This is a genomic window from Staphylococcus sp. HMSC62B09 (assembly GCF_001839115.1).
In the GTDB taxonomy this organism is placed as follows: Bacteria; Bacillota; Bacilli; order Staphylococcales; family Staphylococcaceae; genus Staphylococcus; species Staphylococcus haemolyticus.
The window spans coordinates 233499-291169 of sequence record NZ_KV840149.1; the positions used below are offsets into that span (position 1 = coordinate 233499).

Annotated in this window: 53 protein-coding genes, 1 tRNA gene and 3 pseudogenes (2 of these 57 cut by a window edge); 15 read left to right on the forward strand and 42 right to left on the reverse strand. The window is 34.7% G+C overall.

All coding sequences use genetic code 11. From position 1 onward, the window contains the following. Positions 1 to 550, reverse strand: partial view of an EamA family transporter RarD gene (rarD, locus tag HMPREF3265_RS07740; protein WP_070440450.1) — the 5' portion only. It extends 356 nt beyond the left edge of the window; only the first 550 of its 906 coding nucleotides appear in the window; its start codon is at positions 548 to 550; the stop codon falls past the left edge of the window. A 249-nt stretch (positions 551 to 799) separates the two neighbouring features. Further along, positions 800 to 1015, reverse strand: a pseudogene (locus HMPREF3265_RS07745) (zinc ribbon domain-containing protein). 324 nt (positions 1016 to 1339) lie between these two features. Between HMPREF3265_RS07745 and HMPREF3265_RS07750 the strand changes: the two are divergent. The 4 genes from HMPREF3265_RS07750 (at position 1340) to HMPREF3265_RS07765 (ending at position 6557) form a co-directional block, all read left to right on the forward strand. Beyond that, positions 1340 to 2899 carry a PTS mannitol transporter subunit IIBC gene (locus HMPREF3265_RS07750; RefSeq protein ID WP_070861257.1) on the forward strand — a complete coding sequence of 520 codons (1560 nt, stop codon included), beginning with the start codon at positions 1340 to 1342 and terminating at the stop codon, positions 2897 to 2899. A 72-nt stretch (positions 2900 to 2971) separates the two neighbouring features. After that, positions 2972 to 5008 carry a BglG family transcription antiterminator gene (locus HMPREF3265_RS07755; RefSeq protein WP_070861259.1) on the forward strand — a complete coding sequence of 679 codons (2037 nt, stop codon included), beginning with the start codon at positions 2972 to 2974 and terminating at the stop codon, positions 5006 to 5008. A gap of 11 nt (positions 5009 to 5019) precedes the next feature. Beyond that, positions 5020 to 5454 (forward strand): PTS mannitol transporter subunit IIA, encoded by a 435-nt coding sequence (locus HMPREF3265_RS07760; protein ID WP_053024388.1) that lies wholly within the window; start codon positions 5020 to 5022, stop codon positions 5452 to 5454. Beyond that, positions 5454 to 6557: a mannitol-1-phosphate 5-dehydrogenase gene (locus tag HMPREF3265_RS07765; RefSeq protein WP_070861260.1), complete on the forward strand. Its 1104-nt coding sequence runs from the start codon at positions 5454 to 5456 to the stop codon at positions 6555 to 6557. The genes HMPREF3265_RS07760 and HMPREF3265_RS07765 overlap by 1 nt, the downstream gene beginning before the upstream one ends. 533 nt (positions 6558 to 7090) lie before the next feature. On the opposite strand, the gene lpdA (HMPREF3265_RS07770) is transcribed toward HMPREF3265_RS07765, so the two are convergent. The 8 genes from lpdA (HMPREF3265_RS07770) to HMPREF3265_RS07805 all read right to left on the reverse strand — a co-directional run bounded on the left by lpdA (HMPREF3265_RS07770) (position 7091) and on the right by HMPREF3265_RS07805 (position 16003). Further along, positions 7091 to 8452 (reverse strand): dihydrolipoyl dehydrogenase, encoded by a 1362-nt coding sequence (gene lpdA / locus HMPREF3265_RS07770; protein WP_070440442.1) that lies wholly within the window; start codon positions 8450 to 8452, stop codon positions 7091 to 7093. A 280-nt stretch (positions 8453 to 8732) separates the two neighbouring features. Then, positions 8733 to 10031 carry a dihydrolipoamide acetyltransferase family protein gene (locus HMPREF3265_RS07775; protein WP_070861262.1) on the reverse strand — a complete coding sequence of 433 codons (1299 nt, stop codon included), beginning with the start codon at positions 10029 to 10031 and terminating at the stop codon, positions 8733 to 8735. 18 nt (positions 10032 to 10049) lie between these two features. Then, entirely contained in the window at positions 10050 to 11090 is a 1041-nt protein-coding gene (locus HMPREF3265_RS07780) for an alpha-ketoacid dehydrogenase subunit beta (RefSeq protein ID WP_070861264.1), read from the reverse strand. Positions 11091 to 11105: 15 nt separating this feature from the next. Continuing rightward, positions 11106 to 12053 carry a thiamine pyrophosphate-dependent dehydrogenase E1 component subunit alpha gene (locus tag HMPREF3265_RS07785; RefSeq protein ID WP_037550828.1) on the reverse strand — a complete coding sequence of 316 codons (948 nt, stop codon included), beginning with the start codon at positions 12051 to 12053 and terminating at the stop codon, positions 11106 to 11108. Positions 12054 to 12091: 38 nt separating this feature from the next. After that, on the reverse strand, positions 12092 to 13444 hold the full coding sequence (lpdA, locus tag HMPREF3265_RS07790; RefSeq protein ID WP_070440433.1) for a dihydrolipoyl dehydrogenase: 1353 nt from the start codon (positions 13442 to 13444) through the stop codon (positions 12092 to 12094). 274 nt (positions 13445 to 13718) lie between these two features. Continuing rightward, positions 13719 to 14126, reverse strand: coding sequence for a carboxymuconolactone decarboxylase family protein (locus HMPREF3265_RS07795; RefSeq protein ID WP_053036170.1), 408 nt, complete (start codon positions 14124 to 14126; stop codon positions 13719 to 13721). Between the two features lie 14 nt (positions 14127 to 14140). Continuing rightward, the gene (locus HMPREF3265_RS07800) at positions 14141 to 15337 is read right to left on the reverse strand and encodes a 3M3SH-releasing C-S lyase (RefSeq protein WP_070861266.1); all 1197 of its coding nucleotides are present in this window, start codon (positions 15335 to 15337) and stop codon (positions 14141 to 14143) included. 153 nt (positions 15338 to 15490) lie between these two features. Then, on the reverse strand, positions 15491 to 16003 hold the full coding sequence (locus HMPREF3265_RS07805; RefSeq protein ID WP_070861269.1) for an HdeD family acid-resistance protein: 513 nt from the start codon (positions 16001 to 16003) through the stop codon (positions 15491 to 15493). Positions 16004 to 16188: 185 nt separating this feature from the next. Between HMPREF3265_RS07805 and HMPREF3265_RS07810 the strand changes: the two genes are divergently transcribed. After that, a complete protein-coding gene (locus tag HMPREF3265_RS07810; RefSeq protein WP_011274547.1) occupies positions 16189 to 16875 on the forward strand; it encodes a type 1 glutamine amidotransferase domain-containing protein in 687 nt (228 codons plus the stop codon). A gap of 105 nt (positions 16876 to 16980) precedes the next feature. Here the strand turns inward: HMPREF3265_RS07810 and HMPREF3265_RS07815 are convergent. After that, positions 16981 to 17289: pseudogene (locus HMPREF3265_RS07815) on the reverse strand (NAD(P)/FAD-dependent oxidoreductase); the annotation flags it as partial. Positions 17290 to 17291: 2 nt separating this feature from the next. Here HMPREF3265_RS07815 and HMPREF3265_RS12265 point away from each other — a divergent pair. Both HMPREF3265_RS12265 and HMPREF3265_RS07820 read left to right on the forward strand, forming a co-directional pair. Next, positions 17292 to 17714: pseudogene (locus tag HMPREF3265_RS12265) on the forward strand (FAD-binding protein); the annotation flags it as partial. Between the two features lie 148 nt (positions 17715 to 17862). Next, positions 17863 to 18261 (forward strand): hypothetical protein, encoded by a 399-nt coding sequence (locus HMPREF3265_RS07820; RefSeq protein WP_037550836.1) that lies wholly within the window; start codon positions 17863 to 17865, stop codon positions 18259 to 18261. Between the two features lie 52 nt (positions 18262 to 18313). Here the strand turns inward: HMPREF3265_RS07820 and HMPREF3265_RS07825 are convergent, their stop codons facing one another. From HMPREF3265_RS07825 to HMPREF3265_RS07875, 11 genes are all read right to left on the reverse strand, one after another. After that, positions 18314 to 20017, reverse strand: coding sequence for an ABC-ATPase domain-containing protein (locus HMPREF3265_RS07825; protein ID WP_037550838.1), 1704 nt, complete (start codon positions 20015 to 20017; stop codon positions 18314 to 18316). Positions 20018 to 20246: 229 nt separating this feature from the next. After that, positions 20247 to 21029 (reverse strand): glucose 1-dehydrogenase, encoded by a 783-nt coding sequence (locus HMPREF3265_RS07830; protein ID WP_037537472.1) that lies wholly within the window; start codon positions 21027 to 21029, stop codon positions 20247 to 20249. Positions 21030 to 21043: 14 nt separating this feature from the next. Continuing rightward, the gene (locus HMPREF3265_RS07835) at positions 21044 to 22324 is read right to left on the reverse strand and encodes an MFS transporter (RefSeq protein ID WP_070861270.1); all 1281 of its coding nucleotides are present in this window, start codon (positions 22322 to 22324) and stop codon (positions 21044 to 21046) included. 32 nt (positions 22325 to 22356) lie between these two features. Further along, positions 22357 to 23967 carry a xylulokinase gene (locus HMPREF3265_RS07840; RefSeq protein WP_070861272.1) on the reverse strand — a complete coding sequence of 537 codons (1611 nt, stop codon included), beginning with the start codon at positions 23965 to 23967 and terminating at the stop codon, positions 22357 to 22359. 179 nt (positions 23968 to 24146) lie between these two features. Further along, positions 24147 to 25130 carry an NAD-dependent epimerase/dehydratase family protein gene (locus tag HMPREF3265_RS07845; protein WP_141764276.1) on the reverse strand — a complete coding sequence of 328 codons (984 nt, stop codon included), beginning with the start codon at positions 25128 to 25130 and terminating at the stop codon, positions 24147 to 24149. A gap of 185 nt (positions 25131 to 25315) precedes the next feature. Then, a complete protein-coding gene (locus HMPREF3265_RS07850; protein WP_053038229.1) occupies positions 25316 to 25843 on the reverse strand; it encodes a YfiT family bacillithiol transferase in 528 nt (175 codons plus the stop codon). Between the two features lie 151 nt (positions 25844 to 25994). Continuing rightward, positions 25995 to 26234 carry a hypothetical protein gene (locus HMPREF3265_RS07855; RefSeq protein ID WP_011274531.1) on the reverse strand — a complete coding sequence of 80 codons (240 nt, stop codon included), beginning with the start codon at positions 26232 to 26234 and terminating at the stop codon, positions 25995 to 25997. A 298-nt stretch (positions 26235 to 26532) separates the two neighbouring features. Then, the gene (locus HMPREF3265_RS07860; RefSeq protein ID WP_070861274.1) at positions 26533 to 27927 is read right to left on the reverse strand and encodes a YfcC family protein; all 1395 of its coding nucleotides are present in this window, start codon (positions 27925 to 27927) and stop codon (positions 26533 to 26535) included. A 348-nt stretch (positions 27928 to 28275) separates the two neighbouring features. After that, the gene (locus HMPREF3265_RS07865) at positions 28276 to 28845 is read right to left on the reverse strand and encodes an NAD(P)H-dependent oxidoreductase (RefSeq protein ID WP_256323923.1); all 570 of its coding nucleotides are present in this window, start codon (positions 28843 to 28845) and stop codon (positions 28276 to 28278) included. A gap of 494 nt (positions 28846 to 29339) precedes the next feature. Beyond that, the gene (gene arsB, locus HMPREF3265_RS07870) at positions 29340 to 30629 is read right to left on the reverse strand and encodes an arsenite efflux transporter membrane subunit ArsB (RefSeq protein ID WP_070861301.1); all 1290 of its coding nucleotides are present in this window, start codon (positions 30627 to 30629) and stop codon (positions 29340 to 29342) included. A 218-nt stretch (positions 30630 to 30847) separates the two neighbouring features. Beyond that, positions 30848 to 31252 (reverse strand): YjdF family protein, encoded by a 405-nt coding sequence (locus HMPREF3265_RS07875; RefSeq protein ID WP_037550847.1) that lies wholly within the window; start codon positions 31250 to 31252, stop codon positions 30848 to 30850. Between the two features lie 296 nt (positions 31253 to 31548). Here HMPREF3265_RS07875 and HMPREF3265_RS07880 point away from each other — a divergent pair, with 296 nt between their 5' ends. Both HMPREF3265_RS07880 and HMPREF3265_RS07885 read left to right on the forward strand, forming a co-directional pair. Then, positions 31549 to 33156, forward strand: a complete 1608-nt coding sequence (locus HMPREF3265_RS07880; RefSeq protein WP_070861276.1) for a MutS-related protein — start codon at positions 31549 to 31551, stop codon at positions 33154 to 33156. A gap of 165 nt (positions 33157 to 33321) precedes the next feature. Further along, complete coding sequence (locus HMPREF3265_RS07885) at positions 33322 to 34503, forward strand: DUF418 domain-containing protein (protein WP_053024372.1); 1182 nt, start codon at positions 33322 to 33324, stop codon at positions 34501 to 34503. Between the two features lie 89 nt (positions 34504 to 34592). Here HMPREF3265_RS07885 and HMPREF3265_RS07890 read toward each other — a convergent pair whose 3' ends face one another. From HMPREF3265_RS07890 to HMPREF3265_RS07900, 3 genes are all read right to left on the reverse strand, one after another. After that, positions 34593 to 35144 carry a DUF805 domain-containing protein gene (locus HMPREF3265_RS07890; RefSeq protein ID WP_070861278.1) on the reverse strand — a complete coding sequence of 184 codons (552 nt, stop codon included), beginning with the start codon at positions 35142 to 35144 and terminating at the stop codon, positions 34593 to 34595. A 137-nt stretch (positions 35145 to 35281) separates the two neighbouring features. Next, positions 35282 to 36148: a hypothetical protein gene (locus tag HMPREF3265_RS07895; protein WP_049394779.1), complete on the reverse strand. Its 867-nt coding sequence runs from the start codon at positions 36146 to 36148 to the stop codon at positions 35282 to 35284. A 53-nt stretch (positions 36149 to 36201) separates the two neighbouring features. Further along, a complete protein-coding gene (locus HMPREF3265_RS07900) occupies positions 36202 to 36549 on the reverse strand; it encodes a MurR/RpiR family transcriptional regulator (RefSeq protein WP_070861280.1) in 348 nt (115 codons plus the stop codon). A 188-nt stretch (positions 36550 to 36737) separates the two neighbouring features. On the opposite strand from HMPREF3265_RS07900, the gene HMPREF3265_RS07905 reads away from it, so the two are divergent. Next, entirely contained in the window at positions 36738 to 37415 is a 678-nt protein-coding gene (locus HMPREF3265_RS07905) for a M15 family metallopeptidase (protein ID WP_037550859.1), read from the forward strand. 21 nt (positions 37416 to 37436) lie between these two features. Here the strand turns inward: HMPREF3265_RS07905 and HMPREF3265_RS12935 are convergent, their stop codons facing one another. From HMPREF3265_RS12935 to panB, 5 genes are all read right to left on the reverse strand, one after another. Further along, positions 37437 to 37589: a hypothetical protein gene (locus HMPREF3265_RS12935; protein ID WP_240556536.1), complete on the reverse strand. Its 153-nt coding sequence runs from the start codon at positions 37587 to 37589 to the stop codon at positions 37437 to 37439. A gap of 72 nt (positions 37590 to 37661) precedes the next feature. Continuing rightward, entirely contained in the window at positions 37662 to 38339 is a 678-nt protein-coding gene (locus HMPREF3265_RS07910; protein WP_256323924.1) for a hypothetical protein, read from the reverse strand. 172 nt (positions 38340 to 38511) lie between these two features. Continuing rightward, entirely contained in the window at positions 38512 to 38895 is a 384-nt protein-coding gene (gene panD, locus HMPREF3265_RS07915) for an aspartate 1-decarboxylase (RefSeq protein WP_011274512.1), read from the reverse strand. Positions 38896 to 38901: 6 nt separating this feature from the next. Beyond that, a complete protein-coding gene (panC, locus tag HMPREF3265_RS07920; RefSeq protein ID WP_037550861.1) occupies positions 38902 to 39753 on the reverse strand; it encodes a pantoate--beta-alanine ligase in 852 nt (283 codons plus the stop codon). Beyond that, the gene (panB, locus tag HMPREF3265_RS07925) at positions 39746 to 40564 is read right to left on the reverse strand and encodes a 3-methyl-2-oxobutanoate hydroxymethyltransferase (RefSeq protein WP_070440403.1); all 819 of its coding nucleotides are present in this window, start codon (positions 40562 to 40564) and stop codon (positions 39746 to 39748) included. The genes panC and panB overlap by 8 nt, the downstream gene beginning before the upstream one ends. Before the next feature lie 269 nt (positions 40565 to 40833). On the opposite strand from panB, the gene HMPREF3265_RS07930 reads away from it, so the two are divergent. Further along, entirely contained in the window at positions 40834 to 41682 is an 849-nt protein-coding gene (locus HMPREF3265_RS07930) for an oxidoreductase (RefSeq protein WP_070861282.1), read from the forward strand. 53 nt (positions 41683 to 41735) lie between these two features. Here the strand turns inward: HMPREF3265_RS07930 and HMPREF3265_RS07935 are convergent, their stop codons facing one another. From HMPREF3265_RS07935 to HMPREF3265_RS07960, 6 genes are read right to left on the reverse strand one after another with little or no spacing between them, the layout of a single operon-like run. Then, entirely contained in the window at positions 41736 to 42653 is a 918-nt protein-coding gene (locus tag HMPREF3265_RS07935) for a D-ribose ABC transporter substrate-binding protein (protein WP_037550866.1), read from the reverse strand. Positions 42654 to 42672: 19 nt separating this feature from the next. After that, complete coding sequence (gene rbsC / locus HMPREF3265_RS07940) at positions 42673 to 43611, reverse strand: ABC transporter permease subunit (protein ID WP_037550868.1); 939 nt, start codon at positions 43609 to 43611, stop codon at positions 42673 to 42675. Next, complete coding sequence (locus tag HMPREF3265_RS07945) at positions 43592 to 45088, reverse strand: sugar ABC transporter ATP-binding protein (RefSeq protein ID WP_070861284.1); 1497 nt, start codon at positions 45086 to 45088, stop codon at positions 43592 to 43594. The genes rbsC and HMPREF3265_RS07945 overlap by 20 nt, the downstream gene beginning before the upstream one ends. A gap of 12 nt (positions 45089 to 45100) precedes the next feature. Further along, complete coding sequence (gene rbsD, locus HMPREF3265_RS07950; protein WP_037550872.1) at positions 45101 to 45490, reverse strand: D-ribose pyranase; 390 nt, start codon at positions 45488 to 45490, stop codon at positions 45101 to 45103. Beyond that, on the reverse strand, positions 45483 to 46364 hold the full coding sequence (gene rbsK / locus HMPREF3265_RS07955; protein WP_033079878.1) for a ribokinase: 882 nt from the start codon (positions 46362 to 46364) through the stop codon (positions 45483 to 45485). Before rbsK ends, rbsD begins: the two co-directional genes overlap by 8 nt. Further along, positions 46361 to 47332, reverse strand: a complete 972-nt coding sequence (locus HMPREF3265_RS07960) for a LacI family DNA-binding transcriptional regulator (protein WP_037550874.1) — start codon at positions 47330 to 47332, stop codon at positions 46361 to 46363. Before HMPREF3265_RS07960 ends, rbsK begins: the two co-directional genes overlap by 4 nt. Positions 47333 to 47573: 241 nt before the next feature. Here HMPREF3265_RS07960 and HMPREF3265_RS07965 point away from each other — a divergent pair, with 241 nt between their 5' ends. Next, on the forward strand, positions 47574 to 48437 hold the full coding sequence (locus HMPREF3265_RS07965; protein ID WP_070861286.1) for an HTH domain-containing protein: 864 nt from the start codon (positions 47574 to 47576) through the stop codon (positions 48435 to 48437). A gap of 326 nt (positions 48438 to 48763) precedes the next feature. Here the strand turns inward: HMPREF3265_RS07965 and HMPREF3265_RS13145 are convergent, their stop codons facing one another. Beyond that, positions 48764 to 49654, reverse strand: coding sequence for a hypothetical protein (locus HMPREF3265_RS13145; protein WP_370591665.1), 891 nt, complete (start codon positions 49652 to 49654; stop codon positions 48764 to 48766). A gap of 529 nt (positions 49655 to 50183) precedes the next feature. Then, a complete protein-coding gene (locus tag HMPREF3265_RS07975) occupies positions 50184 to 51047 on the reverse strand; it encodes a trypsin-like serine peptidase (RefSeq protein ID WP_046464629.1) in 864 nt (287 codons plus the stop codon). A 223-nt stretch (positions 51048 to 51270) separates the two neighbouring features. Between HMPREF3265_RS07975 and HMPREF3265_RS07980 the strand changes: the two genes are divergently transcribed. Further along, a tRNA-Ile gene (locus tag HMPREF3265_RS07980) sits at positions 51271 to 51360 on the forward strand. A 370-nt stretch (positions 51361 to 51730) separates the two neighbouring features. Further along, entirely contained in the window at positions 51731 to 53977 is a 2247-nt protein-coding gene (lip, locus tag HMPREF3265_RS07985; protein WP_070485146.1) for a YSIRK-targeted triacylglycerol lipase, read from the forward strand. Between the two features lie 233 nt (positions 53978 to 54210). Here the strand turns inward: lip and HMPREF3265_RS07990 are convergent, their stop codons facing one another. The 4 genes from HMPREF3265_RS07990 to HMPREF3265_RS08005 form a co-directional block, all read right to left on the reverse strand. Then, positions 54211 to 54498, reverse strand: a complete 288-nt coding sequence (locus HMPREF3265_RS07990; protein WP_070632293.1) for a hypothetical protein — start codon at positions 54496 to 54498, stop codon at positions 54211 to 54213. 251 nt (positions 54499 to 54749) lie between these two features. Beyond that, positions 54750 to 55286, reverse strand: a complete 537-nt coding sequence (locus HMPREF3265_RS07995) for a VOC family protein (RefSeq protein WP_070485142.1) — start codon at positions 55284 to 55286, stop codon at positions 54750 to 54752. Beyond that, complete coding sequence (locus HMPREF3265_RS12615; protein ID WP_176743858.1) at positions 55240 to 55989, reverse strand: MBL fold metallo-hydrolase; 750 nt, start codon at positions 55987 to 55989, stop codon at positions 55240 to 55242. Before HMPREF3265_RS12615 ends, HMPREF3265_RS07995 begins: the two co-directional genes overlap by 47 nt. 225 nt (positions 55990 to 56214) lie before the next feature. Further along, entirely contained in the window at positions 56215 to 56838 is a 624-nt protein-coding gene (locus HMPREF3265_RS08005) for a nitroreductase family protein (RefSeq protein WP_037550884.1), read from the reverse strand. A 362-nt stretch (positions 56839 to 57200) separates the two neighbouring features. Here HMPREF3265_RS08005 and HMPREF3265_RS08010 point away from each other — a divergent pair, with 362 nt between their 5' ends. Then, positions 57201 to 57671, forward strand: the beginning of a protein-coding gene (locus HMPREF3265_RS08010; protein WP_037550886.1) for an amino acid permease. The gene runs 939 nt beyond the window's last position; the window shows 471 of its 1410 coding nt (coding positions 1–471); the start codon lies at positions 57201 to 57203; its stop codon lies off the right edge, out of view.

Genomic DNA, 57671 nt, shown 5'->3' on the forward strand with positions numbered 1-57671 from the left:
TACTGCTAATGGCTTCAATTTTAACAATCTTCTTCAACAAGCCATAAATACCGAATGAGAATGCTAACATTAATGAGATGACTGGGAATTCTCCAACGCGAATCGTCATATACAGAACTCCGATTGTCGCAAAGATGATTGCTAGCGTTTCAAATTTATTGAATCTCTCTTTTAGGAAAATGAACGCCAATAATATACTTACTAATGGGTTAATATAATAACCTAAACTAGATTGTAGTACGTGTCCATTTGACACAGCCCAGATGAACGTTCCCCAGTTGATTGTGATCACATAACCAGCAATAATAATGACGATTAGCTCAATTGGATGTGAGAATAAATGTTTTAAATCACGTTTGAACGTTTGTGATTTCTTTAAAACTACGATCATTAGTATCATAAAGATCATAGATAATACAATGCGGTAAGCTAAGATTTCAAATGCACTAACGCCACCAATTAATTTCCAATAAATTGGCAAGATACCCCATAATACATAAGCACCTAACGCATATAGAATCCCTTTTTTAAATTCAGTATCGGAATTCATCCTAACCCTCCTTACGGTATAACCCTGGAAATATGTTTTAATTAATAAAACTATGGTACCAATAGTTAAGAAAGTTAGGTATATAAACTGCTCAAATTATTCAAATTCTTAGTAATTTAGGTTGAATTTATTTGATTTTAGACATCCGAACCTCTAACATCACACAACCCGAAGTCTACCTTTTCGCCAAACAAAAAAAGAATCAGCCCCTAGAAAGTCGCTGATTCTGACATAAATATTGATATTCAATTATCCACCAAAGAATAAATCGACAATATCACTCGTTCTATTATTATTTGTTTTATAAAAGTCAGTACAACCACAATTTTTACAAGTTATTGTTTTAAAGTTGTTATGCTACACATCAAACATCTTAGATAGTCCAGATCCTGTTGCTGATAATGTTCCTTCTTCCACTTCCGTATGTCGACATTTCACACATCCGTTTCCTGTGTTTCCAGTCATAAACAACATTCCTTATATTGTTTCTTACTTGTCATATAACCTGTTTCCTATCATTTAATCTTTAAATAAGTAATAACTTATTGCGCATTTAAAATATAATTAATGACATTTTTTCATTGCCATATTCAAACATTTTCAATGGAATTTCTCACATAATTATCATAAGTAGAAGTTTCTTACATTGGGCTTAAATATAGTTGTGAAACTCTCACCATGACCTTGTCACAATTACTGTGACAAAGTCGCATTTTCTTTGTGTTGTATACGCTTTCCTGTGCCATTACAATTGAATTATCAAATCAGAATAAAAAAAGAGGTGTAGTTATGGCTCAAACAGAGACACAAGAGAAAAAAGGTCTCGGCCGTAAAGTTCAAGCGTTTGGTTCATTCCTTAGTAGTATGATTATGCCAAACATCGGTGCGTTTATCGCATGGGGCTTTATTGCTGCGATTTTCATTGATAATGGTTGGTTCCCTAACAAAGAATTATCTCAATTAGCAGGGCCAATGATCACATACTTAATTCCATTACTTATCGCATTTAGTGGTGGTCGTTTAATTCACGACTTACGTGGCGGTATCGTTGCAGCAACAGCAACTATGGGTGTTATTGTTGCATTACCAGAAACACCAATGTTACTTGGTGCAATGATTATGGGACCACTTGTTGGTTGGTTAATGAAGAAAATTGACCAATTCTTACAACCTAGAACACCACAAGGCTTTGAAATGTTATTCAATAACTTCTCAGCAGGTATTCTAGCATTCATTATGACAATCCTTGGCTTCAAATTATTGGCGCCAATTATGCAATTCATCATGCACATCTTATCTGTAGCAGTTGAATTCTTAGTACACTTACACTTATTACCAATCGTAAGTATCATCGTAGAACCAGCTAAAATTTTATTCCTTAACAACGCGATTAACCACGGGGTATTCACACCTCTTGGTACTGACCAAGCTGCAAGTGCAGGTCAATCAATTTTATTCGCAATCGAATCAAACCCTGGACCAGGTATCGGTATCTTATTAGCGTACATGATCTTCGGTAAAGGCACAGCGAAAGCAACTTCATATGGTGCAGGTATCATCCACTTCTTCGGTGGTATTCATGAAATTTACTTCCCATATGTATTAATGCGTCCATTATTATTCATCGCTGTTATTTTAGGTGGTATGACTGGCGTAGCAACTTACCAAGCAACTGGTTTCGGATTCAAGAGTCCAGCTTCACCAGGTTCATTCATCGTGTATTGTTTAAATGCACCTAAAGGTGAATTCTTACACATGGTATTAGGCGTATTCTTAGCAGCACTTGTTTCATTCGTAGTTGCAGCATTAATTATGAAATTTACTAAAGAACCTAAACAAGATTTAGAAGCAGCAACAGCTAAAATGGAATCTACTAAAGGTAAAAAATCTAGCGTGTCTTCTAAATTAACTGGTGCGACAACTGGTACTGGCGCAGCTGGCGTAGCTGCTAACAAAGCTGATGATGAAGATAAAAAAGAAGCTTCATCAGAGGATGAAGAAGAAGACTTACTTGATAACTACAACACTGAAGACGTAGACGCTCACGACTATAGCAACGTAGACCATGTTATTTTCGCATGTGATGCGGGTATGGGTTCTAGTGCAATGGGTGCAAGTATGTTACGTAATAAATTCAAAAAAGCAGGCATTTCAGACGTTAATGTTACAAATACTGCTATTAACCAATTACCAAATAATGCACAACTTGTTATTACACAAAAAACATTAACAGACCGTGCAATCAAACAAGTTCCAAACGCAATTCATATCTCAGTGGATAACTTCTTAAATTCTCCACGTTATGAAGAGTTATTAAACAACTTGAAGAAAGATCAAGACAAAGCATAATTAAATAGTTTGGGAGTCGAACATATTATTTCTATCACTTATGTTAAGACTCCTTTCAAGGGGGGACACACCATGTTAATGAGTACACGTGAAAAGGAAATCATTGAACTGCTAATTAAGTATTACGGTCAATACGTTACGATTTATGAAATTGCTCAACAACTTGGCGTGTCCTCTCGTACTATTCATCGTGAATTAAAAGGGATTGAAACCTACCTCCAAGGCTTCAATATGACACTTGAACGGGCAAATAAAAAAGGGATTAAGTTATCTTGTGATTATGACCAGATCCGACTGTTAAAACAAGAAATGGCGCAACACGATACCATTGACTTGTCTGTTGAAGAACAAAAGGCAATTATTCTATATGCGCTCATTCAATCAAAACATGCTGTTAAGCAATACAGCTTGGCTCAAGAAATTGGCGTATCTGTTCAGTCATTAACCAAATTGCTTGATGACCTAGAGAATGATCTCGCTAACTATCAACTTATCCTTTATCGCAAGCGTGGTGAAGGGGTATATCTTGATGGCCCCGAATCAAAGAAACGTGAGTTCTTAAGTCAATTGATGGTCAACAACTTGAATAGTACAAGTGTTTACTCTGTTATCGAGAACCACTTCGTCTATCAATCGATTAATCAATCACAACAAGCTTTAGTCGACCTTGATAGCATATTTAAGATTGAACGTATTTTAATGGATTACCTAGGTCAATTACCTTATACCTTAACAGAATCGAGTTATCTGACCTTAACCGTCCATATCGTGTTAAGTATTGCACGTATTCAAAATGGTGAATATGTATCGATTAATGAAGATATTCATAATTCTGTAAAAGACACATTTGAACATCAAATTGCCACAGAAATTGCGAAACGTATAGAGACACTATACGACATCGACTTTAACCAAGCGGAAGTCACTTTTATAACAATTCATTTACGTGGTGCAAACCGTCGAACAACCTCCAAGATGTTTGAGAATAATGAATTTGACGACCGTAAAATACAAGCATTTGTAAATCGTGTAGAGCGCTTATCAGGCCAATCATTCGAAGACTATGCAACGCTTGTTCATGGATTATCATTGCACATTAATCCAGCGATTAATCGTTTGGAAGCAAACATTGAAACGTACAATCCACTCACCGAGATGATTAAGTACAAGTATCCTCGTCTCTTCGATATTGTACACAAGGCCATCGATCAGACATGGCCAGAGTTAGTCTTCCCGGATAGTGAGATTGCCTTCATCGTTTTGCATTTTGGTGGCTCCTTGAAAAGTCAGTCCACCCAACTACTACATGTTTTAGTTGTCTGCAGTAGTGGTATTGGAACAAGTCGATTGTTGGCAACACGATTACAACAATCTTTTAATGAAATAGAGAAGATTACACAAGCGTCCGTCAGTGATTTGAAAATGTTAAATCTAGAGGATTACGATGGCATTATTTCAACGGTTAAATTGGATATCACAACGCCATTTATTACCGTCAATCCATTGCTACCAGAATCCGATGTAGCGTATGTAGCATCATTCTTAAAGACAACCGAGCATATAGCGAAACAACATGAAGAGAACGAAATGAAGCATTCGATTCAAGACCCTGATCAAGTGGTCATGAACATCGAACACGGCTTATCACTGTTGAACTCTATGCAATTTGAATACAAAGATGTAACTATTTGGAATCATTATTTAGCTGACTATCTTGAGGAACATGGCGTCATTGCGCCGAATAGTCAGACGTCATTCGCTGAGCTGTTGCAAGATAAATTAAATCAGAATCCTGGTTGGATATTGCAACCCTATCCCGTTGCGATTCCACATATGAAGAATGATTTAATATTACGCCCCCTCATTTTAATCACGATATTAAATGAAAGTTTGGGCATGCAAAGTACTCAAAATGACCTTTTCAAAATTAAATATATGGTTAGCCTATTCATCCCAAATAATGATGAAATGGCACAACTTGTTGGGGAATTATCTGCTGAATTAGGACATCATCTCGAGCAAATTGATGACTTCATGCAAGACCCTGACGCTATGAAACACATATTGAGAGATAGCTTTTTAAAACGAATTCACAACCAATTAACTTAGGAGTGTATAAAATGACTGAATTATTTAGTAATGACAATATCTTTTTAAACGTATCTGTAGGAAGCCAAGACGAAGCAATTGAAAAAGCTGGTCGTGCTTTAGTAGATAACGGTTCTGTAAACGAAGCGTATATCCAAGCAATGAAAGAACGTGAACAACTTGTTTCAACATTCATGGGTAATGGTTTAGCAATTCCTCACGGTACTGACGAAGCTAAAGATGATGTATTAGCATCAGGTTTAACATTACTACAAATTCCTGAAGGCGTAGATTGGAACGGCGAAACAGTTAAAGTTGTTGTTGGCATCGCTGGTAAAGATGGCGAACATTTAGACTTGTTATCTAAAATCGCAATTACATTCAGTGAAGAAGAAAATGTTGATCGTATCGTCAACGCTAAATCTGCTGAAGAAATTAAACAAGTCTTCGAGGAGGCTGACGCATAATGAAAGCTGTACACTTCGGAGCTGGAAATATTGGCCGTGGATTCATCGGCTATATTCTTTCAGATAACAACATTGATGTAACATTTGCAGACGTTAATGAGGAAATTATTAATGCATTAGATAATGAAGGCGCGTATAACGTTATTCTTGCTAATGAAGAAAAAACAACAACACGCGTTACTGGCGTTAGTGCGATTAACAGTGGTCAACCTTCAGATGAATTGAAACAAGCAATTCTTGAAGCTGACATTATTACAACTGCAGTTGGTGTGAACATCCTTCCTATCATTGCGAAATCATTTGCACCAGTCTTAAAAGAGAAGGAAAATCACGTTAATATCGTAGCGTGTGAAAATGCGATTATGGCGACTGATACGCTTAAAGAAGCAATCTTAGACATCACTGGTCCATTAGGTGATAACATTCACTTCGCGAACTCTGCAGTTGACCGTATTGTCCCACTTCAAAAGAATGACAATATCTTAGACGTTATGGTTGAACCTTTCTTTGAATGGGTTGTTGAAAAAGACGCTTGGTACGGTGAAGAGTTAGAACATATTAAATATGTTGATGATTTAACACCTTACATCGAACGTAAATTATTAACAGTTAACACTGGTCATGCTTTATTAGCATATGCTGGTCGCTTCTATGGTAGAGATACTGTATTAGATGCTGTTAAAGATGAAGCTATCGTTGCAGATTTACGTCAAGTATTAGGTGAAACAAGCGAGTACATCGTTGATAACTTCAGTTTCACTAAAGAAGAACAAGCGGCTTATGTTGAGAAGATTATTGGTCGTTTCGAGAATCCATACCTTTCTGACGAAGTAACACGTGTAGGTCGTGGAACAATTCGTAAAATCGGTCCTAAAGATCGTATTATCAAACCTTTATCTTATTTATATGAAAATAATTTACGTCGCAAAGGCTTATTAAAAGCAGCAGCGTTATTATTAAAATATGATGATATGAACGATAAAGAAACAGTTGAAATGCGTGAATACATTGATGCACACGGTGTAAAAGCATTCTTACAAGAATATGCGAAAATCAATGACCGTTTAGCAAATGAAATTGTAGCTGTTTATGAAGAATTGTAATTCATTACTTTAACAATTTAATTACCTTAACAGGTAAATTAAGTTACTTAAATGTTTGATAGTAATTTAATGTGTGCAGTTTACACAATACTGCGTATTGTTGCTACTCGCTTGCTCTAGGTATAGCCTGAGACAAGTTGTTTATAATTGAAAAGAGTTAAATCACTTTATAAGCCTTTTTCAAAGTCTTGTAGGTTGTGATTTAACTCTTTTTTTATTTAGATTTTGTCTCAGTGCTAATGCTATTCCTAGTAGCGTCTCGCAGCCAATACTTAGTATTTTTAGCAAATGAGGTTTATACCTTTATTAATATATTTATTTTAATGGTTTAATCGCTACGCTAATTAATAAGTTACATAAATAACACATTAAAACCCCCAGCAACTTTGACGAGCCTGGGGGATTTTTCATGCTAATAATGCTAGTTACGTATATATAATTCGTTTTGTATAATTTATAATCAAATCGCTAATGTGTTAAAAAGTATAGATTACCAATGTATTTTACTAAGAAAAGATAATAATCGATCTTCCTTAATGATATATCGCTTTTGCAAAAGATACATCTGCACTTTCACCAATCACTTCCGATAGTGAAGGATGTGGTTGTATAATTCGAGAAATATCATTTAATGTACCGCCCGAAACCTTAATTCCCAAGATTTCACTAATTAAATCTGTCGCATGAGGTCCAACGATAAATCCACCTAAAATTTTACCATCCTGCTTATTCGCTACTATTTTAACCATTCCTTGTGTTTCACCTTTTAAGATTGCTTTAGGATTCTTCTGAAAAGGCGCAGTCGTCACTTCAACCTCATAACCCGCTTCTTGTGCTTGTGATTCTGATAAACCTACTGACGCAGATTCCAATCTTGTATAAATACATCTTGGTATATCCTCTTGATTTATCGGTTCTGGTTGTTTGCCTGCAATATATTCTGCCACATATTTACCATGTGCACTTGCAGTATGTGCTAACTGATAGCCCGGCACTAAATCACCAATCGCATAGACGTGCTCGTAACTAGTTTCATAATGTTCATTAACTTGTAAACATTTGCCATTTTGTTCTAAATTAAGCGCCTTAGCAACTTGAACATTAGGTTGTCTCCCTGTCGCAAAGAGTAATGTTTCATATGGTATTTCTTTAGGGCCATCTTTTCCATCAATTTCCAAAGTCTTGGCATTTACTTTCTTAGTTTCTGAATTGGTGATGATGTTAACACCTTGTTGTTTCAAATAGGTTGATAGATGGTCGCGTATTTCTTTAATTTCACTAGATAGGATGCTATCGCCCTTTTCCAAAATCGTAACATCTACGTCTAAATCAGCCATTGATGAGGCTATTTCCGAGGCAATAACGCCGCCGCCAATAATCACAAGTTGTTTCGGCAGCTGTTCCATATCGAAAAATGTATCAGCTGTTTCAAAGTGCACTTGGTCTAGCCCTTCGATTGGTGGTACGAATGGCTTTGTTCCTGTCGCTAAGATAATATCTTTCGCGGTATAAATAGTTTGATCGACTTGAACTTTTAATCCTTCTAATACTTCTGCTTCCCCTTCAATAAAATCAACGTTGTGTTGTCTTAATGCGTCTCGAACATCATCAGTCACTGTCTTAACCACTTGATCTTTACGTTGTACGAGACTAGTTACATCAATGTCTATGTGATTCGTTTTAATTCCCCAATTGTTTGCAGAATGAATATCTCTCACTTTAGCACCATATTCTAAAAATATCTTCGACGGTATACAACCTACATTGAGACATACACCACCAACGTGCTGTTTCTCAACAATCGCTACATCTTTGCCTAGTTGCGCTGCTCGAATTGCTGCAACATAACCTCCAGGTCCTGCTCCAATAACGATTAAATCATACGATTTAGACATCATTTGTACCCCTTTCACCTTTGAAGTTGTTTTCGTCCCTTAATACCCTTAGTTATGAACATAACCACTCGTCTAATATGTAAGCGCTTTTATATCCTTTCAATTTTATATTAGAGTTATATTTTTATAATTTCAAATAAACGTAAGTGACAGAATTTTTACTTTTTCAATAAAGGGCTTTGTGTTGCGCGAAAGGATTGGAAGTGTGGTTCGAGACATGAAAAGACCCCCAGCATTGTTTGTGTACTGAGGATCTTAATCAAATTAAATATATTTGTTATTAAAGAATTAAGAGATATGGATTTTCAATATATTTAGCTAATACTTTTAAGAAATCGGCAGCGCTCGCACCATCAAGAATTTGATGATCAAACGTTAAACTTAATGGAATACGTGATACTTGTTTAACACTATCTCCTTCAAGTACAACTTCTTTAGAAAGTGCACCTACACCTAGGATTCCTGTTTCACCCAGGTTAAGAATTGGTGTGAAATATTCGATGCCACTAGTACCCATGTTAGTAATTGTAAAAGTAGCACCTGCCAGTTTAACATCATTTGTATTACCATCACGTACCGCTTCTGCTGAAGATTTAATCTCTTTAGCTAAAGCACCAATACTTTTAGTGTCTGCATTATTTATAACTGGTACCATTAACCCTTCGTCGAGTGACGTTGCTACACCTAAATGAACATTATCATATTCTGTAAGTTGACCATTTTCATATCTAGCATTCATTGCACCATAATCTTTAAGTGCTAAGACAATGGCTTTAGCTAGCAATGCTGTGACAGTCAATTTAGTATCTTGATTTGCATTTTCAAGTTCAGCTGATAGTTTGTTTTTGAAATCTAACAAACGGTCAGCATCCACTTTACGATGTAACGTAAGTTGTGCTGTTTCGGCCAAGCTTTGACGCATATTCTGTGCTATACGCTTACGCATTGGATTTAGTCCTTCACCGACATTAGCACTGTTAAATTTAGTGTTCTTATCCTCTTTAGATTGCATATCCTCATTTTTTGCTTCAATATCATATCCTTGCTCTGCTACACGTTGAATATCTAATTTTGTTATACGATTATTACCGCCTGTACCTTGAATTCTAGTGATATCAAAGTTTTTATCCTCTGCCATCTTGCGTGCAAGTGGTGATATAAAGATACGTTTACCATTTTGGGGTTCAACATTATTAGACTTATTTGTATCTTCATCATGATTACTATCATCTTCATTATCAGAAGTTGTATCGTTGGTTTGTTGCTCTTCATCGTCTGATTGTGAGTTATTGGATTCTTCATTATCAGATTCAGTCGTACTAATTGATTCAGTACTTTCTCCTTCATCACCTATAATACCAAGTACAGATTTAACTTCAGTTTCTTCTCCGGGTTGAACTTTAATTTCGAGTAATATACCACTAGCTGGCGCTTCAACGTCTTGAGTCAATTTCTCAGAACTAATCGTACATACACTTTCACCTTGTTCAACCACATCTCCCTCTGCTTTAAACCACTCTTCGACTGTTCCTTCTTTCATTGTCATACCGAGTTTTGGCATAATAATATTTTCGCTCATCGTTCAACACCTCCTTGCCTATGAATTAACTTTTTTCAAGTCTTCAATTAGTTCAGATGCGACATCTAATACTTTATCTACATGTGGTATATAGGCTTGTTCAAGGTTTGCTGCGAATGGAACTGGTGTATCCGGTGCAGTGACTTTCTTGATTGGTCCATCTAAATAATCAAAACCAATATCACCAATAACAGATGCAACATCTCCCGCTACATTACATTGTGGATTTGATTCATCAATCACAATTAAACGACCTGTCTTCTTCACTGATTCTAGAACTGTTTCTTTATCCCATGGTGACACAGAACGTAAATCAATAACTTCAACTGAAACGTTATCTTCTTCTAATTTGTCTGCTGTTTGTTCAGCTACTGCCACCATTTTACCGATTGCAACAATTGTTAAATCATCACCTTCACGCGTCACTTTCGCTTTTCCAATTTCTATTGTGTAAGGTTCTTCAGGCACATCACCTTTTTGTCCTAATAATGTTTTATCTTCTGAAAAGACTACTAAGTTATCATCTTGTACTGCTGCCATTAATAAACCTTTAGCATCATAAGGATTAGAAGGAACGACTACTTTTACACCAGGTATTGTTGCAAACATGTTATACAATGATTGAGAATGTTGTGCCGCTGCGCCTGCACCAGCGCCATGAACTGTACGTACAACTAATGGAATTTTAGCTTTACCACCAAACATGTAACGCATTTTTGCACCTTGGTTCAAAATAGGATCTAAACCGAATCCAATAAAGTCATTGAACATTAATTCTGCAATAGGACGCATACCGGTAGCTGCTGCACCTACAGCAGAGCTGAGTGTAATATGCTCTGCGATTGGTGTGTCAATAACACGATCTCGACTATATTTTTTCGCAAGCCCTTTAGTTACACCAAAAACGCCACCAAATGTATCGTCATCTTTAATATGTTCTACACCTGCACCACCTGAAACGTCCGTACCAATGAGAATAACATTATCATCTTGTTCCATTGATTGATCGATTGCTTCGTTAATTGCACCCATAAATGTTAACTTGCGTTCTTCACTCATAGTTATGACCTCCTTTTAGGCAAATACATCTTCGTGTAATGAATCTACATCTGGTAATTCACTTTCCTCTGCATATTTCACTGCATCTTCTACTGCTTGTTCAGCTGCTCGTTCAATTTCATTTAATTCTTCTTCTGTTAACCAACCTTCTTCAAGTGCTTGACGTTTAAAGTCTTCTGTTGCGTTTTTGTCCGCATTACGATCATTTGGTGATTTAACTTTTTGTTCGTCCCCTTCAAAATGACCATATTTACGATACGTGTCACACTCAATTAGCGTAGGGCCTTCACCATTTTTTGCTCGTTCTACAGCTTCTTGCGCTGCTTTATAAACTTCAACGACATCCATGCCATCCACTCTGACACCTGGCATGTTATAAGCTGAAGCACGCTCTGCAATTGTTTCTGAAGCACTGGCATAATCATGTGTTGTACCTTCACCGAATTGGTTGTTTTCACAAACAAAAATAACTGGAAGGTTTAAGATTGAGGCAAAGTTAAGGCCCTCATGGAAATTACCTTCATTGGCTGCACCATCACCAAAGAAACATACAGCAACATTCTTTTTACCTTGATTTCGAATAGAAATACCTGCACCAGTAGCAAGTCCGAAGCCACCACTTACGATACCATTGGCACCGAGCATTCCTTTATCTATTTCTGCAACATGCATGGAACCACCTTTACCATGACCAAGTCCATCACGTTTACCCATTATCTCCGCCATCATGCCATTAAGGTCACATCCTTTGGCAATTGCATGTCCGTGTCCTCGGTGTGTACTTGTAATATAGTCGTCGTCTTCAAGTTGTGACATTACACCAGTTGCTACAGCTTCTTCGCCTACGTATAAGTGAACAAAACCAGGAATCTTACCATCACTAAAGATTTTATGCACCTTTTCTTCAAAATATCGAATTTCATTCATCGTTTTATAAATCCAACGTGCTTGTTCTTTTTCCATCGTTAGTTCCTCCTATCATTCATTGATTTGTTCTGTTATCACATATGAATGGCTTTTCCAAAGTATGCATCCGCGCTCTCGCCAATTGCTTCGGATAGAGAAGGATGTGGTTGAATGATGTTAGATAACTCATTCATTGTACCTTCTGAAACTTTGACACCTAATACTTCACTGATTAAATCTGTAGCATGTGGACCAACAATAAAAGCACCTAAGACCTCTCCATATGCTTTATCAGTTACAATTTTGATAAAGCCTTGTACTTCTCCTTTTACGAGCGCCTTTGCATTTCCTTGAAAAGAAGATTGTGTAACAGATACGTCATAACCCGCTTCTTTAGCTTGAGACTCAGATAAACCAACTGATGCTGCTTCAAGACGAGTATAAATACAACGTGTAATATTGTTTGGAGATACTGGCGGTGGTTTTAATCCAGCCAAAGTTTCAACAACATGTAATCCATGTGAACTCGCTGAATGTGCAAGTTGATAACCCTTAACAAGGTCTCCAATAGCATATACATGATTAATTGTTGTTTGATAGTGTTCATCGACTTGTACAAATTTACCATCCATATCGATATCTAGATCTTCAGCTACCTTGATGTTCGGTTGTCGACCAGTTGCCACTAATAAAGTATCAAATGACACATCTTCATGATTATCCAAAATCACTTTAGAGGTTGTTACTTTAGATATCTTTGCGCCTGTTAAAATTCTTATACTTTGATTCTTCAAATGGTCCTTTAACAGTTCACGTACTTCTTCAATCTCGGTGAGAAGAATATCTTCATTAACTTCAATCATCGTAACCTCGACTCCTAAATCAGCCATTGAAGATGCTAACTCAGTAGCTATAACACCGCCACCAATAATTGCGAGTTGTTTAGGCAACGTTTCTATATCAAAAAATGTGTCTGTCGTTTCATACTTTATGTCATTTAATCCTTCAATAGGTGGAATAAAAGGTTTACTACCAGTTGCTAGAATAATATCTTTCGCTTGATATGATTGATTACCAACTTTAACTTCTAAATCTTTCGTTACAGTAGCTTCACCTTTAATGAAATTAACTTTGTTTTTCTTTAATAATTGCTTCACACCACCTGTGAGCGTGCTAACAATGTGTTGTTTCCGTTGTACTAATTTAGAGAAGTTTACTTTCATCCCTTGTGTCTCAATTCCCCAATCATTGGCCTTACGTATATCATGTGCTTTCGTTCCATGTTCGAGTAGTGTTTTAGAAGGTATGCAACCTACGTTTAAACAAGTCCCCCCTGCGTTTGTTTTCTCTACAATTGCAACCTTTTGACCTAATTGTGCAGCGCGAATAGCAGCAACATATCCACCAGGTCCTGCACCAATCACAATCAAATCATATGAGTCCGTCATCACTATCACCCACTTCCGTAAGATCGTATCGTTGTGCATCCCAAAATATTCTGTAAAAACATAGAAATGAGATATAGCATATTCTTAATGTAAACGTTTTCTCATTTCTTTAATTACATTCTATACTCATGATTCTAAATTTTCAAATAATTGTAAAATTAAATTTTTATATACTTATTTCTATTATTTCATATAAGTTTTATAAGATTTGGAAGATTATCTTGCTACTCACTCAAATAAAAAACCCTCTAACCACGTTGGCTAGAGGGTTGTATTACGGTTGCAATTTCATTATTGCACCAAAGTTTTGTTGTGCGTTTGTGAATGTAATAAATGCAATGAGTTCAACAATTTCTTCTGTTGTTAAACTGTCTTTAAGTACTTTTATAATATTGTCCGGAATTTGGTCACCCATCTTAATAAAAACTTCTGTGAATCCTATGCAAACGGACGATTTTTCATCTTTAAGACTGCCGGTAGGTTGACCTTTAGCTTTACAGTACTGACAACCGTTCTTTTGCGCTAACATTCTTCTTAACTCTTCTTTTAATTCTTTGCTAAGTGCGCTGTCACTTTCTAACACATCACTTAGTTGTGTCCATAATTGCATTAATTCTTCTTGATGACCTAATAATTTTTGAAAGGGTGTATTACCATTGTTCGAAGACTCTATAATCGACATTTGTTATCTCCTTTTTAAACTAATGCGTCTTTAATCTTTTGCAGTCCTTTTATCATGATTTCACGTGGAACAGCGATGTTTATTCTGATATGTCCTTCTGCGTTATGAACGAATTGTTCTTGTCCTTCAATGATAACGCCGGCGTGTTTGATGAAATATTTAGCGATTGGTTCATCTATGTGTTTTGCTTTAATGTAATAGCTTAGATCAACCCATGCGAGGTAGGTTGCTTCTGGAATTTTAAATTCTGCATGTGGCAGTTCTTGTTCTAAAAATTGTGCTAGGTATTTAAAGTTATCGTCTAGATAATCATTCATAGCAGCTAACCAGTCTTCGCCCTTTTCATAAGCTGCCTGTGTCGCAACGATACTTAATGGATTCTCAGAACTAAAGTGATGTAACTTCCATGTCTTTAATAATCTTCTATTCGGAATAATGATGTTTGAGAACATTAAGCCTGCTATATTAAATGCCTTACTTTGCGACATTGCGGTAACAATCTTATCGTAATCTGGCACTGCTTTAGCAAAAGGTACATGTGTTTGACCGTCACGTTTAATGTCGCAGTGAATTTCATCTGAGATGATCCATACGTCATTATCGACCATAATTTGTCCCAATTGCTTTAATTCCACTTCTGACCATACACGACCTGTTGGATTATGCGGATTAGCAAAAATACATAATTTAATATTTTCTGTTTCTACTTTTTGACGAACATCTTCAAAGTCGATTTCATAGTATCCATTATGATTTATCATCGGAGAATATACCGTCTTAATATTATTTTTATCACAAGCCATTTTAAAAGGACCGTAGCTCGGTGTTAAAATCAACGCTTTATCGTCATTGTCACAAATATAGCTTACAAGTTCAATTAACCCTGCAACAATCCCATGAGAAAATACAAGGTGATCTTGTGGAAATGTATAACCAAATCGTCGTTCTGTCCATGACACAAAAGCCTCATAATAATCTGTGCCAAATATGTTGGTATAGCCTAGAATCTTTTTATCGAGTCTATCCCTTATCGCATCTAACACAACTTCAGGTGTTGCGAAATCCATATCAGCTACCCACATGCGAATCAGTTCATTATGTTCTTCTAAATCTGAAGTATCTGCGTCTCCAAATAAATAGCCTTTATAACCTTCTACATTCATCGCATTTGTAGAACGACGGTCTATGATCTCATCAAAATTGTACGTCACATGAATGCCTCCTAGAATCATTGTTTAATAAGTCTTATTGTAATACTTCCCATTTATGAATTCACTTTTTAAGATTTCCACTTCTAAATATAAAAAGTGGGAGAAAGACAAAGAATTCATATAAAATTCTGTCTCTCTCCCTATTCTAAAAATTTACGCAAGTCCATCAATAACGTAAGTCACACCTAAAATTGCAAATGTGATGGCTATCATCGTTGATACTAGAATCATCCCCATCATAGGGTTAAAAAGTAAAATAATTCCTAATAGTAAGCCTAAAACGTTAACAATGATAGATAGTCCCTTCAAACGGTTTTGTTTTGAAATGGTCATTAGTCCAATAACTGAACTTACAATAAACCATGCGGCAAACATAAATATGAAGAAGGTTGAACTTGCCCCAACGTTAAATATCACAAGTAGTCCAAATATAAAATCAATAATTCCTATGACAACAATTAATCCTGAACCGCTACCGGCAATCGCTCTCGCAGCACGACGGAATAATAGTTGAATCACACCATTAATAAGAATTAATAAGCCAATAAGCCAAGTAAGTGTGTAGAAATTTTTAACAGGATAACTGAAAATAATAACTGCAACAATTAATAGTAACGTTCCCATAATTAAGCTTGACCATTTTAATTTTCCATTGTCTTGTACCATTCAAAATCCTCCTCTCATTAAAAAATAGCCATTATATCAAGTATATTGAAGTTGCGTTGGACTAACAACGAATACATCTTACATCGTTTTACATGAAACATATTATATTTAATTCACGACTCTTCAGTTTCTTACTTTTCCAAAAAGGGTAGACTAAACGTAGTATAAAATTAGGAGGCGTATCAATGAATACAAAAAGAGCATTAGTTGTAGTAACAAGTGTAACGAAATATCCTGATATGAATCGTCCAACTGGATTATGGTTTGGTGAGGTTGTTCATTTCGCGGATGTCTTATATAAAAATGGTTATAAAGTACATTATATTAGTCCAGAAGGTGGCTATACTGCCATTGACCCTCAAAGTTTACAAGAAGATATGATGACAGATTTAGACTGGGAATATTATCAGAATAAAGACTTTATGACACGTCTTGGTCATACAGTTACACCTGACGCAGTTAAAGCTGAAAATTATGACGTCATTTATTTCGCTGGTGGTCATGGTACAATTTGGGACTTCAAAGATAATGAAGATTTACAAAAGCTAACTCAAGAAATTTATGAAAATAACGATGTTGTTGCTTCAGTTTGCCATGGTGCAATTGGCTTATTAAATGTAAAAGATGCTGAAGGTAAACATATTATCGATGGCAAAACGGTTACTGGCTTCTCAAATAGTGAAGAACAAGCAGTGGGCTTAGCCGACGTTGTTCCTTACCTTACTGAAGATGAACTTAAAAATCGTGGTGCAAACTATGAACAAGGTGATAACTGGACTGAGTTTGCAGTCGCTGATGGTCGCATTATTACTGGTCAAAATCCACAATCTGGTAAAGCCGTAGCAGAAAAATTCTTAGAATCACAAAAGTAAATTCTTAGACTGCCCGCATAGTAAAATTTACAAAGATGCCTACATGATTTGGAACAATAACGCTTTGATTCCAATATGTAGGCATCTTTATTTATCTATATTAAATTACAACATATTCACTTTTAACAAATCAATGACACCGCTAGAGGCACTAGGGAAAGCAAAGATTAATTTATTTAAATCTTGTGCTGTTATGCGTTGATTAATAATAAATACGAGTAAATTTACTAAATCAGCTGCATCGACGCCATATATATCTGCGCCAACAAGTCGTTTCTCTTCATCTAAAACGACATACATTTCTGCATCCGTTTCATTTTTATATTCAATTACCATTTGTTTACCAAAAGGAATATGTTTAACTGTGTAACGTTCATTTTGCTCAGCTTCTTGAACACTAACACCAATTTGAGAAAAATGACTTACTTGACTATGAAACAATCAAACATGAAATTAAAGCTCGCGACTTACAAATTGATAATCCATTCACTAAAGATCCACAAGTCGCATTTATCAATAATGCATATCAATTCTTAGGTGATAAACTCGTTCGTACTGCTAAACCTCATAAAATATTAAGTGGAAAAAACGGACGTTTAATTGCCATAAAATTAAATATCATTAGTCGTAAAACGCTCAGCGGTATTCAAACAAATCTCGATGACCAAGCACTTAATCCAAGCATGCAACCGATTCAAGTACTATACGCTGCTGGGGAAGCATCTAGTTTTGGTGGTGGCGGTGTTCACGGATATCGTTCATTAGAAGGTACTTTCCTAGGGATTTGTATCTTTAGTGGTATTCGTGCAACTGAAGGCATCCACCATCATATACAGTAAATTTCATAAATATACACTTCTAAAAAAAGTATTTTCAAAATGTATATCCCACCACTTTTTATGCATTTTGTTGTAAAATTATATCACATATTATTTTTTTAATTAATAGTTATCAATTTCACAATTTTTTGCAAAAGAAGGTGATGGTATGCCTCGCGATAGCTTGAAATCTTTGAAAAATAAAACTGTAACCGTAATAGGTCGAATTGAACATATTACTATAACACCTAAAGTAAAAATTCCAAACAAGCCTATTTTCTCAAAAATTTTATTATTAGATGTTAATATTGGCGGTCAGTATTTCGATCACGTTTGGGTTTATGCATCAAAGAGATACTTTCATAACCAAGAACCCTTTTTACAACAAGTTGTAAAGTTTAAGTCTAAAGTAACGCCTTATGTTAAACATGGCCAACGTGGCTACGTCGAAGATTATGGTATTGATTATGTCAAAAGCCTAAACATACTGCCTAATACATCAATGGAAGAATATGACGAAAGATATTATGTTGATGATCTTACTGTAGACTTTTTCTTAACGAATTAAAAGCACATTGCAAAGCTTGATTAACTATCAAGTGCAATGTGCTTTTGTTATTTTATTTTACTTTTAAACCACGATAACGGTTCAATGTTCCGATAAATTCTTGCTTACGAGGAAGCGCTAAATTACCAGGATGTCCATCAAAGTTAGATATCGCTTCGATGCCTTCTTCGTCAATTAAGTCGTACATTTGATTCGTTGCATCAATAAGACTCTTATGATTATCTATAAGGTGATGTCTAAAGTAATTCATCATAACGGTCAACGCATTGGTTTGACTGTCATCCACTAATTGTTCTAAACCAGATATATCTATTGCATCTTTGCCGTACATCACTGTGTGTAGCCCTTTGGCTTTCATTCGATCATCTTTCCCTTTTTTAGAGAATGAAGCATCTAAAGGGACACGAGATGGAATCGCACCAAATTGCGTATTTGCCTGTAGGTCACGTTGGTATCCATCTGATTGAGCAATCTCTTTCGCCTCAGTAGTTACATCTTTCAAATGATACTCATCCATCATCAAGACTTGATCGGCCACGTCAAAATAATCACCAGACCCACCAACAATTAGAATAGTTGAAACTTGATGCGCTTCAAAAAGTGGTCTCACTTTATTAGAAAATGGTGTTATTGGTTCTTTATCAGGCGCAATTAACTTCTGCATACGTCCATCACGAACCATAAAGTTCGTCGCCGATGTATCTTCATCAATAAGTAGCGTTGACGATTGTGTTTCTAATGCTTCCATGACATTAGCTGCTTGTGACGTGCTCCCACTCGCATTGTCAGTCGAAAAGTGCGTTGTATCTTTCTTGCCAGGTAAGTTATCTATAAATGGACTGATGTTAACATTTTGAATTCCACGTCCATCTTCAGCTCGTATCTTCATAGCGTCATGACGCGTAATAACAAACTCACGGCCATCATTTGGAATATGGTCATAGACACTACGTTCAAGCGCTTCTAATAGGGTCGATTTACCGTGATAACCACCGCCAACAATCAACGTTATGCCTTCAGGAATAGACATCCCTGTGACTGCCCGACCACTTGGTAAGTTGAATGTTGTTTCGAAAGCTTGCGGGCTCGTAAATTGAATAGCACCTTTCATTGGCTCATCGGATACACCGCTTTTTCGTGGTAAAATGGCGTTATTTTCGACAAAAGCGACTAAGTGTTGTTGTTCAAGTTGATTCCTAATATACGTTTGGTCTAATTTTAATGTTACTTGATGTTGAAGTGCTTGTTGATCAATATTTTGATACATGATAGCTTGATTTACTATCTTTGGTAAGCCATTTATAAGTGTATGGGCCGCAACTTTTCCAAGAATCTTACGTCCTGTTGCTGGCATACCAACTTCAATGCGCACTTCAATTTCTTTATCATTAATTACGACTGATGTACGTTCTAACATTTCTTGACCACAATGATCGATGAAAATTTTACCGTTTTTACCTGAACCTTTAACAGTACGATTAAATGCCGAAGTTTGATGGCCAAATGCTCTAGTTAAGAAATCTGATACTGCAATACGTTTGTCTTTCTCATCTAATAATTCACTTGGAATTTTGGCGACATCACGTTGAATGATAAGACGCATTTTTGAAGGTGGCGCATAAGGATCCACCTGTACATGATCGATTGCTAAGTGAAATTGATCAAAGGCATATATGCCTTTCATTCGTTTATACGCTCCATATTTTTGTCCATCTAACGATTTTAATGTCTTTTCGAGATCTATTGAGCGCTTCATCATTATTCCTCCGTTCAGTAAGTGTCTATTCACAGTTTACCCAACCTAACCGGCACGCATAACTTCATTCAAGAAATTCTTGATTTGAATATAAAAAATGCATCTCAAGCATTGGATTTTCATCCTTCAGCTGAGATGCATATCATCGAATTATTAAAACCTCTCAAAAAATTCTTTTCACTAATAATGAAAAAGTACAAAGACTCATCTTGCACTTTTCCAAATATAATTATAATGCAGTATAACCACCATCAATTGTAAATACGCTACCTTGTGCGAATGATGAAGCGTCAGATGCAAGGTATACAACAATGCCACCTAATTCTTCTGGTTCACCTGGACGACCCATTGGTGTCGCCCCCATCCAATAATCGATCATTTCGCCTCCAGTATTAAACATTGGTTCAGTTAATGCCGTTTTCATGTATCCTGGCGCAATTGTGTTTACTTTGATGCCATATTTTGACCATTCCATTGCTAAACTTTTCGTTAACATGATAACGCCTGCTTTAGATGCATTGTAAGATGCTTGTTCTTGTGGTTTATTGGCAATTAATCCTGACATTGATGATGTATTAATGATTGAACCATAGCCTTGTTTTATCATTTGACGTCCTACTGCTTGTGCTACTAAGAAGACACCATTTAAGTTTAAGTTAATTACTTTTAACCAGTTTTCGTAAGATACGTCTTCTGCTTTTTCATTAATTGTCATACCAGCATTATTTACTAAGATATCAACTTTACCGTACTCATTCACGACGTCGTCTACCATTTTGCTAACATCTTCTGGATTTGTAACATCTACTTTTAATGCTGTCGTTTTAACGCCTTCATTATCTGCAATTGCTTTTGCTGTTTCTTGAGCTAAATCTAATTTAATGTCTGCAATAACAATATCTGCACCTGCTTGTGCTAATGCTTCTGCCATAGCTTTACCTAGTCCCATGGCACCGCCTGTTACGATTGCTACTTTACCGTTTACTTTAAATTGATCAATAATGTTTGTCATTTTTATCATCCTTTTTAATTCGATTGTGTATTAACTGTTGTTTTTACTTGTCTTCCAGGCTGTTGTACTTTCATAAAGAATGTAAGAACAAAGCCTAATACATATATCACTGCATATGCCCAAATCGTTACTTCAGCTGAAGCGAATATAAGCATGACACTTGCAAGTCCATAACCTAGGAAATTACTTAAACCAGCTGCTAAGTTATGTACGGACACTGCCGCCCCTTTATGTTCAGGTACCAACGTTGGGAAGATGGCTGACATTGGAACGAATGCAGCAACAGCGAAGCCGAACATCAGTGCAATTAAAGTTGTCACGAATATATTAGGTCCACTCCATGCAGGGAAATAATAGAACGCTAACGTAGAAACGGCCATACCAATACAGCCAAACCAGCGTACTTGGCGTACCCAACCAATTTTATCTCCCATAATACCCCAGAATAAATTAGTGAAGATTGTAATAATGTACATTAATCCCCAAACACGTAACCATTCTGACGTAGTGAAGCCGAAATCTGCCGTATAAACGTGTGGTAAGAATACAACCAATCCGAATAATGACAGTTGGTTAATGATTCTTACGACAAAGGCAACTGCAACGTTCTTATTCTTAAGAATTGTGATACCTCGGCCAAATTCTCTTAACATTTCTTTCTTAGTCATGCGTTGTGCTTCGACATCTTCGCCTTTTTTATCTTTAACTAAGAACATCGCGATTAATCCACCAATTAAGATGAAGATTAATGATGACCATAAAGTACCCATTTCACCAATGATTGGAATTGAAAAGCTTGGTAAATATGAACCTAGTACTCCAATACCGATTGAATACATTGCCCAGAACCAACCCATTGCTGAAGCTAGTTTGTAACTTGGTGAAGAATATGTAATCCATACGACAAAGCTATAAATAAACATTGGATATGCTAAACCACGAATACCATACATAATCATCATCATGGCATAGTTTTGTTGTTCTAGACCAAAGACTAAAAATCCAACATGGAAGATCATCCAAATAATAAACGCGAATGTCATCACACGTCGTGGACTGAAAATCTCAGCCATCACACCTGATAACCATGAAGCGATAGCTACGACTAAACCGTAAACGGTTAAGACATTGCCGGCTTCAGAATTATCAAAGCCAAGACTCATAATATATTTAGATAAAAATGCTTGCTCCATACCGTCTCCGGTCATAAAGATCGCTACGGCAATGTATCCCCATATTAATACCATAGGCAATCCTAGAAATTGACGTTCTCGTTTGTCTATCTCGTTCGCCATTTTAATCCCACTTTCTACCTTTGTTTTATTCATTATTTTTGTTCTGAATTAAATTGTTCATGTGCAAGACGTTCAAGTGGAATGCCTTGTTTAAAGCGTTCTGTATATTGCTCAAAGCTTGCAACTTCATCTTTAGTTGGTTCGATTGTCATTGATTCTGTTCCTTTAAACGCAAAGTCATTCAAATATGTTGCTAAATTTGATGTCTCTGTTTCAATCATGTATCTCGCCAATACTGCGATACCCCAAGCGCCACCTTCACTTGCAGTTTGCATAACACGAATAGGACTGTCTAAGGCAGCTGCTAAGAATGATTGCGCAACTTTTTCAGTTTTAAAGATGCCACCATGACCAAACATTGAATCAATATGAATATTTTCTCTTTCTTTTAATAAATCAATACCAATCTTCAACGTACTGAAAGCACTGTAAATATGTGTTTTCATTAAGTTAGCTAAGTTAAAGTTACTGTCTACTGATCGTACAAGCATTGGATAACCATGTTGTACATCTGTGATAAATTCACCAGAAATATAACCATATGACAATAACTTACCTAAATCTTCGTCACCTTTTAAGGCACGTTCAAATAATTTGGTGAACAATTCACCTTTATCGTATTTAACTCCCATTGTTTCAAATACTTCTCCAAACAAATCGACCCAAGCGTTTATATCTGATGTACAGTTATTCGCATGAATCATTGCTACTTCATAACCGTCTGGTGTTGTAACAATATCTACCTCTGGATAGACATCTTTGATTGGCTTTTCAAGGACAATCATCGAGAAGATACTTGTACCTGCTGAAATATTACCAGTTCTTGGTGCAACACTATTTGTAGCTACCATACCTGTAGCTGCATCCGCTTCAGGTGCACATAATGGACATCCGGCTTGTAGCTCACCGTTTGGATCAACTAATTTCGCACCAGTTTCAGTAAGACGTCCGGCATACTCCCCTGCTACAACTACTTTAGGTAAGATATCTCTAATATCTTGTGTGTAACCCTTTTCAGAAAACTTCTTATTAAAGCGTTCAATAATATCGTCACGATAGTCTTGTGTCTCACTATCAATTGGGAACATACCAGACGCATCTCCAATACCTAATACTTTCTCATCGGTTAGATACCAATGTATGTATCCCGCAAGTGTCGTCATATAGCTTACTTTCTCAACGTGCGCTTCTTGATCTAATGCAGATTGATAAAGTTGTGCAATACTCCAACGTTCAGGAATATTCACTTGACAGTCCTCTCGTAAGATTTCAGCTGCTTTATTAGCATTGTTATTACGCCACGTTCTAAATGGAATGAGTAAATCGTCATTGTCATCAAACGGTAAATAGCCATGCATCATACCACTAATACCTAAAGAAGCAAGTTGTTTCACAGTTGCATCGTATTTCTCTTTTAACTCTTGAGTCATTGCGCCATATGCTTTTTGAATGCCTACCCATGCATCGTTCATCGAATACGTCCAATAACCATTACAGTAACTGTTCTCCCATTCGAATGAACCTGTTGCGAGGGTTTGACATTGGTCATCAATCGCAATTGCTTTAATACGCGTTGAACCGAACTCAATACCCACTGTTAAATGACCATCTTCAATAAATTGTTTGATTTGTGTATTATCCATCGTTTCACCTTACTTTTTATTATGAAAACGTTATCATAGACTAATCCTAGCATATGTATTTTTCATGAAACAAGAAAAAAGAAAGCGTTTTCTAAATTTGTAAGTAAAAAGACACCTTTATCTTCTATTTACAACAATGAAGGTAAAGGTGTTTGCTTAAATGTATTATTCAATTATGTTTATTTTAAAATGTGATAGTCTCTCATACAGTCAACAGATGCTAGAATGGCTTCTTCTTGAGTGTAACTTGGCGTCCAACCTAAAACATTTCGTGCTTGCTGATTACTAACATTTCTATTCATTTCAAGTAATAACTTACCTTCTTGTGCTTCACTATTAAATCTAGCGCCTAGCTTAATTGCGAAATCTGGAATGGTCTTAGTTGAAACTTTACTTGCTAATTCAGGGCGTTCTTTTTTAATTAATTGTGCGATTTCAGGCATAGAGATTTGTCCATCTACAGTGGCGATAAAACGTTTACCATTTGCTTCTGGCGTCTTCATTGCCAAAACATGTAATTGTGCAACGTCTCTGACATCTACGATATTCATTGGAATATTAGGGATACGTTTCATTTTGCCACTAGCAATATTTTCTACAAATTGAAAACTTAATGACATATGTTGATTTAATGATGGTCCAAGTATAGCAACAGGATTGATTGTCGCAAACTCAATGTGATTTTCAGTAGCATTCACAAAGTCCCACGCTGCTCGCTCAGCAATTAATTTAGACTTCTCATAAACAGAAAGTCCTTTTTCATTTGGATTAGTCCAATGTTCTTCTGCTGTCACACTAGATTTATCTTTATTACTAAATCCTACTGCGCCAAAGTTTGCAGTCATTATTACACGCTTCACATTCGTTTTCTCGGCAGCTCTCAAGATACGCTGAATACCTTCAACGGCTTGTTTATTGATCGATTGTTCATCAGTTACGCTGACACTACCCATCACTACAGGTGATGCTACACTCATCACATAGGTGCAATCTTCCATAGCATCTTCCCAGTTATCATCTTTAGATAAATCCGCTTCAACAAATGCTAAATTTTGCGTATCAATATTTTGTGCCTTTAATGTTTCTAAAATAGTATCTTTCTTAGATAACGAACGAATTGTTGCACGTACACCATAATCTTGCTTTAATAATTCCGCGACAATACGTAAACCTTAAAAACCTGTCCCTCCAGTTACTAAAACTTGTTCCTTCATGAAACTTCCTCCCCTATCTTTCTCTTGGTAGGTACAGATTATAGCAGTTTTATCATATTAGTTTGATGAATTACACTTGCTTTCGACAAAGTTCATTCTTAAGTTGTAGACGCTCAACTTTATAACTGTATTTACTACTCTTTTGATACGCCTTGGTCGGATAATGCAATCTTAATGTGCTCTAAATGATGACGCTCATGCCATGATAATTTCGCAAGTAATTCTGAAACCGGTACATTGCTACCATCTGATAACTTGATAGAACGATTTAATTCACCTTCAGTAACATGATTTCCCATCTCTACAATGCGTTGGTTGAGTCCCTCTAAAATAGTAATTGAAACTTGCATAGGTAATTTAGAGTCTGGCAACTCTGCCCAACATTCTTGATTAAACATGAACGCCGTTACGTCATCTTCAGTCAGTGCCATTTTCAATCTTTCATACAAATTAATCTGAGAATCTGCAATATGATGTACTAATTGTCTAACCGTCCAACTTCCTTCTCGATAACGACGTTCTAACTGCTCATCACTCAATTGATGAACCGTTTCCTTCAACTGATCACTATATGCTTCAATTTCACTCATCCATTGTTTCACATCAATTAATGTTGAATTTGTTGGCGCTTCAAATTCTCCTATCGGAAATCTTACATCCATTATAAATCCCCCTTAGCTATCTTTATCAATACCTTCTATATACCCTTATTAAGGATAAATAAAAAAGAAGCGAGCACAGAAATTAATCATTACATTAATTTCTATCCCACTTCCTCTGGAAATTTAAGATATATATAATTTTCTCAAAATATTAAGCTAATAATAAAGGGCTTGAGAAAATAACTAAAAATACAATATTTAAAATTAACATTGTAATATTTATGGCTTTATTGCCTTTCAAGATGCCTAAGACATTTGCAATAATAGCTAATAACATCACAAACAATCCTGGAAGAAACCAGAACATGCTCGTAAACATGATAGAAACTACTAATAAAAATGATAATAAGCATAAAATACCTGAAACTAAATTAATACTATTTAAGTTCATAAGTTGCTCCTTTCAAATGGTGTTACACAGTATTATATACTAAAACTATTTTGAATTGAGCAAAATCTTTATAACAAAATCGACACATCTTTGTTATGTGTTGTTTTATAGATTTTTATAATCTTTTAAATAATTGATAAATTCAAGCATTTAAAGGGCGGGTTCCTATTTATTTAGAAACCCGCCTTTACATTGTTATGACAGCGTTTTTTAGACGTACTTCCTACTAACTTCAGACAAGCGTCAGTCTTACCCGTCAAGCCTTTAAACAAATTTCCAAGTGCTTCTTGAGAAATTTTTAATAACCAATTATAAGCGCAATCGACATCGCCACAGCACAAATAATTACCCATAATAGTATCAACTTCCACACAAATTTAATCCATTGAGTATAAGTAATTCGTCCAACAGCTAATGCTCCCATTAAGATTGCTGAAGTTGGGAATAAAATGTTACTGATTGAATCACCATATTGGAAAGCGAGTACCGTTAACTGACGATTAATATGCAGTAAATCTGATATTGGTACCATTAATGGCATTGTTGTTAATGCTTGACCCGATCCAGATGGTATAAAGAAATTAAGTAAGAACTGTAATATAAACATAGCAATAATAACAAATGAAGCTGGTATATCTGATAGCAATGTTGTCATGCCATGGACAATCGTATCGATGATTTTACCATTTTCCAAAATAACAACGATTCCTTTAGCGAATCCAACAATCATTGCGCCAAATAAAATGTTCTGCATTCCTTCAATTAATGCGTCAAATGTACCATTCAATCCAAGTCCGCTTACTAAACCTGCAACAATACCAGCAAGTAAGAAATTGGCGCTCATCTCATTAAACGTCCAATCGAATACAAATATGCCAAATACGTTAAATAGAATTGTAGCAACTATAATAAGTAAGCTAGCTGCTTGTCTCTTACTAAAGTGTTGATAAGTGATTTCTTGAATAATATGACCTTCTTCTTTTTCTAGCTCATACACAATACTTTTTGACTTATCTTTCTTCACTTTACGTGCATATAACATAACTGTAGAAATGGCTGCAGTTAAGATAAATAAATAGATAATTGTACGTAAACCCCAGCCTGAGAACATTGGTAGTTCAGCAACGGTTTGTGCCACACCAACTGTAAAGGGATTTAACATACCTCCACTGAAACCACTGGCAGCACCTAAAATAACCATTGCAGCACCTGTTAAGGCGTCGTAACCTAATGTTCGAGCGATTATAATGCCAATTGGAACAAAGATAATTGTTTCTTCTGCTAATCCAATTGTAAATCCTAATATAGAGAATATCGTCATCGTCAATGGAATCATTAGGAAATTGGCCTTCCCTAACATTCTCATTGCTTTGTTTACACCATTTTCGAAAGCACCCGTCTTATGAATAATGCCAAAGGCACCACCTACTAGGAATATATAGAATACGATTTCTCCGCCACTGATTAGTCCTTCAGGAATTGACCTGAATATTTCGAGGAAATTGATATTTGCCGATTCCACAGTATGGTATGTTCCTGAAACGACAAGTGTTTGATCACCTTTCTTTTCACGCGCATATTCACCAGCTGGAATAATGTAAGTTAATAACCAAGCTAGAAAAATAACAAACATTAATAAAGCATATGTATGAGGCGTCTTAAACTTAAATTTCTTATGCTTCTTTTCTTCCATAACTCATCAACACCTTAAATAGAATAGAATGTATATCATCAGATGATTATATACATCATACCCTATTTATCAGATGATATACATTTACATTTTAAATTACATTTGTTATTTTCATCATTTCAGCGATGTGCTAGACCTATAAATACTTACAATTAAAAAAGCATCACCAAAATGAATGAATGATTCATTTTGGTGATGCTTGTATTTCAAAAATGTCTATTTTAATTGTCCGTTATCATCGAAATCTTCTAATTTGTGATAATGAATTCTAGGAATGTCATCGATATGTTTTAATTTTTCAGCTAATTGTTCAAGATAGTCACGTCTTACTTCTTCACTATGGCTAACTTAATAAGCAATAAATGGTTCTAATGTTGTCATACCAGAGAAATAAATCATACCATGGTTAATATGGAATAATACTTGATCATAAATATCTCCTGAGAAATCATTTGCAGCATAGCTTCCTTCGGGTGAGCCAGTCGTAGTTGAAATCATGGCTATTTTATCTGTTAATCGGGCTTTGTCATAACGGTCATATTCTCCACCATAAATGCCACCAAACATAAAGATTTTATCAAACCAACCTTTAAGTATGGCTGGAACACTAAACCACCATAGTGGAAATTGGAAAATAACTAAGTCTGCCCATAACAGTTTTTCAAATTCTTCCTTAATCACTGATGTTAATTTATCGTTATCATATGCATTTTTTTGTTCTACTGCGTATTTGAAGAATTCAGGATCTGTTAAGTTTTTGAAATCTTCTTTTCTAGCAACTGGATCAAAATCCATTGCGTATAAATCCGAAACTTTAACTTCATAACCTTGTGCTTCTAATGTTTCTACAGCTTTATCTTTTAATGCACTATTGAATGACTTTGGTTCAGGATGGGCATATACAATTAATGCTTTCACATTCTCAACTCAATAGAATTAGAATATTTATACGTTCAAGATACTATGAATCTCTATTTTTACAAACATATATGCTCATTTAAATGTAATTAGCATATTGTCCTTACAAATCAACTCTAAAACGTAAAAAAGTGAGATAGACGGATCATAGACGAAACATCCGTTACCTCACTTAAGTTATTCTCACTAAACTAATCAATTATCTTTAAAAAGTATACTTCCAATTAATAGTGACAAAATATGTATATTCAACTATGTATATATCTAAGCCTTATATTACAAGGAGGTTAGACTGCACGGTGTATAAAAGTTAGCAATTAACTGTTTGAATGGTCGATTTATACATTAACATTTTGGGATGGTGAGCAATCTAACTTCTCTTGAATATACTTTAAAATAGTATCAAAAAATTTAATCCCTATGTTTGTCTATTCTCAAAAGATACGTATGAATGCCTAACTGTTATTCCCATTGCGAATTATGATTTTCACCTTTTAAAAAATGAGTAATGTAAGAAATAGTCCTAGCAACGTGAAAAAGAGTACTGGAATCGTAATGACTATTCCTGTTTTAAAGTAAACGCCCCATGATATTTTGACATCTTTTTGAGCTAAAACGTGAAGCCATAATAAAGTGGCTAATGAACCTATAGGTGTAATCTTCGGACCTAAGTCAGACCCTATTACATTCGCATAAATCATACCTTCTCTAAGGATACCTGTCACTTGTGATTGATGTATTGCTATCGCATCAATTAAAACGGTCGGTAAGTTATTCATGATCGATGATAAAATTGCAGAGATAAAACCTACGCCCATAATGCTAGTAAATAAACCATGCGCAGATATAGATGCAAATATATGACCTAAGATGGTTGTAATGCCAACATTTTTAAGTCCAAATACGACTAAATACATACCTAATGAAAAAATCACGATATTCCATGGCGCACCTTTGATTACTTTTCCAGTAGAAACAACATCTGATTGGCGTGCCAAGAGTAGGAAGATAATAGCGACAATTCCGGCAATCAGAGACACTGGTAAGTGTATAAACTCACTGACAATATAACCTATTAATAGTATTGCTAAAACAAGCCAAGATATGCGAAATAGTTTCTGATCTTTAATCGCGGCACCAGGACTTTGAACCTTTCGAATATCAATGGTCTTTGGAATCGTTGTTCGAAAATAAATCCATAATACAATGATACTTGCTAGAAGTGAGAATATATTTGGTATTAGCATATGACTCAAATATTCTACAAATCCAATGTTGAAGTAATCCGCAGAAACAATATTCACTAAGTTACTCACCGTAAAAGGTAACGACGTTGCATCAGCGATAAAGCCACTTGCGATAATGAAAGGAAAGATCACTTTCTTACTAAATCCAAGATGACGTACCATCGCTAAAACGATTGGCGTTAAGATAAGTGCAGCACCATCATTCGCAAAAAATGCTGCCACTATCGCACCAAGGAGTATAATGTAAACAAACATTCTGAAACCGTCCCCTTTAGATGCTCGAACCATATGTAATGCAGCCCATTCAAAGAAACCAATTTCATCCAGAATAAGTGAAATCAAGATGACAGCGACAAATGTTAAAGTTGCGTTCCAAACAATATCTGTTACTTCCACGATGTCAGACCAACCAACAACTCCGGTAATAAGCGCTAAAGCTGCGCCTACAACAGCAGTAATTCCTATATCTAGTCCTTTAGGTTGCCAAATAACAAAAATCAAAGTAATAACAAAAATGAGAATGGCTAAAAAAGTCATCATAAACGTTCACCTACAAAATGTCGTTGATGACGATGTGAATAATGAGTTATAGATGATATATATTTATCTTTCATATCAGTCAAATCCTCCTATGTCATCAATAAGCATATCATGAGCAATGACATGAAATCTATGTGGCAAAGTTATAAGGCGAATGATTAAATAAAAATAGAACTCATACATATAAAATGTTTGAGATCCTATTTTCGCGAGACTCAATGTCCCTTTTTCTTTTGCTTATTTTTTTGAACTTTAAGCTGTCGTTTGCGTGCTTTTGTCTGTTCTTTCTTTAATTTCTTACTCTTTTTACTTTGCACTTTTTTCATTTCTTGCTCTTTTTTGATTGCTTTTTGAGCATAAGTAGAAGTTTTAGGTTGTTTCTGTTCTTTAGCAACTTGCCTTTGTAAACGTTTAGGATTTACTTTTTTTGGTTTCTTTTTTTCAATGGAAACTTTCGTTTGATTTATCAATTCATCTAAATGACCATAAATAAAATTAAAAATTTCAGCACTATTTGGCTCAGTTCCAAAGGTAAATTTCACCAACTTAACCCTATCTTCTTCCCTATATTCAACCAATCCTATGAAAAACTGACCATCATGAAATATTGATAATTCCAATGATTGTCCCTCCTCTATATATAACTTGAAATGAGGGACGACCTGAGGAGGAAGGTTACTGACAAATGATTACATTTGCATTGGGACTACCAACCCAATTGTGTTTTTACATTTCTCTATAAGCATAACTGATGTACACTAAGAAACCAATATGAAGCAATTAAAAATTTAATCATTTCGATGTGTATAAACCTCTAATGTATGAATTGAAATTTTTTATCTTATCTACTTTTGTTAATTGCATAAAATTATGAAATAATTGTGTAGATGATTTAATTTTTATAAGGAGTTTAGTTATGAATATTTATCAGACCTATGCATTATTGGTAATCGGTATTATCATATTAGGCTTGATTGTAAATGTTGTTGTGACAATAATAGACAAGAGGAAATTGATCAACCACATACATACACTTTGGCGTAATAAGAAGCCTATTGAGAACTTCATACGCCCAAATTCCCGCTTCGATTATCAATTCAAACTCAAACGTGACCAACATAACAACCTCATAGATGATAAAACATGGTCAGATTTAAATATGGAAGAAATCTTCCATCGTAGTAACTTTAACTTCACATCTATTGGAGAAATGCGTTGGTTTGCCACATTACGCAATATGTTTAAGGTTAATAACAAACAACTATTAGACCAATTTAATAATGATGAAACATTTAGGGTCAATGTATCTTATCATCTCGCTTCTATTGGTAAAGTGGTGTACCCTATCTTCCCTGATCAACTTAAAGCAATAAAGCGAAATAATTTATTTATGATTTGTCCATTTCTACCATTTATTGGACTCATTATTTGTTTCATTTCTCCATCAACTGGAGTACTTATAACTTTATTTTCGATTCTACTAAATATTGTATTATCCGGTACCCTGAAACGTACTTATGATCAAGATTTAAAGTCATTATTCTATACAGCGAAAGTCCTTAAGGAAGGTTATCATCTCGACCAAATTAAAGGCACACCAGAAGTTAATACGAACTTTAGTCACTTTAAAGGGGCACGTTTATTTAGTGGTCTACTAGGTAAAGTGGGCGATCAAGATATCGGCGGCGCATTTATCATGTTACTCAAGATGGCATTCATGGTAGATTATTTCCTTTTTCATATCATCCAGCATACGTATTATCGATATCAAGACGAGGTAATGGCCTGCTATGACTATGTAAGCACCTTAGATAATCACTATTCATTAGCCATGTATCGACGCACATTAGACACTTATTGTGAGCCGACTGCCTTTTCAAATGAGCAAACATTAACATTCACTAATTTGATTCATCCTTTACTGGAAAATGCAGTCCCAAACGACCTCGACATTAACCACAATATTCTACTAACGGGGTCGAATGCATCAGGAAAATCAACATTTATGAAAGCTGTAGCAATTAACCTTATTCTTGCACAAACGATAGAAACTGCGACGGCGGATGCGTTTAGCTATCGTCCCTGCTTAGTTTATACGTCAATGGCTAATGCCGATGATGTTCTGTCGGGCGATAGTTACTTCATGGCTGAGTTGAAATCTATTCGTCGTCTTTTCGATATAGAGACGCATATGCCAGTGTACTGTTTCATCGATGAAATCTTTAAAGGCACGAATACAACTGAACGTATTGCAGCATCAGAATCTGTATTATCATATTTGAATCATCAACCAGAGTACAGAATTGTAGCAGCGACACATGATATCGAACTTTCAGAATTATTAAAGGACAATTATCAAAACTATCACTTTAATGAAACGATTGAAAACGATGAAATCCACTTTGATTACAAGATTAAAAAAGGTAAAGCGAATACGAGAAACGCAATTGAATTGTTGCGAATTACTAACTTCCCTAACAAAATCTACAAAAGAGCTAAGGATCAGGTTAAAAATTTGGATTAACATTGTTTAATGTAAAACATTATCTATATAAGTGGGATGATGAGATCAAATTGTGATTTTGTCACCACGCTTCTTTATAGTTTAATTGATGATTTAAGGTAGATTTAAGACGAAATTATGCTAGATTTTATCATTATTGTTTACTGTGAGTATTGAGGTGACATTATGAAACGAATTACAATTGCTGATAGTTTAAGAGGGTTCAGCTTATTAGGTATATTTCTTGCTAATCTACTTATATTTCAATTTAGTTTATCTGGCAAAGACTACATCGAACATTTCCATTTAAACCCTGTAAACCAAGGAATATTCAACCTTATCATCATACTTGTTGAAGAAAGTTTTTTACCTATTTTTGCAATACTGTTTGGCTTTTCGATGGATAAACTTTATCAGTCTATGAAATTAAAAGGATTGCCACGGCCTAGATTAAAATTATTACGTCGTGCCATTTTCTTACTTATATTAGGCTTTATCCATGCAAGTTACATATGGGAAGGCGATATATTATTGGCTTATAGTTTAGCTATGTTATGTGTAATACCTTTTATTTCACTAAGTACCAAAGCTTTCAAATGGTTTAATATTGTAATTATTTCTCTCATGCTCGTGATGGGTATTTGGTCTATGTTTGATGATTCAAAAGCGTCTACATCATCTGACAAATATGATTCAGCTTCATATATTCATAAAGTGCAAAAGATTTATACAGAAGGTAGTTATAATGATATCCATCACGTAGATGATATAGCGACATCTCCTAAATTTGCGGAGTTAGAAGATCAATTAGGTGATAATAAAGGTGCTATCTTCTTGATAGCTATACTTTTTGAAATACCATTATTCACTTTAGGAATCTTTCTTTCTAGATGTGGTTGGTTCGAGAAAGATGCAAGGCACTTTTGGTCGTCGAAACTATTTATATACCTTATTCCAGTATCTATTATTGCCAAATCAACTCTACTTTGGTTAGGCAACGACAAAATTTCAGGAACGCTTGTAGCTATATTTGGACCTGTTTTATCTTTAGGTTACATGAGTTTATTTAAATATTTATATCAACACTATGAGAAACATCCAATTTTTAAAGGTTTGGAAAATGCCGGCAAAATATCTCTTACCGTTTACATTACACAAAGTATCATTGGTACACTCATCTTCTATAGTTACGGTCTAGGATTATTTGGCAAAGATATACTCATTTACACAAGCATTTTATTCGTATTTATCTATATTGTTTTAGTGCTATTAGCAACATTGCATCAAAGACACTTCCGATATGGTCCATTAGAATATCTCCTACGCATGTTCACATATTGGAAATGGCATGTAGGTAAACGTAAATAGATATACTAAAAAGGTTCAACATGGTTAATCATTAACTGCACGTTGAACCTTAATTTATGTTGATAAGCATATTGAATTAGAACATTGAATTATTCATAATGTCCTTTGAATTTAGGGCTTTCTCCATATTTATTTTTATTAAATTTACTATTTAAGCATGTGATTACTAACTGATAAATTGAAATAGCAAATTGTACTAGAGCAAATAGGAGAATAAATAGCAATGCCCAACCATTTTCACCATTAGGGTCACTAATATTCCAAATCAATTGGACAATAAAAGATATCACACCTAATACAACTGATAAAATAGGAATAAACATCGTACGATTCGTATCATGGAAACGTCTGACTGTCATTGCTAAATTAGGAATGAATGTAATAATTGCGTATAAAACTATATAAATGATTGTGATAACTAACATAACTACGCTTACAATGGATAAAGCTTTAGATTGAAACCCTGCTGAGAGCATAATCATGATTAATGACATAATATAAAGAATCAGAGCGGGTCCATAAAATATTAAATGCCATAATTGCATAAACCAGTATTCACTTCGTCTTGAGCGACCTTTGAAATTAAAATAATTTTTCCAAAACAACTTAAATGCTTCGCCAAAACCTACTTTTGGATTCATAAGCATAAACTCCTTTGTATGATTTTAATTGCCGTCTTCCCCTTATATTTATCGTATCATACTGGCATAATTATAAAACCCTATATAAAAAGTTCTCAAGCTAATTCAATTAACCTAAGAACTTTAGTGTAAGCTTATTAATTTTCTTGCTTTATAACTTTACCGTTAGCATCTAACTTAATAATTTTATTATTTTTAGTTTTATATGTACCTAAAATTTCGCCATCTTTATTTCGATAATTCACAATCCAATCCCCACTATGACCAACCATTTTAACATCGTCCCATAAATAGTTTGTCTTACCTACTGCAATACCTTCGAAATCTGAAATCATTTGATACACTTGGTTACGAAAATGTGTATTAACTGTTCCTGATTTCTCTAAGTATTCTGCAGATAATGGATTGTTATTTTCTTTATCTTTTTTAGATAAATTATCTACAATATTTATCTTATCAGTTAATTCTGGTAAAGCTTTGTTGTCTTTATTCGCTTTATAGACATCAATTAATTTTACTTCTTTACCTTTTCCTAATAAATCTTTGTAATCTAATGAACCAGATTGCATACGTCCGATAAAGATTTTATCATTACTAACTCCGATTAATGCTTCAAAGTTCCCTTTATTAGGTGATACATTATAGAAATTCATACCTTTTGGAGCATTTTTGATGCTATCATCGTACTTCACAAGTTTGAAATCAACTAGTTTAAAGTTTTTATTTCCAGTCGCAAGTTTGTATTCATAAATTCCAGTTAGAATTTCATTCTTAGTCAATGTATATCGGTCAACATCCTCCACACAGAAGGCAAGTGCTAATTTTTGTTTTTCAGAAAGCTTTGCTACTTCCTTTTCCAGCTTTTGGTCTTTTTTAGACTTCTTAGATTTTGTTTGTTCCGCGTTAGATTTCGTTTTAGCGCTATCTTCTTTGGAACCATCATTAGAACCACAAGCTGCAAGTAAAAGTAAAAACACCCCACACATAAATAATAGTTTCTTCATCTATGTCTCCTCATATCATTTGCATTTTTAAAATCAATTAATTATACTATATTTTATTTATAAAAGTGTACTTTGTAAATACTTATTTGAAAGTATTTCTTGCAAAAAAAGCGCTCCATAATTGAATAATCTTTATCTATTTCTGCATAACCACGTTGATAATTCCCCAGTTCGTTTAAGTCATAAGCGATTTTTAGCTTTAAGTCTTGAAAGCCCTTACATTTTAATTTTTTTGATAACCTAACAACCGTTGCCACACTGACGTTTGTTAGGTCTGCTAGTTTTTGTACGGAATAATTAATAATTTCATCTGGATGCTCAAGAATATACTCTGCAACTCTACGTTCCGAGGGATTTAAATCGCTTAAAGATGATTCAATAATAATCAAACTACCATGCAATAAACATCACCTCTAAAAAGAATAATATTTCACTTTAATTACAATTTACAAAATATTATTACATTTGTCAAAATCTAATTTATATGTAATATTGTTATATTTCATCTTAATTCATTTGCTTTTTTATGCTAATCTTACATTGTAATGAATAATATGATATTAAAATATTTTTGGAAAGGAATTATATTGTGAAGAAGTTTCTTTCAATTTTAATTTTGAGTACCTTAATTTTATGTGCATGTAGCTTTGAACGAGACGTAGAAAATAAGAATGATCGTAATGCATCGACTAAAACTACTGGCAATGAACAAAAGAAGAAGGAAGTCATAAACGGTAGAACATACTATGACGGCATTTTAATCGTTAATAAAACAACTAAACTACCATCTGATTACAATCCTGGTGAGGAGCCTAAAGCACAACGTGCATTACAACAAATGTTTACTGATGCTGAAAGAGATGGTGTGAGTCTTTATAAGATTAGTGGATTTAGAAGTTACGAAACACAAGTGAATTTATATAATCAATATGTTGCGCGCGATGGTGAAGAAAATGCAGACCGTTATAGTGCACGTCCTGGCACTTCTGAACACCAAAGTGGGTTAAGTTATGATGTGGGTGCTATTGGATCAGATGCTAATTTACGTGAACAATTTGGAGAAACAAAGGAAGGACAATGGATTGCGCGACATGCGCATCGTTATGGTTTTATCGTGCGTTATCCAAAAGGTAAAGAACAGATCACAGGCTACCAATATGAACCGTGGCATTTGCGTTACCTAGGAAAAAACAATGCGACTAAAGTACAACAATCTGGTCAATCCTTAGAGGAATATGTTAAATATAAAGATCGCTCAGAAAACTAATATATTGCATTCTGAGCGTTTTTATATACTATTCAACTTTTTTTCTTTAACTACATTTCCATTAGCATCGAGCTTTTGAATTTTGTCATTCATATTTCTATAAGAACCAACGATTTCTCCATCTTGATTACGATATCGTACCGACCAATCTTCATTTGAATTAAGTAGCTTCACATCTTCCTATAAATAACCTGAATCTTTTAAACTAATACCTTCAAAGTCTGCAATAATTTGATAGATTTGATTTCAAAGATGTAAACCTACTAAACCCGATCGTTCTATCTCTTTATTAGACATTCCATTCTCGTCATAACTTATTTCAGGATACTTATTATCAATATGCATTTTACTTACTAATTCTGGCAAGGCTTTATTATTTTTTAAATAGACATCTTTTAAATTTACTTCTCTTCCATGTTGCATTAATTCATTATAATCACTGATTGCAGCTTGCGTTCCTCCTAAGAATATCTTCTCATTATTCACACCGATGATGGCAGCGAAACTTCGTTTGTCAGGATATACGGTGTAAAAATGCATATCTTTTGGCGCATTTGTAATAGGTTTATCATATTTAACTAATGTAAAATCAACTAATTTATAGTGTTCCTCTCCAGCTGGATCTATAGGTAAATAAAATCCAGTTAAAATTTCATTTTTCGTTAATGTATATTGGTCAACATGGTCGACACAAAAAGCTAAAGCCAATTTTTCCCTTTCAGAAAAGTTAGGTATAATATCTTTGTTTTTTTCTTCATCCTTCTTTTTAATATCAACCTTATTTTGCTTTTTATTGTCTTTTGTTGTCTTAGTATCCGTTTGTTTCGTGTGAGATTCCGCTTTATTTTCTTTAGATGGTTCAAGTGTACTGCAGGCTGTTAACACTAACTTAAATGTGATGCTAAGTGATAGAAATTTTTTCATTAGCAATCCCTCTAATCTTATAACATTTTTATATAATATTATTATACTATACAAATGTTATAATTTTAGGTGATGTTTATAACACTCTGATACACAGCCCACACAAAAATCCGATAGCTTTTAAGCTACCGGATCAAATCAATTTTGTTATTTAGATTGCTGTCACACTTATTTATTTGATTATTGTTCCTTCTTTTTCATGAATCATTTGAATAATTTCATTCTTTTCATTCATAACAGCCACTTTAGGCGCATGGTCAACTAATTCACGTTCATCTAATTGAACATAGGTCATAATAATCACCACATCGTCAACTTCAACTAATCGAGATGCTGCACCATTAAGACAAATCTTGCCACTACCTCGTTCACCAGCAATAACATATGTTTCAAAGCGGGCACCATTATTGTTATTTACGATGGCTACCTTTTCATTAGGTAAAATGTCGACTGCGTCTAAGATATCGGCATCAATTGTAATACTTCCGACATAATTTAAATTTGATTCAGTCACACGTGCTCTATGAATCTTACCGTTCATCATCGTTCTAATCATAACTTACTATTCACTTCCTAAAATTATATTATCTATCAATCGTGCTTTCGAAAACTTAACAGCTAAAGATATAAAAATTTGTCCTTGTATTTCTGTCGCAACTTCTAAATCAGGGTAACTATAAATTGCAACTTCATCAATGTGACCACTTGTATATTCCGATAAATATGTCTTAATCTCACCAACAATAATATGGCTGCGTCGTTCTCCTTGTTTATACAATGTTTGAGCTATTTCTAAACTTTTACTCAAGTGAACAGCTTCTTGTCTCTCGTCGTCAGTTAAGTATACATTTCGCGAACTACGTGCAAGTCCATCCGCTTCACGTACAATATCAATACCTACAATTTCAATTGGATGATTAAAATCTTCTACCATTTTTTCAACAATTGCGAGCTGTTGTGCATCTTTCTTACCAAAGTATGCTTTATTAGGACTCATAATATTAAATAACTTGTTTACGACCGTAACTACACCATCGAAATGACCTGGACGTTGTGCACCTTCTAAGACTTCCGCTAGACGTCCTACCTTTAACGTGACACTTAGCTTGTTTGGATACATTTCTTCTACTGCTGGATGGAATACATAATCAACATTAATTGCTTCAACTAAGGCTACATCTTGATCAATTTGACGTGGATAGGCATCGAAATCCTCGTTTGGACCAAATTGTAGAGGGTTTACAAATACACTAATTACAGTAATATCATTCTCTTCAACTGAGCGACGCATCATACTCAAATGACCTTCATGTAAGGCTCCCATCGTTGGAACAAAGCCAATCGTTTTACCTGTACGCTTCAATTCCTGTGTAATTTGTTGCATCTCAGATACAGTTTGAATCACTTTAGTCATTGTTGTTTACCTCATTCAATATCTTTTTCTTATATGTGTGGGCTTCAGCTGGAAAAGTGCCTGCCTTAACTTCTTCATCATAATGTATGATGGCATCAATTCCTACTGAAAAATCGCCAAATTGTTTTACAAATTTAGCATAGCGATCAACGCCATAATTTAACATATCGTGATAAACCAATACTTGACCGTCTGTGTCTTTTCCTGCTCCAATACCAATAACGGGTATATCTAATTGCTCACTAATTAAACCAGCTAAGTCACTTGGAATTGCTTCTAATACTAAAGCAACTGCGCCTGCTTCTTGAACTGCATGTGCCTCTTGAATTAACTGTTTAGCCGCATCTTTCGTGCTACCTTGTAATCGATATCCCATAACACCAACGCTTTGTGGCATTAATCCTAGATGCGCTACGATTGGTATTCCAATTTGTGTTGATTTCTTAATGAAATTAACTAAATGTGCACCTTCTGCTTTTAACGCATTGGCATTTGTTTCTTGATAAAGTGTTATCGCATTTTTTAAATCATGTTCATCACTTACACCAACTGCGCCAATTGGTAAGTCCACTACTACAAAAGTATCATCAGCACCTCTACGTACAGCTTTGCCGTGATGGATCATGTCTTCTAATGTCACTTGTGTTGTTGTTTCATAACCTAGTACCGTCATTCCAAGTGAATCACCAACTAAAATCATATCTATATTTGCATCCTGTGCTTGTTTGGCACTTGGAAAGTCATATGCTGTAATCATCGAAATTTTTGTTTTGTCTTGTTTCATTTCAACTAATTTTGCTAAATTTTTCATTTTAAATTAACTCCTATTATTTATGTCCACATTTTTTAACAAAACTTTATAAGTTGCTATCCCATTATTTCAATTCAATATTATATATCAACTTCTATATAAAATCATATCATTTTCTGTTCTAATATTTATCTTTGCTTATCCATCTTTTTAATTAAAAGATTAATTTACATAGAAAAGTAAAATGATTATACTATATGATTATATTTATAGTGCACAAATACTTCTATACATATATGTTTAATTCTAATCAGAAAGGAAGGTTTAAAATGAAAATTGCTGTTATTGGACCTGGTGCGGTTGGTACGACGATTGCTTATGAACTGCAGCAATCACTGCCAAACGTTACATTAATCGGTCGTGCTAATAAGATAATGACCCTCCAACCTGTAAATGAAACTATCAAAGTCCATAGTATTGATGACATAAATACGCAATTTGATGTTATTATCATTGCGGTTAAAACGCACCAACTTAATTCACTAATTCCAAAATTACATCATTTCGCACATAATGAAACGTGCTTTATTTTAGCTCAAAATGGTTATGGCTTATTGCCGCAACTTCCTTTCAAACACAAATATCAGGCAGTCGTATATATAAGTGGCCAAAAATCCGGAAACGAAGTCGTTCATTTTCGAGATTATCGTTTACATTTGCAAAAAGATGATACCACAACGCATTTAAAAGCATTATTCAATACAACCAAAATTGAAATGGTTTTAGAAGACAATATTGAAGAAAAAATTTGGTATAAATTATTAGTGAATTTAGGTATTAATTCTATAACTGCACTTGGTCACAATACTGCTCAAATCTTAAAAATTAACGAAGTCAAACATCTATGTCGTCAACTATTAAAAGAAGGACACCAAGTAGCCGAAGCATCAGGTATACAGTTTCCAAATACAATCGTCGATGACATTATACAAATTTATGCTGGCTATCCTGATCATATGGGAACAAGTATGTATTACGATATAATCAATCATCAGCCATTAGAAGTCGAAGCAATACAAGGTTTTATCTTTAAACAGGCAAAATCTCATAACGTGAACACACCACATCTAGATACAGTTTATGCATTGTTACGTTCTCATCAATCACTTATTAATTAAAAAAGATTCTGAGATGACTTACCGTCTCAGAATCTTTTTTATTTCAAACATATTTAGTTCTTACTTTGTTTCAATTTTAATGGCACTTTGATTTGTTTATCTACAGAGTCGCCTTTCATTAGTCCATTGACCACTTTAATTGCTTCTTTACCCATAAGTTCAGGTTGTTGAGCTATTGTCGCATCTAGTTTGCCATTTTTTATTGATTTCATTGCATCTTCGTTGCCATCAAATCCAATGACTTGAATATCCTTATCCCCAATTGCTTCGATTGCACCAAGTGCCATTTCATCATTTTGAGCAAAGATAGCTTTAATGTCAGGATGTGCTTCTAACATGTTTTGCGTTACGTTTAATCCTTCTGCTCTATCAAACTTAGCACTTTGTTTAGCAATTACTTTTAACTGTTTATCTGCAATTTCATGGAACCCTTTACCTCTTTCTCTCGTTGCACTTGCACCTGGAACTCCTTCAAGTTCTCCAACTTTTGCATTTTTACCTACTTTATCAACTAAGTAGTTGCCAGCCATTTTACCGCCTTCAACGTTATCTGATGCAATAAATGACGCAACTTCGCCTTTATCAACAGATCTATCTAACGTGATTACTGGAATACCCTCATTGTTCGCTGACTCCACAGCACTTGAAATCGCACTTGAATCTGTTGGGTTAACAATTAAGTAATCAACTTGTTGTTGAATTAAATCTTCAATGTCATTCGTTTGTTTAGCTGAATCATCCCGAGCATCTACAACTTTAACTTTCATACCTTGTGCTTTAGCATCTTTTTCAATTCCATTTTTAATTTTAACGAAGAATGGATTATTTAAAGTTGAAATACTTACGCCTATTGTAATTTCTGATTTTTTCTTATTTGTTTTACCATTTTTATCATTCTTCAATGGTGATTCTAAGGAACATGCTGCTAAAAATAGGACAAGTGCTAATGTCATGGCTAATAATTTTTTCATATTGTTATCCTGCTTTCTCTTATTTTTTACGATCAATTAATACCGCAATTAAAATAACTACACCTTTAACGACTTGTTGATAGAATGAAGAAACACCAAGTAAATTTAATCCATTATTTAAAACACCTATAATAAGTACACCTATTAATGTTCCAACAATTCGTCCTTTACCACCTGTTAATGACGTACCACCAAGTACTACGGCAGCAATGGCATCTAACTCATAAGAAGTACCTGCTGTTGGTTGTGCAGAATTTAAACGTGATGTTAATATGCCTCCGGCTAACGCTGACATTAGCCCTGAAATTCCATAAATTAAAATTTTAATTTTATTAACTTTGATACCTGAAATTTTAGCAGCTACTTCATTTCCACCAATCGCATATGTATGGCGTCCAAATGTTGTTTTTTGAAGAAGAATAAGCAAAATCACAAACACGATAATCATTGTTACTGCTGGTACTGGAATACCGATAAAGTAGCCTTTACCAAATAATTGGAATAAATAACTATCCCCTAAATTTGTTATTGGATTTCCGTCAGTAATAACTAATGTTAATCCACGGAAAATCGTCATCGTCGCAAGTGTTGCAATAAATGGCGCCATATTTCCTTTAGTAACTAATAAACCATTTACTGCACCTAAAACAAAACCAATCAGTACGCCAATAATTAATGCAATTATTGGGTCAACACCACTCGTAATCATTAATGCAATAAACGCCGATGACAATGCAAGAATTGAACCAACTGATAAGTCTATACCGCCAGTTAAGATAATGAATGTCATACCAAAGGCAATCAGACCATTGATAGAAATTTGTCTTAATAAATTGAGTAAATTAGATAAATCTAAAAATGATGGGTTTAAAATACTCACTACAATAATTAATAAAATCAAACCAATAAATGGAATAATCTTTTCCATGAACGATGTTTTAGCTGTTAACTGTTTCATTTAAAGTTCCCCCTGTAGCTAAAGTCATAATATTTTTTTCTGTAATTTCATTTCCTGTAAGATCCCCTTTGATATTACCTTCATGAACGACCATCACTCTATCGCTCATACCAATGACTTCAGGCAATTCAGATGAGACCATAATAATAGACACACCACGATCCGTGAGTTCATTCATAAGTTGATAAATTTCTCTTTTTGCTCCGACATCAATACCTCGTGTAGGCTCATCTAAAATAATGATTTGCGCGCCGGTACCAATCCACTTTGCTAATACGACCTTTTGTTGATTACCACCTGATAATGAGCCGGCCGGCAGTCTACCTGGAGATTTAATATTGAGTCTTTTACGCATCGTATCAACAAATTGCTCAGAACTTTTATCGTCTACGATGCCATGTTTTGAAAAGCTAAATAATGAAGGTAACACCATATTGTCTTTAATGGAGAAGTCTAAGATTAACCCTTCTTCTTTACGATTCTCAGTTATAAAAGCAAGTCCATGTTTCATCGCTTCGATTGGAGACGTTATAGATACTGTTTGTCCTTTAATTTCAATTTCATTATCTGCTTTATCGACACCGAATAAACTTCTCATCATCTCAGTCCGACCTGCCCCCATTAGACCACTCACGCCCAATATTTCACCTTCTTTAAGATAAAATGATTGATTCTCAATATGATGTAGCGGATTATTGAGACGTTTTACGTTTAAAACAACATCTTGTGGTTCATACGTTCTATGTGGAAACTGTTCATCTAGTTCACGTCCAACCATTGCTTTAACAATTTGGTTGTATGTTAGATTTGCCGTTTCATCATACATAACAGAGACACCATCACGCATCACCGTTATTTCATCTGAAATCTCAAAAATTTCAGCCATTCTATGTGAAATGTATACAAAGGCCACACCTTTAGCTTTTAAATTATGAATCATGTCGAACAATCGACGTATTTCTTTATCTGTTAATGTTGCTGTTGGTTCATCCATAATAATGATTTGTGCTTTAGTCATCATCGCTTTAGCTATTTCTATCATTTGTTGCTCACCAATTGAGCAATCTTTGACCACTTTGTTTAATGGAATGTAGAAATCTAATTCTTTAAACACTTGCTCAGCTTGTTGCTTCATTTCTTTTTTATTTAGTATTCCTATTTTGTTTCTGATTTCTTTTCCAACGAATAAATTATCAAGCACTGTTAATTCTGGATATAAATTCAATTCTTGGTGAATAAATGTTAATCCTTTTTCTTCCGCTTCTTTAGGATTGTTATAGTCGATCTCAATATCAGAATTAGTGATAACACCTTGATCTTTTTTATGAATCCCAACTAGAATTTTCATGAGTGTTGATTTACCAGCCCCGTTTTCTCCCATTAGTGCATGCACTGTACCTAGCTTTAGAGTAAAATCAACACCCTTTAGAACCTCGTTGTCCCCGAAGGCTTTATGGATATTAGTCATTTGAATCATTAATTTCACCCCTTAAAATATGACACCACTTTGAAGTATGATGTTTGCATATGGCGTTGCTTCCCCTGTACGAATAATTGTTTTAGCGTTTTTAGTTAATGCTTTAAATGTTTCGTGATTAACTTGTTCTATTTCTGAAAAGTCCTTTGTCACTTGTTCAAAGATAGGTGCATTGTCTACTTCCATTTCTTCAGCTATCGTTACGTGTTCAATTTCCATATGTTGCTTAAGTACTTCATAAACTTCTAGAAAACTTGGCTGTCCCAATGTTAAAGCAAGGTCAATCTTCTTAACGTCTTTAGGAACGGGTAACCCACAATCAGCTATTACAATTTGATCTGTATGTCCTAAATCACTGAGTACTTTTGAAATGTCGCTGTTTAATATGCCTGTTTTATACATCTAATTCACCTGCAATTTCTGAAAAGGTTGGCATGCCACCTTGAGCGCCCATACCTGTTACTGAATGACTTGCTGCTAAATTCGCAAGTTTAAGTGCTTGTGCAATTGAATATCCTCTTTGTAATCCTACTGCGAAAGCCCCATTGAATGTATCCCCAGCACCTGTTGTATCTTTAACTTCTCGCTTAAATCCATCAATTTGAACCTTTTCAGTGCCGTTATGATACATAGCACCTTTATCTCCTAATGTAATTATTAACTTGTTAGGGTAACGCTCTAATGCTTTATCAATATCAGTCTGGAACATCGCATTGCTTTCTGTTTCATTAGGTGTAATGTACGTCGCTTTATCAATAACATCTGCCTCTACTTCTCGGAATGGCGCTGGGTTAAGAATTGATATCATATCGTGTTCATCGCAATATAATACGACATCTCTTACTGTTTCAGCGGGAATTTCTTGTTGAATTAAAACAATGTCACCTGCTTGAGCTTGACTTAAAGCTTCCAACGCGTAATCTGACGTAACATAGTTATTAGCTGAAGGTACAACGATGATACTATTATCATTGTCAGATAAAGTGATATGTGCCGTACCAGATGCAGAATGTGTAACGGGTTTCAGAAATGCCGTTAAAACATGATTGTCTTCTAAGTTTGTAAAAATTTGATTCCCGAAATCATCATCACCGATGCGTCCTACCATATAAACATCATCACCGAGTCTTGCAGCTGCTACTGCTTGGTTTGCCCCTTTTCCACCAGGTGTCGTAAAGAATGACTCACCTAGAACGGTTTCACCTTTACTCGGTACTTTATTTGTAGAAACTACTAAATCAATAGATAAGCTTCCAACTACATATATACTTGTCATTTTTTCTTCCTCCTTGTAGATTCTCTATGAATGACATCAACATCTAATACGACTTTCGTCGTTATGTCATTGTGTTCTAATTGATTAATCAAACCTAATGCTGCTTGTTTCCCTATTTCATACGCAGGTTGTTCTATCGTTGTTAGACTTGGATAAAATAACTTGGCTAATGGAATATCATCATATCCAATGACTTGTACATCATCTGGAATATGGAAGTGTAAATCATGTAACCATTTCATGATTTTAAGCGCAGTTACGTCGTTACTACATATCACACTATCGATATGGTTATGGTTAACATATGCTTTCAGTTTATCAATTGTGATGTCATGCTCATTCTCAATCCATAATTGAATGTCATGATTCTTTAGAGTAGTCCTTGCACCATTAAATCGTTCTTCAAAAGAGCGATAATTCAAGTCTTGATGCAACAATAGTACACGCTGTGCATTTCCTTTAATAATTGTCTCAGCTTGTAGTTTCCCACCTTTATAATGGTCCGCTTCTATACATTGCTGATTATCTGTTACACGGTCAATTAGTACATAGGGTAATTGATATGAATTAAACTGATCAAAGGCAAATTGAGTTGATAACTGTGAAACAATGACGCCACTACAATTATTCACTTTAAAAGTGGTTAGATAGTTTAGTTCTTTATGTTCTTGCATTTCACCATTGCCAATCATGACGTGATACCCTTTTTGAATTGCTGTGTCCTCTACACCTTTAGCAACAATTGTAAAGAACGGGTTACTCATATCTGGTAAAAGCAGTCCAATTGTTTTTGATTTTTTGGTAAATAAAGTTCTTGCAGTCTCATTAGGATAATAATCTAATTCTTTGATGACTTGTTCAATTCTTTTACGTGTTGCTTCCTTCACATAACCACTTTTATTAATCACTCTTGAGACTGTGGCTACTGACACATTTGCTTGTTGAGCCACTTCTTTAATCGTTCTCACTTTGCCACCCCTTTTGTGTAACCGCTTACATAAAAATTTATCACTTTTTTCTTTTAAATGCAATATTAAATAAAACATTTATAAATTAACTCTTTTGTGAATGGATGTCGTCTTAATATTTATGTTTATTGATATATCGCTACTTTTTAATTTTGGAATTATACACATCGTAAAAAGAATATGATACTATATAATTAATTTTCAAAGTAAATATAGAATTGATGCAAAGGGGACCCAATTCTTGGATAAATCAACTCGTATACTCAATATTTTAACTTTGCTTCTTAAAGGTCACGTTGTTACGCAACACGACTTAAATCAATTTACTGATGTGAGTAAGAAATCGATACAGCGTGATATTAAAACTATTAACACATTCTTTTATGAAAATAAGTTTTGGAGTCATAGTAATACTAGAGTCGTTTATAATCATCAATTGGCAGGATATGAACTTAAGCAGAAAACACAAAGTAAACATAGTTTAGGCATCCTTAGTTTACTCATTAAACTTCAAAGTTTAACACCCATATTGCATCACGATATTCACAAATTTTTACTTAGCTCAATTAGTTCAATGAAGGTTTCAGATAAACACGTTTTAATGAGTACGTTAAATCAATTTAAAATTAGACAGGAATTATTGCCCGGGAAAAATCTTATGATTTTACAAAAAGCGATTGTGAATAAAGGTATTGTTCGCATCGAGCTTAAAGATAAAAAGATAGTCATTAAACCATTATCTATTTTGTATATGCATTATGATTATTGGTTTACGTATGAAGAAGATCATGAAATTGAGACGATTCTACTTCGTGATATCTTGTCTGTGAAAGTTTTAAATTTGAAATTCAAGAAGGATGGCACTTGTAATCCTGTTTTATTCCAAATGCACACACACTTTTGGAACCAATTCCAACAGCAATTTTCTATTAAAGAAGTTGTTGAACGAAGTGAGGATTATATTACAGTATGGGTGAATTGTACGCGTTTCGATGCGTACTACATTGCTTATCAATTAGCGCCACATGCTAAGATTCTGAAACCACAATCGTATATTGATAGTTTTGTAGAAAGATTAGATGAGATTAAAGGTATTTATAAATAATGAAAGTGTTCGATAAAGTAGTTTATAGATAGATTTCGCTTGCTTGAGTTATTTCTCTTTTCAGCGGGAAAGGCTCTAAAGCAGTTCTTTGATTTTAATCATTAGAACTACTTACTTAAGCGTATAAACACTTAAGATCCTTTTCCCCAGCTTGCTTTGCTTGTAGATTTTCTTGTTGAAAATCTCTTTGCTGGGGCCCCACGCGCAACAATATACATAATTCATCTATGTATCTCCAAAATACAATAAAATTAGGCACTTCGTTAATTTGGTTAACATCACTATGCTAAATTAACGAGGTGCCTTATATTGTTTATTTTAAAGGTTTATTCTTCTTCGCCGTTTTCATCATATTTCGTAACGCTACCGTCTGAGGTTACAATATATGATCCAGCTAATTCACCATTTTTATCAGTAAATGAGAAACCCCAATCTCCGTCAGAATTTTTTTCTGGTTCTTTATATGTGTATGTGTCCGTATCTAAAGTATGCCCTTCGTATTCTTCGACTTTATCAATGACATTATCACGTGTCACCGTTTCGTCACTTGAACTACTATCAGAGTCTTCTGAGCTACTGTCATCTGAATTTGAACTATCATAATGTTCAGGTTGTCTAGGCGTATCAGATGTAATGTAACTTGCTACTTTTTCAATATCTGAATCTGAAGCATTCTTAATCTTCTTTGTTTGACCATTTTTCAAAATTCGAGCTGTTTCTTGTTTAGAGTAGCCATCTTCGGTCCAACGATGGTCTTGGAAATGACTTGGTACATCGTAAAATGTGACTGTCCCATCATTATTATCTTTAAAAGTAATGTGACCTAGAGCTGTAACGGATGGACTTAATACAACGGTTCCTTCAGGATACACTTCTGAAGCATCTTCATTATATGGATTAATCGGTTCACCGGACATATCTACAGGTTCATACGTATGGTCCTCTCCGTTAAATATGTCATCTGCGTCATTTCGTGCTGTCAGCCATATTTTAGCAAAGTATTCTTTCGTATTTTTATTATTACTATTAGCAGAATGTGCACTATTAGAACCACCACTAATAGAAATTTGTTTTGCGACTTTTTTATAATCTGAATCTTTGCCATATTTATGATATAAATCTTTAACATCAAGTTCATGTCCTAAGTCAGATTGAATAAATTGTCGGTATTTGCCTGTACTTTGTGTACCTATTACTGCTACTTTATCATCACTCACACCGATTAACGTCGCAAAGGATCCTTTGCTAGGTGAGGCACTATAAAATGTCATCCCTTCTGGTGCGTCTTCAACTGCTTCTCCAGTTGCTTGTAATTCGTATTTATCTATACTTTGTTGCTTTTTCCCAGTATTACTATTTTCAATATATGAATGACGCTTTAAATCATTGGCAGTTATAGCTACATTAGATACACTGTCATCACTTAGCGCTAATGCGACTTTCTCAGCTTGATTTAAATCTTTAACACTGTTTACTGAATTCACATCATTATTTTTCTTGTTATCATTAGTGCTATTATCAGATTTCGAATTACTATCTTTATTCGATTTATCCGTTTGTGATGATTTGTTGTTATCTTCGGATGCTTCATTTCCAAGTCCAAAATCACTTAAACTACAACCAGCTAATAACATTGTTCCAGTAAGCGTACCAATCATTAAATAATTTCTCTTCATTTCTCTCCACCCTTTATTCCCTTTGTATAATAAATTGCGAAACGCTTGTAATTCAATTTATTCAATCAAATTACTTAATATGTTGACGAACAAATTTGCCAGCATATCCTTTGAAAGACTCTCCTCCAGAAGCTTCTTGCTTAGCATACATATCGGTCGCAGTACCACCTAAATTGTGTCCATACGTTCTCATACCGTACATTGTAGTATATTTGCTATTTAACATAGGCGAACCTGACGCACCTGATCTAAAAATGTCTTTCGTTTGAATTTCTGAACCATTAGGAGAAAATTGTGTTACGCGAAATTTACTAAGATATGGTTTCGTATTGTCGCCATTAATTTTTGAGTAACCTAATGAATATAGAGGTGTATTAAATTTCAATTTCTTAATTTCAGAATCTGTCGCAATACGCATTGGTTTAGCATACTTCGACATATTTTCTTTAGTGTGGACTATCGCAATATCATATTGCGGTACCTTAATGACTTCATTTGCATGAAAAGTATAAGGTATTGATTTACCATTACGATTCAATTGAAATTTAATATATTTTGGTGCTGCAGCTTTACCATATTTATCATCAATAACATGTCCATTTGTAACAAAGGTATGCGCACCAATAACCGTACCAGTACCCATTGAGTCTTGACCTTTATATTCTGGAATCCCCACTTTCCAACCATTTAAATTCGAAACACGACCAATAGATTTCAAATTACTTTGGGATGCCTTTGGATAATATTTGTTTGAAATTGAACTGTTACTGATCTTTTTAGCTTTTAAATATCCTGAGTACTCACCTGCATGTAAGCCATCATAATAATAGTTACCAACAGCTTGCGCGTCATCATGATGACCGGCATAACCAAACATCGTTGTTCCAATCACTACACTTGCAATAAATGTTTTACCAAATTTTGATTTCCACATATTATTCTCCTCAATACCTTTCTTTTATATAGCTATGTCATGACATACATCGCTCAATATAATAATTATTCAATATTATTATATGATATTAGTCGGACAATATGCGTCTTTAGATGTATTAATTAATAAAACTTTAGACTTATTTTTTTAATTTAATAACAAAAGCAAAGTATTTTTTGTTTACAAAATAAAGTGATAGAGGTAAAATGTAAAATATATTTATGGAGGGGTACTCAAGCCTGGCTAAAGAGGCCAATCATTTATGATTGGTAGGAGCTTTTTGCTCGCGTTGGTTCAAATCCTTCCCTCTCCGCTATTTTACGACTGAAACGATTATCGTTTCAGTCTTTTTTATGATTTAAAGATCGTTCCAACTCGTTGCCATATAAAAACGATTCCTACTAAGTCATTGACAATTGTTAGTGAGCAAGGTTACTATTTGTTTAAATTACTTTGAAAGAGATACGTTTTTTCACTTAAGGTATCCTCGCAATACATATTTTTTTACCTCGTTTTGTAAACGCTTTCTCTTTTAAAATGAAAGGGAGGTCATTATGGAAGCTATTAAAGCGATCTTTAGCAAATTGTTTGAATTCTTGCCACGAGCAATCATTAATTTATTTATCTAATATGGATTCATAGATTTTCATTTTCAAAAATTAAATACAATAGAGGTGCTGTTTATGAAAACAAGAGAGAACAGATTTAGTATTCGTAAATTGAGCGTAGGCGCGTCATCAGTTGTAGTAGCAACGTTGCTATTCATGGGAGGTGGCTCAGCACAGGCAGCCGAGAAACAACAGGAAGTGGGAACTCCTGAAACGGCGTCAGCACAATCTATTGGGGATAAAGACACATACGCGACTCAAAAGGGACAAGTTCAATCAACTGAACAAGATAAGTCGCAAGCGTCTCAAACTGAAAATAATACAAATAATTCACAAACTAGCTTACATAATGAACATAATCAAACTGACGATGCATCTACAACGAATGAAACTACTACAACTTCAAATGAGACGCATCAAAGTACCACTGTAAAATCTGAGAAGCCAGCTTCAAATAGCGATAACCAACAAACTGAAGCTAAACAAACTTCTAAACAATCACTTTCAACTGATACACAAACTTCTAAACCAACTACTAACGACGGCATAACAAAGCAACAATCTGAATCATCTAAACAGGAAGAACCGTCAACGCAATCAACTGATACAGCTTCTAAAGAAGACGACACAATTAAGAAAACAATTGCACATACGCAATCACAAACTGATAAAACGTCTGATAATAAAAAAGAAGCATTAAATCAACTACATTCAAATGTTGTTAAATCTGAAGATGCAAATACTTCTTCAAATGAAACTAATCCAAACACAATTAAATCAACTGAACAACAACAGTCAATAGAATCAAATACATCAGATAAACCAAAAGTCAACAATCAACAAGCACAATCACAACCAAAGGATAATGACGACAATCAAGGTGACGCACTTAAAACCGCAACACAATCTCAGCAACAAACGTTAACTAAGAAGGAAGCGACAACCTCTGAAGTAACGAATCGTCTTAATACACAAAATAGCGATAATAATATTTCAATTGATGGGCAAACTAACCCTACTTTAGATGGTGATAAGTCTTCTAAACAAAATAAAGATGCACAATCTGGGTTAAATACACTTAAAAATAACGCAGTCGCAACGACAAACACTCAATCTAAATCACAAGCTGCAACTGGAACGAAAGATCAAACCAATAAAGTTGCGAAACAAGCTCAGTATAAAAATCAAGACCCTATTATTTTAGTTCACGGATTTAATGGTTTTACTGATGACATAAACCCATCCGTACTAGCGCACTATTGGGGGGGCGGTAAATTAAACATACGCCAGGATTTAGAAGAAAACGGCTATGAATCTTATGAAGCGAGCATTAGTGCGTTTGGTAGTAACTACGATCGTGCTGTCGAACTTTATTACTATATTAAAGGTGGAACTGTGGATTATGGTGCTGCACACGCTGCCAAATATGGTCATGAACGTTACGGTAAAACATATGAAGGCGTATATAAAGATTGGCAACCAGGCCAAAAAGTACATCTTGTAGGACATAGTATGGGCGGTCAAACGATTCGTCAATTAGAATCATTATTAAGAAATGGTAATCCAGAAGAACAAGAATATCAACGTGTACATGGTGGCGATATTTCACCTTTATATCAAGGTCAAAACGATAATATGATTTCATCAATTACGACACTTGGAACGCCACATAACGGCACACATGCGTCAGATTTATTAGGTAACGAAGCGCTTATTCGTCAAGTTGTCTTTGACGTAGGAAAAGTACTTGGCAATAAAGATTCACGTGTAGACTTCGGTCTGTCTCAATGGGGTCTAAAACAACAGCCTAACGAGTCTTACGTTGACTATGTCAAACGTGTTAAAGATTCAAAATTATGGCAAACCAAAGACAATGGCTTTTATGATTTAACACGTGAAGGTGCGACAAATCTTAATCGTCAAACATCATTAAACCCTAACATTGTGTATAAAACTTACACAGGAGAATCAACACATGCATCGTTGTTCGGACGTCAAAAATCTGATTTAAATTTATTCTTCCCATTTACCCTTACTGCTAATGTAATTGGTAAAGCAGCTGAAAAAGAATGGCGAGAAAATGATGGCTTAGTGTCTGTTATTTCATCACAACATCCATTTAATCAAGCTTATACACAAGCAACGGATACAAATCAAAAAGGTATTTGGCAAGTAACACCAACAAAACATGATTGGGATCATGTAGATTTTGTCGGCCAAGATAGTACTGACACAAAACGCACTAGAGCTGAATTACAACAATTTTGGCATGACTTAGCAGATGATTTAGTTCAAAGTGAGAATTTAACACGCAACGCTTAATACATTTCAAGTTTAATCAAGAGGAGGTCTCGTTATGTCTGGTACTTTTCTTCAATTAATAGGTTCTCTATTTAACATCTTAAAAGTATTATTCTCATAAATGCGTCATAACATGATAAGCACCGCCTATTAAAAAGCATTCGCTTTTCATAATAGGTGATGCTTATTTTCATTCGTATATTGCTGTTAAAATCAAAAGTTCTTACACTAACATTTTTAATAATCACTAATGTTTATTCCGCGCCTTTATTAACAAATTGCGAGCTACTGGAGGCACTGTCTGCAGCAGATAAGGTCACTTTAATTGCGTCATTTGATTCATCGACTTCGTGCTGCAACTCACTATTGAGTCCTAACAAGTTATTCGCTTGTGTTTCATCACTATTAAGCTCTTCCAAACCATTTACAATCCCAGTCGCTAAAAATTCACATGCATCGTCACTTTCTACATACACTTTTTCTTTTACAATATTTTCAATTACATCGATTAATTCTGATTTTTGAATTTGAATATCAATCATGAAAATTACTCCCTTAAATTGTTGTTGACATAAACAAAATTTTATGTCTTTAATTTTATACCCTTTTTAAGCATAGATATTTAAAATTGCATACATCTAATAACCCTAAACCCCTTATAATATCTAGGCTTAACAAGCTACTTGGAAGGCTTGTTAAAGGCATTATACATTAATTTAAAGGAAGAAAATACTTAATTTTTTTAATATGACAAATGTGTCATATTAATGAATAATGATATGTTTAAATTACTTTAATTGTCGACCTTTTTCGGCACAAAAACTTCTGCCTCACTATCATCTGGATAGTAAAATCCATTAGGTACCGTTTGTAATTCAATTAAGCTTCCCCACGGACTTTTTACATAAACAGTTTGATTACCTTCAGTGTCTTCATATTTCGTATTCGCATGCGGCTCTGAAATAGGTTGACCTCCAGCTTGCGTCAACTGTTTAACGGCCTCATCAAAGTGTTCTGCCTCGATATAAAAAGAGATATGCGTAAAACCAATGTCTTGTAACGTTTGCGCTTGACCTTGATGTGCATCTTTAAATTCAAACATTTCAATATTCGGTCCATTACCAAAGACCATCATACGTTTATGAATAATGGATGCCCCTTCTTCTAAACCAAGAATGTGTTCAACTGTTTCCCCACCACGAGGTTCATCCGTCTTTCGTTGACTATCATAAGCAATCTTTCCGTTGAGCCCTTCTTTGAAAAAGGCTGTCGCCGCTTCAATATCAGGTACTGTGAGTCCGATATGATTGATTCCTCGATTTATATTCATGCACCATCACCTCTAATAACAATGTTTTAATATGCGAGTTACGTATGTTCACCACGACGGACGCAATCAATAATTTTTGTAGTCTCTTACGTTTATCTTCCTCATTTTCAACAAAAAAGACAGCACCTTCTCCTTCAATCGCAACCCAAGGTACAATAGCATCGAAATCTAGGTCTTGAATCAATTCCAGGCTTTTAATGGATGTTTGTCGGTCACTTGAATTGAGAATAACAGTACGCCATTCCCCATCATCTACACATAAAAAGTCGCCTGTAAAAAGGAAACGATGTTCACCGTTATCCCACAGAAACATCGTCGTACCTGACGTATGTCCTGGAGTAGGAATGACTTCTAAATCATCTGCAATCGTCTCACGTTGTTCAAACTGTCCATCAATCGGTACCGTTCGATTGATTGCTGCTACATCATCACGATGAATCCAAAATGGTATATCTATACTAGGTATTCCGCCTGATGATTCATGCTCATGATTCATTAAAACGCATGAAGCGCCGCCTAATAATTGGATATCTGTCACTGCTTCATTTAAACCTGATGAATGATAAATGACTATATTGCCTTCTGGTCGTTCTAGCACAAATGACTTAATACGGTAGCGTTTATCAAATGGAAAGACTGCCTTTGTTGTTTCATATAATCCTTTCTGAATACGTGTTAATGTCTCTAATTGTTTATTATCCATGAATCACCCTTTTCGCAATTTGATATCTTAAGCTATACCCTTTTTCTTCATCATAAATATGATTAGCACTGACTCTATACATCTCTTCATTAAAAAAAGCGGAACAGTATTCATAATGAACACACTGTCCCGCCTCACCGCATGAGTGACGTTAACTAAAAAATTTGATATAAGCGTCTTATCTTTTCAGTCAGTTACGCGTTTTTTCATTATTAAATTGAAGTATTATTTATAATCGATTACACGATCAACTGGCATTCTAAATGATGTGTGTGCCTCTTTAGCTTTCTTGCCTATTGCGACAATCATCACTGGAACATAACGTTCTAAATCATAGCCAAACGCTTTACCGATTTCTTCATGTTCAAAGCCACCAATTGGATTTGTATCATAACCGTGTTGTTTAGCAACTAACATCAATTGCATAGCAGCTAAACTACTGTCTACTTTAACAATGTCATTCATTGATTGGCGTGTGCGATTTTTATAATTTTCTAAAACAATCGGTAACATTTGTTCTTTAACTTCTTGTGGCATGTGACCATTGACAACCGCTTGTTCATAAATATATTCGCCTTCTTCATAGCATTGTAAATCCCCAAAAATGACAATCATTGCTGATGATGTATCATTTTGGTTTGTATTAAATTGAATTAATGGACGCAATTTAGCTTTCGCTTCATCACTTTCAACCACAACAAAACGCCAAGGTTGCATATTCACTGATGAAGGTGCTTTCGTTGCTTTTGCAATCATTTCATTCATTTCTTCATGAGGAATTTTATAATCTGGGTCGAAACCTTTAACTGATTTACGACCTTCTAATATTTCATTAAAATCATTAAGCATGATTAGCCTACTTTCTATCTTTTTTCTATAGTTATAATTTAAATGCAATTTACAAATATGTACAATTATATGTTTTAAAAAACTTTATATTTTAGACAGTAGGCAGTCTTAATTATAGGTATTATAGCCAAAGAAATGTCTATTTCACGCATGATGATATCATACACCTCTCTTATTTACACTTACTATTAATACGAAAATTTGTATAATTCATTGATTAAAAATTAATAAATAGGGTATCATTAATTTTAACAAAAAAATTAATTACATAATTTAATACAATTAATTAACTAATCATACAGAGTATTCGTAGTCAGTCATAATTTTAAGTCACATATATACTCATGAAGGGGACGAACATTATGGCAGATAAACTGCAAAGGGAATTAAGCAATAGGCATATACAACTTATTGCAATTGGTGGTGCGATTGGTACCGGATTATTCCTAGGTGCAGGTGAATCCATTCACTTAGCAGGTCCATCGATTTTACTTACTTATATTATCGTTGGTTTCGTATTATTTATGTTTATGCGAGCAATGGGAGAAATCTTATTGTCTAATCTAGGATTTAAATCATTTGGTGATATCGCCCATCATCATATTGGTCCAATGGCAGGCTTTATGGTCGGTTGGACATACTGGCTAACTTGGATTATTTCAGGTATGGCTGAAGTAACAGCCGTTGCTAAATACGTTGAATTTTGGTATCCAGCAATACCTAACTGGTTAACAGTTGCATTTACAATTCTTGTACTTGTAGGTATGAACTTATTTAGCGCCAAATTATTTGGTGAACTTGAATTCTGGTTATCACTAATTAAAGTTATTACG

Bases quoted from the DNA above. Each gene is read 5' to 3' on its own strand.
- rbsK (WP_033079878.1), bottom strand. From the start codon at position 46,364: ATGACAAGTATATATGTAGTTGGAAGCTTATCTATTGATTTAGTAGTT.
- HMPREF3265_RS07930 (WP_070861282.1), top strand. From the start codon at position 40,834: ATGAAAATTGCTGTTATTGGACCTGGTGCGGTTGGTACGACGATTGCT.
- HMPREF3265_RS07975 (WP_046464629.1), bottom strand. From the start codon at position 51,047: ATGTGGAAATCAAAATTTGGTAAAACATTTATTGCAAGTGTAGTGATT.
- HMPREF3265_RS07910 (WP_256323924.1), bottom strand. From the start codon at position 38,339: ATGAAAAAATTTCTATCACTTAGCATCACATTTAAGTTAGTGTTAACA.
- lpdA (WP_070440442.1), bottom strand. From the start codon at position 8,452: ATGTCTAAATCGTATGATTTAATCGTTATTGGAGCAGGACCTGGAGGT.
- lip (WP_070485146.1), top strand. From the start codon at position 51,731: ATGAAAACAAGAGAGAACAGATTTAGTATTCGTAAATTGAGCGTAGGC.
- HMPREF3265_RS07850 (WP_053038229.1), bottom strand. From the start codon at position 25,843: ATGGATGTAAGATTTCCGATAGGAGAATTTGAAGCGCCAACAAATTCA.
- rbsD (WP_037550872.1), bottom strand. From the start codon at position 45,490: ATGTATAAAACAGGCATATTAAACAGCGACATTTCAAAAGTACTCAGT.
- HMPREF3265_RS07860 (WP_070861274.1), bottom strand. From the start codon at position 27,927: ATGGAAGAAAAGAAGCATAAGAAATTTAAGTTTAAGACGCCTCATACA.
- lpdA (WP_070440433.1), bottom strand. From the start codon at position 13,444: ATGACGGACTCATATGATTTGATTGTGATTGGTGCAGGACCTGGTGGA.
- HMPREF3265_RS08005 (WP_037550884.1), bottom strand. From the start codon at position 56,838: ATGCTTAATGATTTTAATGAAATATTAGAAGGTCGTAAATCAGTTAAA.
- HMPREF3265_RS07755 (WP_070861259.1), top strand. From the start codon at position 2,972: ATGTTAATGAGTACACGTGAAAAGGAAATCATTGAACTGCTAATTAAG.
- HMPREF3265_RS07750 (WP_070861257.1), top strand. From the start codon at position 1,340: ATGGCTCAAACAGAGACACAAGAGAAAAAAGGTCTCGGCCGTAAAGTT.
- HMPREF3265_RS07810 (WP_011274547.1), top strand. From the start codon at position 16,189: ATGAATACAAAAAGAGCATTAGTTGTAGTAACAAGTGTAACGAAATAT.
- HMPREF3265_RS07835 (WP_070861270.1), bottom strand. From the start codon at position 22,324: ATGGCGAACGAGATAGACAAACGAGAACGTCAATTTCTAGGATTGCCT.
- HMPREF3265_RS07780 (WP_070861264.1), bottom strand. From the start codon at position 11,090: ATGAGTGAAGAACGCAAGTTAACATTTATGGGTGCAATTAACGAAGCA.
- panD (WP_011274512.1), bottom strand. From the start codon at position 38,895: ATGATTAGAACGATGATGAACGGTAAGATTCATAGAGCACGTGTGACT.
- HMPREF3265_RS07765 (WP_070861260.1), top strand. From the start codon at position 5,454: ATGAAAGCTGTACACTTCGGAGCTGGAAATATTGGCCGTGGATTCATC.
- panB (WP_070440403.1), bottom strand. From the start codon at position 40,564: ATGAAAAATTTAGCAAAATTAGTTGAAATGAAACAAGACAAAACAAAA.
- panC (WP_037550861.1), bottom strand. From the start codon at position 39,753: ATGACTAAAGTGATTCAAACTGTATCTGAGATGCAACAAATTACACAG.
- arsB (WP_070861301.1), bottom strand. From the start codon at position 30,629: ATGACTTTTTTAGCCATTCTCATTTTTGTTATTACTTTGATTTTTGTT.
- HMPREF3265_RS12615 (WP_176743858.1), bottom strand. From the start codon at position 55,989: ATGGATAATAAACAATTAGAGACATTAACACGTATTCAGAAAGGATTA.
- HMPREF3265_RS07885 (WP_053024372.1), top strand. From the start codon at position 33,322: ATGAAACGAATTACAATTGCTGATAGTTTAAGAGGGTTCAGCTTATTA.
- HMPREF3265_RS07785 (WP_037550828.1), bottom strand. From the start codon at position 12,053: ATGGAAAAAGAACAAGCACGTTGGATTTATAAAACGATGAATGAAATT.
- HMPREF3265_RS07825 (WP_037550838.1), bottom strand. From the start codon at position 20,017: ATGAAGCGCTCAATAGATCTCGAAAAGACATTAAAATCGTTAGATGGA.
- HMPREF3265_RS07775 (WP_070861262.1), bottom strand. From the start codon at position 10,031: ATGAGCGAAAATATTATTATGCCAAAACTCGGTATGACAATGAAAGAA.
- HMPREF3265_RS07995 (WP_070485142.1), bottom strand. From the start codon at position 55,286: ATGAATATAAATCGAGGAATCAATCATATCGGACTCACAGTACCTGAT.
- HMPREF3265_RS07990 (WP_070632293.1), bottom strand. From the start codon at position 54,498: ATGATTGATATTCAAATTCAAAAATCAGAATTAATCGATGTAATTGAA.
- HMPREF3265_RS07830 (WP_037537472.1), bottom strand. From the start codon at position 21,029: ATGACAAACATTATTGATCAATTTAAAGTAAACGGTAAAGTAGCAATC.
- HMPREF3265_RS07935 (WP_037550866.1), bottom strand. From the start codon at position 42,653: ATGAAAAAATTATTAGCCATGACATTAGCACTTGTCCTATTTTTAGCA.
- HMPREF3265_RS07760 (WP_053024388.1), top strand. From the start codon at position 5,020: ATGACTGAATTATTTAGTAATGACAATATCTTTTTAAACGTATCTGTA.
- rbsC (WP_037550868.1), bottom strand. From the start codon at position 43,611: ATGAAACAGTTAACAGCTAAAACATCGTTCATGGAAAAGATTATTCCA.
- HMPREF3265_RS07840 (WP_070861272.1), bottom strand. From the start codon at position 23,967: ATGGATAATACACAAATCAAACAATTTATTGAAGATGGTCATTTAACA.
- HMPREF3265_RS07880 (WP_070861276.1), top strand. From the start codon at position 31,549: ATGAATATTTATCAGACCTATGCATTATTGGTAATCGGTATTATCATA.
- HMPREF3265_RS07855 (WP_011274531.1), bottom strand. From the start codon at position 26,234: ATGAACTTAAATAGTATTAATTTAGTTTCAGGTATTTTATGCTTATTA.
- HMPREF3265_RS07890 (WP_070861278.1), bottom strand. From the start codon at position 35,144: ATGAATCCAAAAGTAGGTTTTGGCGAAGCATTTAAGTTGTTTTGGAAA.
- HMPREF3265_RS07820 (WP_037550836.1), top strand. From the start codon at position 17,863: ATGCCTCGCGATAGCTTGAAATCTTTGAAAAATAAAACTGTAACCGTA.
- HMPREF3265_RS07895 (WP_049394779.1), bottom strand. From the start codon at position 36,148: ATGAAGAAACTATTATTTATGTGTGGGGTGTTTTTACTTTTACTTGCA.
- HMPREF3265_RS07805 (WP_070861269.1), bottom strand. From the start codon at position 16,003: ATGGTACAAGACAATGGAAAATTAAAATGGTCAAGCTTAATTATGGGA.
- HMPREF3265_RS07795 (WP_053036170.1), bottom strand. From the start codon at position 14,126: ATGTCGATTATAGAGTCTTCGAACAATGGTAATACACCCTTTCAAAAA.
- HMPREF3265_RS07945 (WP_070861284.1), bottom strand. From the start codon at position 45,088: ATGATTCAAATGACTAATATCCATAAAGCCTTCGGGGACAACGAGGTT.